38 protein-coding genes, 3 pseudogenes and 1 riboswitch are annotated in these 46,991 nt (G+C 54.3%); of the genes and pseudogenes, 24 read left to right on the top strand and 17 right to left on the bottom strand.

The genetic code is table 11. The features are described from left to right. Positions 1-226 (top strand): transposase domain-containing protein (locus tag L1D47_RS07390; protein WP_239883628.1); only part of this gene is annotated, 226 nt, incomplete at its 5' end. A gap of 22 nt (positions 227-248) precedes the next feature. Here the strand turns inward: L1D47_RS07390 and L1D47_RS07385 are convergent. Further along, a pseudogene (locus L1D47_RS07385) lies at positions 249-649 on the bottom strand (transposase); the annotation flags it as partial. Next, a pseudogene (locus L1D47_RS07380) lies at positions 636-884 on the bottom strand (transposase); the annotation flags it as partial. The pseudogenes L1D47_RS07380 and L1D47_RS07385, both read right to left, overlap by 14 nt. A gap of 251 nt (positions 885-1,135) precedes the next feature. On the opposite strand from L1D47_RS07380, the gene L1D47_RS07375 reads away from it, so the two are divergent. Beyond that, positions 1,136-3,130, top strand: a complete 1,995-nt coding sequence (locus tag L1D47_RS07375; protein ID WP_239883627.1) for a sodium:proton antiporter — start codon at positions 1,136-1,138, stop codon at positions 3,128-3,130. Positions 3,131-3,370: 240 nt separating this feature from the next. Here the strand turns inward: L1D47_RS07375 and fadE are convergent, their stop codons facing one another. Further along, positions 3,371-5,818, bottom strand: coding sequence for an acyl-CoA dehydrogenase FadE (gene fadE, locus L1D47_RS07370; protein WP_239883626.1), 2,448 nt, complete (start codon positions 5,816-5,818; stop codon positions 3,371-3,373). 241 nt (positions 5,819-6,059) lie between these two features. Here fadE and L1D47_RS07365 point away from each other — a divergent pair, with 241 nt between their 5' ends. Next, positions 6,060-6,851 (top strand): class II glutamine amidotransferase, encoded by a 792-nt coding sequence (locus L1D47_RS07365; protein WP_239883622.1) that lies wholly within the window; start codon positions 6,060-6,062, stop codon positions 6,849-6,851. Between the two features lie 94 nt (positions 6,852-6,945). On the opposite strand, the gene L1D47_RS07360 is transcribed toward L1D47_RS07365, so the two are convergent. The 3 genes from L1D47_RS07360 to L1D47_RS07350 all read right to left on the bottom strand — a co-directional run bounded on the left by L1D47_RS07360 (position 6,946) and on the right by L1D47_RS07350 (position 10,361). After that, the gene (locus tag L1D47_RS07360; RefSeq protein WP_239883630.1) at positions 6,946-7,719 is read right to left on the bottom strand and encodes a DUF3108 domain-containing protein; all 774 of its coding nucleotides are present in this window, start codon (positions 7,717-7,719) and stop codon (positions 6,946-6,948) included. Positions 7,720-7,766: 47 nt separating this feature from the next. Next, on the bottom strand, positions 7,767-8,093 hold the full coding sequence (locus L1D47_RS07355; protein WP_239851099.1) for an MGMT family protein: 327 nt from the start codon (positions 8,091-8,093) through the stop codon (positions 7,767-7,769). Positions 8,094-8,639: 546 nt separating this feature from the next. Next, positions 8,640-10,361 (bottom strand): MFS transporter, encoded by a 1,722-nt coding sequence (locus L1D47_RS07350; protein ID WP_239883615.1) that lies wholly within the window; start codon positions 10,359-10,361, stop codon positions 8,640-8,642. 178 nt (positions 10,362-10,539) lie between these two features. On the opposite strand from L1D47_RS07350, the gene def reads away from it, so the two are divergent. The 5 genes from def to L1D47_RS07325 all read left to right on the top strand — a co-directional run bounded on the left by def (position 10,540) and on the right by L1D47_RS07325 (position 18,348). Further along, positions 10,540-11,031, top strand: coding sequence for a peptide deformylase (gene def, locus L1D47_RS07345; RefSeq protein WP_160793463.1), 492 nt, complete (start codon positions 10,540-10,542; stop codon positions 11,029-11,031). A gap of 533 nt (positions 11,032-11,564) precedes the next feature. Then, on the top strand, positions 11,565-12,365 hold the full coding sequence (gene imuA, locus L1D47_RS07340) for a translesion DNA synthesis-associated protein ImuA (protein WP_239883614.1): 801 nt from the start codon (positions 11,565-11,567) through the stop codon (positions 12,363-12,365). Beyond that, positions 12,366-14,195, top strand: coding sequence for a DNA polymerase Y family protein (locus L1D47_RS07335; protein WP_239883608.1), 1,830 nt, complete (start codon positions 12,366-12,368; stop codon positions 14,193-14,195). Continuing rightward, positions 14,195-17,386 (top strand): error-prone DNA polymerase, encoded by a 3,192-nt coding sequence (locus tag L1D47_RS07330; RefSeq protein WP_239883606.1) that lies wholly within the window; start codon positions 14,195-14,197, stop codon positions 17,384-17,386. The genes L1D47_RS07335 and L1D47_RS07330 overlap by 1 nt, the downstream gene beginning before the upstream one ends. Positions 17,387-17,793: 407 nt before the next feature. After that, complete coding sequence (locus L1D47_RS07325; protein ID WP_239883604.1) at positions 17,794-18,348, top strand: tRNA-uridine aminocarboxypropyltransferase; 555 nt, start codon at positions 17,794-17,796, stop codon at positions 18,346-18,348. Positions 18,349-18,420: 72 nt separating this feature from the next. Here the strand turns inward: L1D47_RS07325 and L1D47_RS07320 are convergent, their stop codons facing one another. After that, the gene (locus L1D47_RS07320; RefSeq protein ID WP_239883602.1) at positions 18,421-19,101 is read right to left on the bottom strand and encodes a hemolysin III family protein; all 681 of its coding nucleotides are present in this window, start codon (positions 19,099-19,101) and stop codon (positions 18,421-18,423) included. A gap of 345 nt (positions 19,102-19,446) precedes the next feature. Further along, on the bottom strand, positions 19,447-19,584 hold the full coding sequence (locus L1D47_RS07315) for a hypothetical protein (RefSeq protein ID WP_239883598.1): 138 nt from the start codon (positions 19,582-19,584) through the stop codon (positions 19,447-19,449). 87 nt (positions 19,585-19,671) lie between these two features. On the opposite strand from L1D47_RS07315, the gene L1D47_RS07310 reads away from it, so the two are divergent. From L1D47_RS07310 to L1D47_RS07275, 8 genes are all read left to right on the top strand, one after another. Beyond that, positions 19,672-20,511, top strand: a complete 840-nt coding sequence (locus tag L1D47_RS07310) for a hypothetical protein (protein WP_239883596.1) — start codon at positions 19,672-19,674, stop codon at positions 20,509-20,511. 146 nt (positions 20,512-20,657) lie between these two features. Beyond that, positions 20,658-20,756, top strand: a riboswitch (TPP riboswitch). 186 nt (positions 20,757-20,942) lie between these two features. After that, a complete protein-coding gene (gene thiC / locus L1D47_RS07305) occupies positions 20,943-22,898 on the top strand; it encodes a phosphomethylpyrimidine synthase ThiC (protein ID WP_275661406.1) in 1,956 nt (651 codons plus the stop codon). Positions 22,899-22,900: 2 nt separating this feature from the next. Continuing rightward, entirely contained in the window at positions 22,901-24,568 is a 1,668-nt protein-coding gene (gene thiE, locus L1D47_RS07300) for a thiamine phosphate synthase (RefSeq protein WP_239883595.1), read from the top strand. Then, the gene (locus L1D47_RS07295; protein WP_239883594.1) at positions 24,555-25,295 is read left to right on the top strand and encodes a HesA/MoeB/ThiF family protein; all 741 of its coding nucleotides are present in this window, start codon (positions 24,555-24,557) and stop codon (positions 25,293-25,295) included. Before thiE ends, L1D47_RS07295 begins: the two co-directional genes overlap by 14 nt. 22 nt (positions 25,296-25,317) lie before the next feature. Beyond that, positions 25,318-25,527: a sulfur carrier protein ThiS gene (gene thiS / locus L1D47_RS07290; RefSeq protein WP_239883593.1), complete on the top strand. Its 210-nt coding sequence runs from the start codon at positions 25,318-25,320 to the stop codon at positions 25,525-25,527. Between the two features lies 1 nt (position 25,528). Then, complete coding sequence (locus L1D47_RS07285; RefSeq protein WP_239883592.1) at positions 25,529-26,302, top strand: thiazole synthase; 774 nt, start codon at positions 25,529-25,531, stop codon at positions 26,300-26,302. 4 nt (positions 26,303-26,306) lie between these two features. Continuing rightward, complete coding sequence (thiH, locus tag L1D47_RS07280) at positions 26,307-27,425, top strand: 2-iminoacetate synthase ThiH (protein WP_239883591.1); 1,119 nt, start codon at positions 26,307-26,309, stop codon at positions 27,423-27,425. A 102-nt stretch (positions 27,426-27,527) separates the two neighbouring features. Continuing rightward, complete coding sequence (locus tag L1D47_RS07275; RefSeq protein WP_041511152.1) at positions 27,528-27,797, top strand: hypothetical protein; 270 nt, start codon at positions 27,528-27,530, stop codon at positions 27,795-27,797. Here L1D47_RS07275 and L1D47_RS07270 read toward each other — a convergent pair. Further along, complete coding sequence (locus tag L1D47_RS07270) at positions 27,768-28,088, bottom strand: hypothetical protein (protein ID WP_239883590.1); 321 nt, start codon at positions 28,086-28,088, stop codon at positions 27,768-27,770. The two genes, L1D47_RS07275 and L1D47_RS07270, sit on opposite strands and share 30 nt — an antisense overlap. Here L1D47_RS07270 and L1D47_RS07265 point away from each other — a divergent pair. Then, positions 28,045-29,139, top strand: coding sequence for a putative metalloprotease CJM1_0395 family protein (locus tag L1D47_RS07265; RefSeq protein WP_239883589.1), 1,095 nt, complete (start codon positions 28,045-28,047; stop codon positions 29,137-29,139). The two genes, L1D47_RS07270 and L1D47_RS07265, sit on opposite strands and share 44 nt — an antisense overlap. Here the strand turns inward: L1D47_RS07265 and L1D47_RS07260 are convergent. Genes L1D47_RS07260 through cmoA form a run of 8 tightly spaced genes read right to left on the bottom strand, consistent with a single transcriptional unit; the run spans position 29,119 to position 37,828 of the window. Continuing rightward, the gene (locus tag L1D47_RS07260) at positions 29,119-30,027 is read right to left on the bottom strand and encodes a LysR family transcriptional regulator (protein ID WP_239883588.1); all 909 of its coding nucleotides are present in this window, start codon (positions 30,025-30,027) and stop codon (positions 29,119-29,121) included. The genes L1D47_RS07265 and L1D47_RS07260 overlap by 21 nt on opposite strands. 15 nt (positions 30,028-30,042) lie before the next feature. Beyond that, a complete protein-coding gene (locus L1D47_RS07255; RefSeq protein WP_239883586.1) occupies positions 30,043-31,194 on the bottom strand; it encodes a DUF3541 domain-containing protein in 1,152 nt (383 codons plus the stop codon). Further along, positions 31,169-32,902, bottom strand: a complete 1,734-nt coding sequence (locus L1D47_RS07250) for a hypothetical protein (protein WP_239883584.1) — start codon at positions 32,900-32,902, stop codon at positions 31,169-31,171. The genes L1D47_RS07255 and L1D47_RS07250 overlap by 26 nt, the downstream gene beginning before the upstream one ends. After that, entirely contained in the window at positions 32,865-33,821 is a 957-nt protein-coding gene (locus tag L1D47_RS07245) for an alpha-L-glutamate ligase-like protein (RefSeq protein WP_239883582.1), read from the bottom strand. The genes L1D47_RS07250 and L1D47_RS07245 overlap by 38 nt, the downstream gene beginning before the upstream one ends. Positions 33,822-33,823: 2 nt before the next feature. Beyond that, positions 33,824-35,329 carry a UUP1 family membrane protein gene (locus L1D47_RS07240; RefSeq protein ID WP_239883580.1) on the bottom strand — a complete coding sequence of 502 codons (1,506 nt, stop codon included), beginning with the start codon at positions 35,327-35,329 and terminating at the stop codon, positions 33,824-33,826. 15 nt (positions 35,330-35,344) lie between these two features. After that, positions 35,345-36,082: a RimK/LysX family protein gene (locus tag L1D47_RS07235; protein WP_239883578.1), complete on the bottom strand. Its 738-nt coding sequence runs from the start codon at positions 36,080-36,082 to the stop codon at positions 35,345-35,347. A gap of 25 nt (positions 36,083-36,107) precedes the next feature. Continuing rightward, positions 36,108-37,100, bottom strand: coding sequence for a tRNA 5-methoxyuridine(34)/uridine 5-oxyacetic acid(34) synthase CmoB (cmoB, locus tag L1D47_RS07230; protein ID WP_041511160.1), 993 nt, complete (start codon positions 37,098-37,100; stop codon positions 36,108-36,110). Beyond that, positions 37,097-37,828, bottom strand: a complete 732-nt coding sequence (cmoA, locus tag L1D47_RS07225) for a carboxy-S-adenosyl-L-methionine synthase CmoA (RefSeq protein ID WP_239883576.1) — start codon at positions 37,826-37,828, stop codon at positions 37,097-37,099. The genes cmoB and cmoA overlap by 4 nt, the downstream gene beginning before the upstream one ends. Positions 37,829-38,181: 353 nt before the next feature. Here cmoA and L1D47_RS07220 point away from each other — a divergent pair, with 353 nt between their 5' ends. From L1D47_RS07220 to L1D47_RS07190, 7 genes and pseudogenes are all read left to right on the top strand, one after another. Beyond that, complete coding sequence (locus tag L1D47_RS07220) at positions 38,182-41,037, top strand: transporter substrate-binding domain-containing protein (RefSeq protein ID WP_239883568.1); 2,856 nt, start codon at positions 38,182-38,184, stop codon at positions 41,035-41,037. 169 nt (positions 41,038-41,206) lie between these two features. Further along, a complete protein-coding gene (aspS, locus tag L1D47_RS07215; RefSeq protein ID WP_239883567.1) occupies positions 41,207-42,985 on the top strand; it encodes an aspartate--tRNA ligase in 1,779 nt (592 codons plus the stop codon). A 70-nt stretch (positions 42,986-43,055) separates the two neighbouring features. Beyond that, on the top strand, positions 43,056-43,802 hold the full coding sequence (locus L1D47_RS07210; protein ID WP_239883566.1) for a YebC/PmpR family DNA-binding transcriptional regulator: 747 nt from the start codon (positions 43,056-43,058) through the stop codon (positions 43,800-43,802). 7 nt (positions 43,803-43,809) lie between these two features. Further along, a complete protein-coding gene (gene ruvC / locus L1D47_RS07205) occupies positions 43,810-44,331 on the top strand; it encodes a crossover junction endodeoxyribonuclease RuvC (protein WP_239883565.1) in 522 nt (173 codons plus the stop codon). Then, positions 44,328-44,945 (top strand): Holliday junction branch migration protein RuvA, encoded by a 618-nt coding sequence (ruvA, locus tag L1D47_RS07200; protein ID WP_041511165.1) that lies wholly within the window; start codon positions 44,328-44,330, stop codon positions 44,943-44,945. Before ruvC ends, ruvA begins: the two co-directional genes overlap by 4 nt. A gap of 19 nt (positions 44,946-44,964) precedes the next feature. Next, a complete protein-coding gene (gene ruvB / locus L1D47_RS07195; RefSeq protein ID WP_041511166.1) occupies positions 44,965-45,978 on the top strand; it encodes a Holliday junction branch migration DNA helicase RuvB in 1,014 nt (337 codons plus the stop codon). An 809-nt stretch (positions 45,979-46,787) separates the two neighbouring features. Then, positions 46,788-46,991, top strand: a pseudogene (locus tag L1D47_RS07190) (IS5/IS1182 family transposase); the annotation flags it as partial.

Below are 46,991 nucleotides of genomic sequence, written 5' to 3'. Positions count from 1 at the left end.
TCGCGCCGAGAGAGCGATAAAACCGTTCGTCATTGGGCGGAAGAACTGGCTATTTGCCAATACGGCCAATGGTGCGAACGCGAGTGCCATACTGTACAGTGTGATCGAAACCGCCAAGGCGAATGGGTTGACGCCCTTCGATTACTTGATGTACTGCCTTGAGCAGTTGTCACTTAAGCCCGAGTGTCTAGAACACTTGCTACCCTGGAATGCAAAACTCGGCTAGGTGCAGTTCTCCGGACGGATACATACTTGTAACTGCTGCGGTGAATACTAAATACTGAACAAATCCGCTTTACGCTATGGCTCTTCCTGAGTTTCTCGACTAACGAGAACTGTTCAGTGAGTCTGACATCAAGAGAGCCGTAGCCTTTTTTAAAATGGTGTTCTCTTCTTCAATGCGGCGGATTTTCTTCTCCAGCTCACGGATCCGCTGTTGTTCGGGGGTGAGCGGTGCGCCTTTGGGGGATACGCCTTGCTTCTCCTGTCGAAGCTGGTTTACCCATTTACGCATGGCTGAATKACTSACGCCCATCGCGYTTGCAGCCTCAGTTATGCTGTATCCCTGTTTCGTTACCAGCTGCGCAGCTTCTAATTTGAACTCTGCACTGAATGTCGGTCTTGTGTTCNATGGTGTTCTCTTCTTCAATGCGGCGGATTTTCTTCTCCAGCTCACGGATCCGCTGTTGTTCGGGGGTGAGCGGTGCGCCTTTGGGGGATACGCCTTGCTTCTCCTGTCGAAGCTGGTTTACCCATTTACGCATGGCTGAATGACTCACGCCCATCGCGTTTGCAGCCTCAGTTATGCTGTATCCCTGTTTCGTTACCAGCTGCGCAGCTTCTAATTTGAACTCTGCACTGAATGTCGGTCTTGTGTTCTTCATTTCTACCACCTTTTCTCTGGAAGTGAGTCTATCACTTCGTCTATTCAGGTGGCCAAATTCACTATGCCACTACAAATCATGCGCTAACTCATCAGTACTGTCTTCTTGTCGCTATTCTCACCTAACGCTTGCGCTATACATTTGAGCTGACAGTGTTATCTTGCAAATCATGGGGTGTCATAGAGTGAATTGATTATACTCATGCTAATTGCAGGCGCTTCTTTATCATAGACATGTAAGGGATAACGAGAATGGTAGAACAGATCACGGCCATGTTGGGGCTAGTGGGGATCTTGTCAATTGTATGTCAGTGGCTTGGCTGGCGACTGCGATTACCGGCAATACTTCCTCTGTTGCTGTGCGGATTGTTAGTTGGACCGGTTTTTAACGTGCTAGATCCCGATGCCATATTCGGCGATCTGCTGTTTCCTGTTATCTCACTCGGGGTGGCGGTTATCTTGTTTGAGGGGGCGCTGACACTTAACTTCTCCGAGATCCGCGAACATGGTCGCATGGTGACCCACCTGGTGTCGCTCGGCACCTTAGTCACCTGGTTGTGTATCGGTGTTGCGACCCATTTCATCATGGATTTTTCCTGGCAGCTGGCCATGTTGTTTGGTGCCTTGGTGGTGGTGACTGGGCCAACTGTGATCGTGCCTATGCTGCGCAGCATCAAGCCCAAGTCGCAACTGGCGAGCATACTGCGCTGGGAGGGGATAGTGATCGATCCCATTGGTGCCTTGCTCGCGGTCCTGGTGTTTGAGTACCTTACGGTCGCGGCCGAGCCTGCGAGTCATGTGCTGCTATCGCTGTTTTCCATGCTTGGGGTTGGCCTGGGGCTCGGCGCACTGTTTGGCTACGGCATAGGCGTGATGTTGCGTCGTGCCTGGGTGCCTCATTATCTTAAGAATACGGCGGTACTCACCATCATGTTGGGCGCCTTTGTGGTTTCAAACCTGCTACAGGAGGAGTCGGGCCTGCTGACCGTTACCGTGATGGGGATCTGGCTGGCGAACATGCGCGGCGTCGATATTGGTGAGATAGTGGAGTTTAAAGAGACGCTGACGGTACTCTTTATCTCGGGCCTCTTCATCTTGTTGGCGGCCAGGTTAGATTCTGCCGCTCTGATGCAGTTGGGCTGGCAGGGTTTGGCGCTTTTGCTGGTGGTGATGTTTATTGCCAGGCCCCTGAGTGTCTGGTGCTGCGCCTTTGGTACTTCGCTGCCCAGAGCCGATAAATGGTTTTTAAGTTGGGTGGCGCCGAGGGGGATCGTCGCCGCGGCAGTATCGTCTCTGTTTGCCATCAAGCTTGAACGTCTCGGGGTGGCCGGTGCCGATAAAATCGTCCCCCTGGTGTTTCTGATCATCATAGGGACGGTCGTTACCCAGAGTCTCACGGCAGGCGCCTGGGCGAGATTTCTCGGGGTAAAGGCTGGGTCTGCTCAGGGGCTGCTTATATTCGGCGCCTCCCAGTTTGCTAGGGAGCTGGCTAAGGTGCTGCTGCAGAAGAATGTCCAGGTAGTACTGGCGGATAATAACTGGGACAACATACGCTTGTCGCGCATGGACAATATCCCCGTCTATTTTGGTAATCCTGCCTCAGAGCATGCCGATAACGCGCTCGATATGACGGGGGTCGGCCGACTACTTGTGTTGTCTCCCTATCGTCAACTTAACCCCTTAGTGACCTTTCATTTTCAGGATATTCTTGGCAAGAATAAGGTGTTTGGCCTTGGGAGTGGTGAGGGCAACAGCGCCCGTCATCAGCTGTCAGAGGCCTACCTTAAACGTTTGTGCCTGTTTGGCGACAATGTTACCTACGCCAGGCTCGCCAGCACCATGGCAAAGGGCGGTAAGATTAAGAGCACCAGCCTGACGGAGAACTTCACCTTCGCCGATTTTAAGCAGCGTTATGGTGAAGGCGCCTTGCCACTGATTTATCTGCAAGAGGGTAAGGTAAAATTAATTACAGAGGCGGTTGATGATCTGCCTGTGGGCATCGAGCTGATCAGCCTGTTATCGGAAGAGGCCCTGAATGAGGCGCAGCTGGCCGACGAGAAGAAGGCGACAATCGATCAAAGCTGCAGTGAACAAAGCCGCAGTGAACAAAGCGGCGATGAACGAGGCAGTAGAGAGGGCGAATCGAGCAGCGATGCTACTGTCGGTAAGGAACAGACAAAGGAGGCCGGCATGAGTGCGGAAAGCCAAAAGGCATCGCAGACAGCCAATGAGAAAGCGACCGGCTAATACCAAGCGTAACAAATAATTGATCATGCTAGCTTGTTAAAACGCTCGATGACCGTATTAGTATTTTTAATTTTAGAATAACGACTTATCTAAAAATCCTGCTTCGTTCTCAAGCGCTTTCTCTGATCACATACTTACTGTGATTGGTATAATTTTTTAAAGCTCACGAGCGGAAAATAAAAAAGGAGGCATTAGCCTCCTTTTTTGTGGTTTGATGACGCCTATCTAATCGGCTTTAGTTCAGGCCGCTTGATTTTGCGCCTCATCGCTCAGGGTCTGGGCTCTAAGCTCTTCTGGGGCGAAGTCATCGACGTTGATTGACTTCATGCGGCCTATCTCGGCGCGTTCAAGCAGTGCCACTTCCTCATCGCTTAAGATCCCCAGCGCCTTACCTTCGGCGGCGAGTTTATCCAGCCACATGAAGGGGTGACGCTTACCGGTCGCCTTGCAGATCTTATCGTGCAATGGCTCACAGGCCAGAATATCTTTAAAGGTCTGCTCCTGAATCCCCACAGCATTGAAAGGCGATGGAGTCCAGAATTGCCCCTTACCCAGACGATCACGGCTAGCACAAGGGGTTTGCATTATCTTGGCCACCTTATGGTCCAGCACGTCGCTTGGACGCTTAATTGGACGACCAAATGGGAAGAGGATGACTCTCAGTACACGGCCCAGCCCCATTGGGAAGTTGTTCAGCAGATCGTCTAGCGAGTCTTGCAGCTTGTAGAGGGCATCTTCTACGGCCCACTGAACCAGCGCGAGGTCTTCACTCTGGCGGCCTTCGTCCTGATAACGCTTCAGGGTGGCAGAAGCCAGATAGAGCTGACTTAGCAGATCCCCCAGACGCGCCGAGACACGCTCTTTACGCTTGAGTCCACCGCCAAGGGTCGCCATGGCTAGATCCGATAGCAGTGCCAGGTTGGCGCTGAAACGGTTCATGTGCTGATAGTAACGCTTGGTCTTGTCCTTGTATGGGCTATTTGAGAAGTAGCTCGAGGTCAGGCCTAGCCAGAAGCTGCGCACCAGGTTGCTGGTGGTGAAGCCGATATGACCAAAGAGGGCAGAGTCAAAATCGTTCAGTGACTTATTAAGGTCCGGATCAAACGCCGCTTCCATCTCGGCTAAGACATAAGGATGGCAACGAATGGCCCCTTGACCATAGATGATCATCGAGCGGGTCAGGATGTTCGCGCCTTCAACGGTAATGGCGATAGGTGCCGCCTGATAGCCGCGGCCCAGGTAGTTGTTTTCACCTAGACACACACCCTTACCGCCGTGAATGTCCATGGCGTCGATGACACATTTCTGCATTCTGTCGGTCAGGTGATACTTGACGATGGCTGAGATCACTGAAGGCTTCTCGCCAAGATCGATACCTGTGGTCGTCAGCGTGGTGACAGCGTCCATCAGGTAGGCGTTACCGCCGATACGTGCCATTGGCTCTTCGATCCCCTCCAGCTTACCGATAGGCAGCTTGAATTGACGACGAATGCGGGCGTAGGCACCAGTGGCCACGGCTGCGGTCTTGATGCCACCTGCAGAGTTGGAGGGCAGGGTGATGCCGCGTCCAACCGAGAGGCACTCGACCAGCATGCGCCAGCCCTGACCGGCCATCTCTGGACCGCCGATGATGAAATCCAGTGGCACAAACACTTCGTTTCCGCGCGTCGGACCATTTTGGAACATACAGTTCAGCGGGAAGTGACGACGACCGGTTTCGACACCTGGCACATCCGTTGGGATCAGGGCGCAGGTGATGCCGAGCTCTTCCTTGTCGCCCAGTAGCTTGTCGGGATCTTGCAGCTTAAAGGCCAGACCCAGCACGGTAGCGATCGGCGCCAGGGTGATATAACGCTTGTTCCAGGTAAGCTTCATGCCCAGCACTTCTTCGCCTTGCCATTGGCCTTTACAGACGATACCAAAGTCGGGAATCGCGCCTGCATCCGAACCCGCTTCCGGGCTGGTAAGGGCAAAACAGGGGACTTCCAGGCCTTTGGCCAGGCGAGGCAGATAATGATCTTGCTGCGCCGGGGTGCCGTAGTGTTGTAGCAGCTCGCCAGGACCTAGTGAGTTGGGTACGCCCACGGTAGATGCCAGCTCGCTGCTAACGCCCGCCAGCTTTTGTAGTACGCGAGACTGGGCATAGGCAGAGAATTCCAGGCCACCATATTTCTTCTTGATGATCATGGCGAAGAAGCCGTTGTCTTTGAGGTATTGCCAGATAGACTCTGGCAGATCGCCGAGTTGGTGAGAAACCTGATGCTGGTTGAGCATCTTACACACTTCCTCTACCGGGCCTTCGATAAATGCCTGCTCTTCGGCAGTCAGGCGGGCGACAGGGTAGTTGTGAAGCTTCTTCCAGTTGGGCTTACCGGCAAAGAGATCCGCTTCCCACCAGGTGGTACCGGCTTCGATCGCTTCTTTCTCGGTGGAAGACATCTCCGGCATGATTCCTTTATAGAGTTTCAGTAGCGGACGGGTGATCACGCTTTTTCTGAAGGCACCTATATTGATGGGAAGGGCGATGGCCAAAAAGACCAGCCAGGCAAGAGGGGAAATGCTTGCGGTTGCTGTACCCAGCGCCATCACGATAGCCGCGATGATGGTCGAGGTCAGCAGGGATACTCTAAGGTAGGCTAAGGCGCCTAATGCAAAGAGCATCACAAAAATCCAAAGTAAGCTAGTCACGGTAATTCTCCTTAAATAGCGACCGAAAGCTGCTCGATGTCAGCATTTTTTATATGACCATAATCACAATTATAGATGCTGGTCAGACCTGTGTCGCATAAAATCTAACCCTATGGCGGGTTTTATACAAGCATTTTTCAAACAATTGTTTAACTTTTTTGTTGAGGCGAGGATTCCACAAATTGGGTCAAGTCGTTAGAATTAATCAAGATAAGCAATTTTAGAGTGAAGGTGTCTTTTTATGTGTGAGTTGCTGGCCATGAGTGCCAATGTGCCCACGGATATCGTATTTAGTTTTACCGGGCTGGCAGAGCGTGGTGGCGTCACGGGGCCACACGTCGATGGTTGGGGGATCACCTTCTATGAGGGTAAGGGGAGTCGTACCTTTAAGGATGCTACCCCCAGCAGTCAGTCTCATGTGGCGCAGTTGATCAAGTCCTACCCCATTAAGAGTGAAGTGGTGGTGAGCCATATTCGTCAGGCGAACCGCGGCTGTGTGTCGCTGGAAAATACCCATCCCTTTACCCGCGAATTGTGGGGACGTTATTGGACCTATGCCCATAATGGTCAGCTGAGCGATTATCAGCAAAAATTTGCCGTGAAACGCTACCAGCCAGTCGGCGATACCGATAGCGAGCTGGCGTTTTGCTGGATTTTAGAGAAGGTGGTCGAGCGCTTTGGCGATGAGGCGCCAGCGGATCTGCTGCCCGTGTATCGGTTTATCGCCACCTTGGCCGATGAGATCCGTGCCCTCGGGGTGTTTAACATGATCTTAAGCGATGGTGAGCATCTGATGAGTTATTGCAGTAACAACCTGTGCCACATTACCCGCCGAGCCCCCTTTGGCAAGGCCAAGCTTATCGATACCGATGTGGTGATCGATTTCGATAAGGAGACCACGCCTAACGATATCGTGACCGTTATCGCCACTAGGCCGCTGACCGATAATGAAGATTGGCACATTTTAAAGCCGGGAGAGTGGAAGCTGTTTGCCCGGGGCGAAATTGTCTTAAGCCAAGAGACCGACGACTAGTCGGCTAGGTGTTTAATAAAAGAAGGGGCCTAGGCCCCTTCTTTTATGCTGCTCGCGCAAGCTTTGCGATAATTGACTCTTGCTATGACCCTGGCTATGACTTTGGCGGAGTCTGGGGCGGCGTATCGGCCGCGACTTTTGGCTGCTCCGTGGTTTGTTTCTCGGTTTGCGCCATGATCGGCTCGCTGTAGTGATAATTCAGCAGCTGGATATCCAGCTGTTTGCTGCCTTTCTCGAAGTGGGTGAGCCTGACGGGCAGGTAGCCGAGCTTGGGGGACATCCAGAAAAAAGTTTGGCGCTTATCGTTGTCACGCACCACTTCTATCTTGACCGTCTCATAGGTGCCGCTCGGGAGCACCATGCGCTCCTTACTGACCACCTTGAAGTCATATTCATCGATCTCGCCGCTCTTGAGCATCTTGTAATGCAGCTTGTCGCTGCCCTTCATGATATCGAGCCTAAACTGCAGTTGTACCATCAGGGGGTCGAAGAGATCCTGCGTATAGGGAAACTTAGCCCTTTCATCCTTGTAGCGGCTGTGCACCAGTTGCTGATCGAGCACATAGGCCGACTGCTCCTGATAGTCTGAGCCTGTACCGCTGCGGTTATGGATATAACGCATGGGCACCAGCTGTCCACCCTCTTCGCTGAAGGTGCTGATGACGGTGCGCTTATCCCATAGCATCAGCAGGCTGACATCGCTGTCGAAACGGTATTGGTACAGGTTGTCTTGGGGGGCTGGCAGTTGATAGCGTGCCTTGCCCAGTTCTATGCTGCCATAGTTCACCTGATACTCCGCCGTGTGCGGGGTCAAGGGGGATTCATCGGCCTGCGCGCTTAAGGCAATGGCACAGAAAGATGAAACCATGAGTGCGGATTTGAATATCGACAAGGCCTTCTCCCGGTCACGATAAATTAAAAGGGTAATGCAAACACTAGGGTCGCCAGATCCGGCTGCCACTCATACTTGGACAGCTTTACCCGACCTCGGTTCACTTCTATCGCTTCACTTCTTAATCTCTGCATCTGCTCGATAAAATGGGGGCTGGTCTCGGGAAAGGCGATTTTGCCCTGGCTGTTGATCACTCGATGCCAGGGGAGTGCTAGCGTATCGGGCGCCATCTTGAGGGCGCGAGAGACATAGCGTGCCCGCCCTGGCAGGCCGGCGAGATCGGCTATCTTGCCATAGGAGCTGACATGCCCCTCGGGGATCAGGGCAACCACATGCCATATCTTGGCCATGGGCGATAACTGTGTCTGATTCACGCTGTCTCCGTTCTGGCCCTAAGGCATCTCATCGTCATGGTAATGCTAGTTATACCAATCGTAATAAATAATTGATCATTCTAGCTTGTTAAAACGCTCGATAACTGCATTAATATTTTTAATTGTAGAATAACTACTTATCTAAAAATCTTGCTTTGTTCTCAAGCGTTTTTCCTGCGCTATTTCTGATCAAATACTTACTGTGATTGGTATTAGCCTGAGTTGAATGTGTCTTGCCAAGTGTTTGCAGGTGCATTGGCTATGTTCTGATAGTAAACCAGTTTCTAGATAATTTCTAAGGATAACGGGATGAGTGAAGTGAAGGCTGGAAGGTTTAACCGTCGCAGGTATTGGCTTGAGTATGGCTTGAGTATGGACGGAGTGGGATGACAGACAGGTCGATGGGGCTTTGACCTGTCTGTTGCTTGATCATCGGTTTATTGCCTGCTTGCTAATACCAGGATAAATCTCACCTTTTTTACAGGCGTTTTCGACTAGCTTTTTTTAACTGGCATCTGTCGACTAGCTCTGTGCGCTTAAGGCATTAGGCTGCGCCGGCGACAATGCCTGTTTGGCACCGATACGATGAAACAGCACCAGCCCTATGGCGGCCAGCAGACCGAATCCGCCTATGATGTACCACATTAAGGCGGGCTGGTTTGCGCCCTTGGCGACCTCGGCGTAGAGGTAGCCAGATAACGGGCCGGCCAGCAAGAAGCCGATGGCCGATGAGACAAAGTAGTAACCCATAAACATCGCCTTCTTATCCTGCGGGGCAAAGCTGGCTACATATTCCTGGCTCTTAGGTGAGGCCACCATCTCGCCGATGGAGAATACCAAGATGGAGGTGAGTACCATGGCGCCGCCCATGAGTATGCCGTGGGCGAGGCCCCCCAGCGCCGTGCCTAGCCCTAGAATCAGGGTGCCAGCCACCAAAACTGGCAGCGGACTGAATCGTTCGGCGATGCGGCTCACCATCACCTGCATCAGCACGATAGAGAGAAAATTGAGCCCGATAAGGTACTCGGGGTTTATCTGGCGATACTGCAGGGCAAACTGCTGGGCATATTGACTGACGAGCTCTGGCGCTTGGGCGATAGTCCCTAAGGCTGCCCCGAGTTCTTCTCTTGGGATCATCACCTTGGCATGCACCAGATCGAAATAGGCGTCTGATAGGCTCAGGCTACCGGCGCCATAGGCCTTTGCCGCGCCAAGCAGTTCGTCACCGAGCAGCGTGATATCCACGGGGGCGAAGAAGTCGAGCAGTCCGGGCCAGGGGGCGAGCATGGCGACTAGGTCCGAGGTATCGACAAAATCGCGAATATAGATGGGCAGGGTGATGAAGATCTGTTGGTAAACCATCCAGAAGCCGGAGAGGATAAGCAGGTAGATCACGAAGGGCTTGTTGCCAAGGGCGATCTTCTGTCTATACCAGGGCTGTTGCTTGTCAGATTTGGCGAGGGCATTCCAGATCATATGCAGGCTAAACCACACCAGGTGGATGGTCAGGCACTGCTCGCCGCTGATCCACTTGGCGCCGTAGGAGAGCAAGATCACTAAGGTGCCGAAAAACAGCAGGGCGAAACGAGCGTTGCCCAGCACCTCTTGAATGTCCCTGAATACCTGAGACAGTGACTTGCCCCGCTGCTGGTGAGGATCGGTCGGCTCGTGATAGAAGAAGAGAGCCGGAATGAAATTTATGCCGATCCAGATTGCCGACATGATGAAGACCCAGTCCCAGCTGATGGCGCGTACATAGCCGGCGATGAAAGGGCCGAGGAAACCACCCACGTTCACCATCATATAGAAGATGCCAAAACCCAGGCCGCGGTTGGTATGATCTGTGGTACGCGCCACAGTGCCTGTCACCACAGGTTTAAAGCAGGCTGCGCCGATGGCGACCCCCATGAAGGCAATGAAGAAGCTGCTAAAGCTACTTACCTGACCCAGCAGAAAATAACTGGGGCACATGATGGCGTAGGCGACGAGAAACATCTTGCGGTAACCGTAACGGTCGGCGAGAGCGCCGGTCAGCACAGGAAACAGATAGAGAAAGAAGGGGATCATTCCCTGCAACAGGCCACGCTCCTGCTCGCTAAAGCCCAGTCCGCCTTGGTGGGCGGGAGAGGTCATGTAGAGGGAGGAGAGGGTAAAGAAGCCATACCAGGCGAGTCGCTCGAAGATCTCCATGGTATTGGCCACATAGAAGGTGCTGGGCAAGGGGGTACGTGTAGGGTTTGACATTCTTATTCTCGTATATTGTATACATTTATCTTATCATGCTATCGGCTTGGGCAATGAAATACAAGTCGGCGGGCTGTTGAGGTGGCGAGGAAGCATCAATTGCGGTTGCCTTTAATGTGATTTAGGTCATAATGGCGCCACTTTATATGCCAAATTTGATTAACCAGAACCTGAGACTATGCCTGTACTCGATATATTGACCATTCCTGATGAGCGCCTGAAACGTAAGGCCAAGCCCGTAGAAGACATTGCCGCCGTGCAAGGTTTTATCGATGATCTGATCGAAACCATGTACCACACAGACGATGGCATAGGGCTAGCCGCCACCCAGGTGGGCAGTGAACACGCTATCTTAGTGATCGATCTGTCTGAGGAGCGCGATCAGCCCATGGTGGTGATCAATCCCGAGTTCGTCGAGCGTTCGGGTGAGATTGTCGGCGAAGAAGGCTGTCTCTCTATTCCTGGCTATCGCGCCAAGGTGACCCGTTTCGAGAAGGTGAAGGTCAAGGCGCTCAACCGTCAGGGTGAGGCCTTTGAAATAGAGAGCGATGATTTCCTGGCTATCGTGCTGCAACACGAGATGGATCATCTCGACGGCAAGGTCTTTATCGAGCATCTGTCACCGCTGAAGCAGCAGATCGCGCTCAAGAAGGTCAAGAAATACCGTTGATCGACGCCGATAACCGATAAAACCACCTTAGGGTGGTTTTTTTGTGCCTGCACGGTGTGAGTCCCGCTCCTTGACTTCAATGAGCTGCTGCAACGGATTGTCGTTAAGCATCTATTTTCTTCCCTTGATTAAGAAATCAGTGGCTAGCTTGCCCTCTTGCTTAAGGCTGCGGATGAGACAGAGGCTAGGGTGAGAGTGCGGCTGACGCCGTCAAGCAGTGGAAGGATCTCAAACGAGCACCCGTTTTCGGGCTTGCGATCTGCCCATTTATAAGTATACTGTATTTATATACAGTATTGTTTCGATTTCCATGTTTAAGGTAAGCAGGGTTAGGGCTGCCTGGGAAAGATGCCTGATTTATGTCGTGGCTCTGTTACGGTCCAGCTGCGGTATAAGTCGCGGTTCAGTCGTGACTAGATCATGATTGAGTCACGATTAGCTCTTGGCATCTTAGTGTTAACAACTCAAGCCTAACAACTCAGGGCTCACAACTCAGCCATCCCTTAAGCGAATCGAATGAGAGCGGGTGCATCATGGCCTTGGCAGATTTTCAACTTGAACGTTTACTCCAGCGCGCGGATCTTTGGCGCGGCGACGCCTATCATCTCCAGCAAGAGGGGCAGGATAGCGGTTATCCCGAGCTTAATCGCCATCTAGGGCTGGGAGGCTGGCCTAATCAGGGGCTATGCGAGATCTTCTCTGCCAGCGAGGGGATTGGCGAGCTGAGCCTTGTACTGCCGCTGATGCGCCGCCTTATTCCTAACGCATCGACCGAAGGTTGTGGTACCGGGCTGGTGAGTCTGGTGGCGCCGCCTCATGTGCCTTATCCCCAAGCGTTAGCTATGCAGGGGATAGATATCAGCCGCCTCTTGTGGGTCGACACCCAGGCGGTGAAGGAGCAGCTATGGGCGCTGGAGCAGATCTTAACTAGCGGGGTCTCGCCTCTGGTCTTATGTTGGCTTAAGGAGCTCAGTGTCAGTCAGGCCAGGCGCTTGCAGCTTGCCTGCGAGAAGGGCGAGAGTCTGTGTCTCTGTTATCTGCCGGATAAGATGAAGGAGCAGGCCCATCCCGTGCCGCTGCGGATTGCCTTGCAGGCTAACACCGAGGCAGGAACAGATAGGCCGCTCGAGACCCAGGTAGATATTTTAAAGCGCCGTGGTGGTTGGCCGGCGCCGCGCTTTTCCTTATCGCTTTTGCCCGAGCTATTGGCTCAGAGCCTGATGCTCGATGTGGCTACAGAGAGGGGACAGAAGAAATGGGAGGATGAGCTGGATAGGAAGCTGGATAAGCCTCAGGAGAGCGCCCAAGTCTTGCAAGGCCCCTGGAGTGCTTAGATGCTGTGGCTTGCGGTCTATTTCCCTCACTGGTTACTTCAGTATCAAGGCTACCATCAAGGTTTGCCACGCGACAGCGAGCTGGCTCTCTTCGAGCGTCAGTCCAGTCAGATCCTTATCGCCTCAAGTGCCGCGGCTAAGCTGGGGGTCGAGACGGGTCTGAGTCTGGCGACCGCCCAGGCGCTGAGTCCATCGCTGCAGTTATTAGCCTATGAGCCCTCTTTGAGCCAGGAGGCCAGCCATTGGCTGTGCCAGTGGAGCTATGGTTACAGCGCCAGGGTCGTGCCGCCCGTCTGCCCGTTCGAGCAGGCTAGACAGAAGAAACCTAATGAGTCGCCGGGCCTGACAGACACCTTGCTGCTGGAGGTCGGCTCGATGGCGAAGGTTTTCGGCGGCCTGGAGAGACTCATCAGCCAGTATCATAAGACAGCCCAGGGTTATGGGCTAGAGTGCCAGTTTGCCCTGGGGGAGAATGCACTGCTGGCTCAGCTGGGGGCCAGATACCGGCCTATGTTCAGGCAGGCCGATGAGCCATCAGATGACTATTGGCCGTTGTCACAAAAGAATGAGCCGTTATCACAAAAGAATGAGCGGTTGTCACAAGAGAATACGCGATTACTGCAAGACCATGAGCCGCAGGACATGTCAGTCGCGTCTGCCTATCCCCAAGGCGCAGAGATTGAAAAAATAGCCCCAGAGGTATTCGCGCACCAGGCCTATGGTCAGGAGGGGCTATCACAGGAGGAGCTATCACAAGAGGAGCTTATCCAGATCACTCTCGCCCAAATCGCGTCATTGCCGGTTTCAGTCTTGCCATTGCCGCAACATGTGTTGCAGGCCTTTGAGAATATGGGGCTGACCCAGGTTAAGGCGCTGCTTACCTTGCCGCTCAAGGAGCTTGGTGAGCGTTTTGGCGAGACCGTGCTGACCCTACTGGCTTGCCTCAAAGGTCAGCTACCCCAGGTGCATGAGTTTTATCAGGTGCCAGAGTGTTATCGCCACAAGCTGGCCTTGCTCTATGAGGTGAGTCACCTCGAAGGCTTGGCCTTTCCCCTTGGGCGTATGCTAGGGACGCTATCGGCCTATCTTGTACAGCGTCAACAGGCGGTGCTGGCGCTGTCATTAACCTTAGTGTTTCGCGATCTGAATCTAGCCCCGCTGCGCTGTGAGATCCGTTACCCCTTCGCCGAACATAGGGCCGACGCCCTGCTGAAGCTTTGCCGCGTGCAACTGGAGCGTCTTACCCTGGAGGCGCCGGTGACTAGCCTAGCGATTCAGGCCGATACGCTGGTGGCACTGTCGGTGCAGACACCCCATTGGTGGCAGAAGGAGGGGAAGAGCGATGCCAGCATGCGTCTGTTATCCCTGCTTGAGGCGCGTTTAGGGGCAGACAAGGTCAAGGGACTTGAGAATCACAGTCATCATCTGCCGGAGCAGAGCTGGCAGAGCCGTAGCCTTTCTCAAAACCGTTTGGGTGTCCAAGGGCGCAAGGGGGCGAGTCAGGATGCCATGGTCTCAGGGAGTAACCTGTGCGCCGAGCCTAGGGCCAGCTATCAGGGGAAGACCCGTGCGCTGAGCGAGGAGGCGACCTTGTTTACGGATCTGTTTCATGGCCTGTGTGACGGCCGCATTCGGCCCAATTGGTTACTGCGTCAGCCTGAGCCAATTGCGCAGGAGTCGGTGAGCCTGCTCAAGGGGCCGGAGCGGCTGCATAGCCCCTGGTCGGCGAGTCCGCCGCGGGATTATTATCTTGCCCGTCGACATCATGGCGGACTCTGCTGGGTGTTTCGCACGCGTGAGGGCTTATTTCTGCAGGGATGGTTTGGCTAATGCGCACCCAATCACAGCATACCCAATCAAAGTACACCCAGTCACAGCACACGGAGTCACAGTACATTGAGCCACAGTATGCCGAATTACACGCTCTCTCCAACTACAGCTTTTTGCGGGGGGCCTCTCACCCCCATGAGCTGGTGGAGCAGGCCAAGCGCCTGGGCTATCAGGCGCTGGCGTTGACCGACGAATGTTCTTTTGCCGGAGTGGTCAAGGCCCATGAGGCGGCTAAGCGCTGCGATCTAAAGTTGATCTTGGGCGCCGAGTTTCATCTCGATGAGGGGCTGTTTGTGCTGCTGGCGCCCAGTCGTCTGGCCTATGGCGAGATCAGCGCCCTGATCACTCAGGCCAGACGGAGTCAGGGTAAGGGCGAGTATAGGGTGAGCCTAGAGGCTATCCTGGCTCAGCAGCAGAGCCTGCTGTTGTGGCGGCCACCGACCCTGGCGCAGTTTAGGCAAGGCAGTGGGGGAGCGAGCGCAGAGCCGGATATGTTATCTCGCTATCGTGAGCACATCGGAGGCATAGCCTCACGGCTGGTTTCAGCCTTTTCGGGACGTCTGCATCTCTTGATGGAGCGACTCTTGCTGCCGGGAGAGGCACTTAACCTACAGCAATGGCAATGGCTGAGTCAGGCCCAGGCCATCCCCTGTGTGGCGGCCGGTGGCGTGCGCATGCATGAGGCGGAGCGTCAGCCGCTGCTCGATATCTTGACCTGTATCGCCCATGGGCGGGATCTCGACAGCGGTGCGGCCCTATGCTCCATCAACGCCGAAGCCAGCCTTAAGTCAATAGCGGCGCAGCGTAAACGCTACCCTCAGGCGTGGATCGATAACGCCCTGACGCTGGCCCGTCGCTGTCATTTCTCCCTGGATGAACTCAAATATGAGTACCCGGCGGAGGTGGTGCCAGCGGGCATGCAGGCCAGTGAGTATCTGGCGCAGGCGGTGCGGGAAGGGGCCAAACGGCGTTTTCCGGCCGGGGTGCCCGCTAAGGTGAAGATGCAATATGAGAAGGAGCTGCAATTGATTGTGGCGATGGCCTATGAGTATTTCTTTCTCACCATCTATGACATCGTCTGTTTCGCCAAATCCCAGCAGATCCTCTATCAGGGGCGGGGCTCGGCGGCGAACTCTGTGGTCTGTTACTGCCTGGGGATCACCGAGGTGGATCCCACTAAGATCAACATGTTGTTCGAACGCTTTATCTCTAAGGAGCGTAACGAGCCGCCGGATATCGACGTGGACTTCGAGCATGAGCGGCGCGAGGAGGTGATCCAGTATATCTACCGCAAATATGGCCGTGAGCGTACCGCGCTTGCCGCGGCGGTGATCTGCTACCGCTTCAAGAGTGCCATGGGCGATGTGGGCAAGGCGCTGGGGATAGATGCCGAGCAGATCGCCCTGATGATTAAGCGCATAGATCGTCGGGATCCCAAGCATCACTGGACGACTCAGCTGGCCGCCATGCTGCCAGACTCGGGGCGCGGACGCATGTTGCTGCCCCTGGTGCAGACGCTGATCGGCTTTCCCCGTCACCTGTCGCAGCACGTAGGCGGTTTTATCATCTCGGCGGGCCCCTTGTCTGAGTTGGTGCCCATTGAAAATGCGGCCATGGCGGAGCGCACAGTGATCCAGTGGGATAAAGATGATCTAGAGACCCTGGGGCTGCTCAAGGTAGATATCCTGGCGCTGGGTATGTTGACGGCGATCCGCAAGACCTTTGCCTTGTTGAGTCGACCCGAGAAAGGTTTTTCCATGGGCGATGTGGTCTGGGAGGAGGCCGAGGTCTATCGTATGCTGCAGAAGGGCGACAGCATAGGCGTGTTTCAGGTCGAGTCGCGGGCCCAGAGCGTCATGCTGCCAAGGCTTAAGCCTGCCTGCTATTACGACCTCGTGGTGCAGATCGCCATCGTCAGGCCAGGACCAATCCAGGGGGATATGGTGCATCCCTACTTGAGACGAAGGGATGGCCTGGAAGCGGTGGAGTATCCTAGCCCGGCGGTCGAGTCCGTGTTATCTCGCACCATGGGCGTGCCTATCTTTCAGGAGCAGGTGATCCAGCTGGCCATGGTGGCTGCCGGTTTTAGCGGCGGTGAGGCGGATCAGCTGCGCCGGGCGATGGCAAGCTGGAAACGCACCGGTGAGTTGGATAAGTTTGAGGAAAAGTTGCTTAAGGGGATGGCGGCGCGCGGCTACAGTCAAACATTTGCCGAGCAGATTTACCGGCAGATCAAGGGCTTCGGCGAGTACGGCTTTCCCGAGTCCCATTCGGCCAGCTTCGCCCTGCTGGCCTATGTGTCGGCCTATCTTAAGTATCATTATCCGGCGGCCTTCTGCTGCGCCTTACTCAACAGTCAACCCATGGGGTTTTACAGCCCGTCGCAGCTGATCCAGGATGTGTTGCGTCACCATGTCATGGTGTTGCCGGTATGTGTTAATCACAGCGACTGGGAGAATAGTCTGGTGAGCCTGCAAGAAGGCGAAGAACCGGCGATCCGCCTAGGCTTTCGCCAGGTAAAAGGCCTGAGGTATGAGGATATCAAGGTGCTGATTCAGGCGCGCCCAGAGGGGGGCTTTAAGCGAGTCGAGCAGCTCTATGAGATAGGTCTGTCTCAGGGCTGTCTGACCCTGTTGGCCAGCGCCGATGCACTGTTGAGCCTGGCTGGACACAGGTATCAGGCACGCTGGCAACTCAGTGCCTATCAGCCGAACTTGCCGCTGTTTGATGAACTGCCGCCAGCTTCTAGCCAGGTGGTGTTGGCGCCTCCCAGCGAGATGGCGGCCATGCAGAGTGATTATCGCCACCTGGGACTCAGCCTGGGGCGCCATGTGATGGCACAGCTCAGGAAGCAGATGCCATTTAAAGGCTGTCTGCGCGCCGCAGAGCTATCAGGTTGTCGTCACGGGCAGCTGGTTCGCGTGGCTGGAGTGGTAGTGGGACGTCAGCGTCCGGGAACCGCCTCGGGCGTCACCTTCGTGACACTGGAAGATGAGACGGGCAACATCAATGTGATCGTCTGGAGCGCCACGGCCAGGGCGCAGCGTCAGCCATTTCTAACATCAAAAATTTTAAAGGTAACCGGCGTACTTGAGACGCAATCTGGTGTATCACATGTTATTGCCGGCAGGCTGGATGACCTATCTGGAATGGTGAATGATTTTGAGTCAAGCTCGCAAGATTTTCGTTAGTGCCGAGTGCCTTTGGAGCTGTGCTCTGTTTGCCTCTCCACTGTTTGCCTCTCTACTGAGTGTTTTTCCACCGAGAGTCTATCCACTGACAGTCTTTCCACTGAGCGCCTTGGTGTTACTCAGTTATGGTGCTTGTCATGGTGCTTGTTATGGTTCTTGTCATAGCACTTTGAGGTATACTCACCGCTTGCATTTTACTTTCATTATTCTGTTTTAGGTAGGGTGCTTTCACCTAAGGGCAGAGCGCCTTTCATCAAGGTTTTTCATCAAGGCTTTTCACCGAATGATAGCTGAGTATGCCCCATGGATAAAAACGCCAGGGAAGAGCTTGGGTGAAAGGAAGACGGGAAAAGAGAAACAGCGTGAAGGGAAAACTGGGTGAAAAATAACAGAGTGAAGGGGAAAGGGTGAAGTTTGTCTTACTAACACACGAGCGGGAATACGATCGCCCCAGTAACACTGGCCAGTTGGCGTTAGCCGCTTTTCCCGAACTTTGTTGCCGCGTGCGCTGGTCTCGGATTGCGCCCGATGAGGCGCTGAAACAAGCCTGCGAGTCGGGTGATGCCCTGTTGCTGTTTCCCAAGGAACCTAACCTTGATCAGGCAGATAATGGGCAGAGTGTGGACGAGGCTGACTCGTCCGTGCAACTTCTGGCAGAGGCATTTGTGGCTCAGCAGAACCAGGCTAACCAGTGTGGGATGCAGGGCGGAGGACAGGTGATCATTCTCGATGCCACCTGGCAGGAAGCGAGAAAGATGGTGCGCCAGACGCCCTATCTGCAAGCGGCAAGACGCTTGACCCTAGAAGCGTGCGAGCCTTCCCGTTATCGTCTGAGGCGTAATCAGTTGTCCGAGGGGCTGTGCACCATAGAATGCATCATTAGCCTGATGAATCGCTTTGGAATGAGCCAAGCGGCGCAGCAGCTCGATGAGGCCTTTGACGCCTTTATGTCGGAGCATTAGGGTTGGAGCACTAGGATTAGAGCGTCTAGGTTAACGCACCTGAGTTAGTGCAGCTGAGTTAGATTATCTGAATTAAATTACTGTCAGATAGACGCATAAAAAGTGACTGAGGGCGCCGGCAAGGACAAACAGATGCCAGATGGCGTGATTATAGGCTATGCGTTTACCCACGTAGAAGATCACCCCGACACTGTAGAAGATCCCGCCCGCCAAGAGTAGCTGAAAACCCAGCGGGCTCATGGCCGCCAGCAGTTGTTTCATCACTATAACACACAACCAGCCCATCACCAGATAGAGCACCAGGCTAAAGGCCTTAAAGCGATGAATAAACAGCGTCTTGAACAGGATACCGCCAAGAGCCAGCGCCCAGATGGCGACTAGAATGGCATCGGCTTCGACACTATCGAGCAGGATCTGCATCAAAGGAGTGTAGGTGCCGGCGATCAGCAGATAGATGGCGCAGTGATCGGCTATCTTGAGTCGATGTTTTAATTTGGGCGCGGAGACGCTGTGATAGAGGGTAGAGCAGAGAAACAGGAGTATGATGCTCAAACAGTAGAGCGCCAATCCACCAAGCTGTAAATCGGTTAGCCTGTCCCATCCCTTGAGTAGCGAAAACACCAATGCCAGGATCCCTGCAATAACCCCCAGGCCATGACTGAGGGCATTGGCTAGCTCTTCGGCGCGACTATAGGGGGCGACGATTGTGCCTAAGTTGGGCTGGGTATCCAGGGTGATCTCTTGGGGGGGCATTGTTTGTGTCCGCATTCTTTGTGGTGGCATTACACTCTCTAAAACTGGTTAGACCTCATTAGTGCGAGTCTAACAGCAAGCTTTCACAAAATAAATGGTTTAGCGTACATATGTACGCTTAAATTGTGTAGCTATGTTTTAGTGTTTGAATATATTGGCTTTTAAATCTCACTCTGTCCACCATGTATCCTTGGAGGAACTTATCGCATCTCATCACCTCTAAAGCGCTAAGTGACCTAAGGAAAGGATGAGTTGGTATTGCGAGTGCTCCCTAAGGATAGTCAGCCTCCCTGGCCGTGCCTCAATTTTAATCTTGATGTTGATCTTGATATCGATGTTGCGCCGTCAGCCTTCAGTCATTTCGTCAATGAGCCTGCCGACATTCAGCAAGCTAAGCTGACAGAAGCTCCCCTTGCTAAAGGCCTGCTTGCGAGAATCGGCCGGATGGATCTGGCTATCTTCTTGGCTGTCCTTATCACGCATCTTGCACTGCTAACCTTGTTGAGTTGGCAGTTCGAAGGGCCAACTCAGCAAGGTTTGCCGAAGGACAAGAAAGCCATAAGCGCCTATATGCTGACTCAGGCAGAATTGGATGCCATGAGGGCTAGGTCTCATGCTCAGTCTCAGTCTAAGCCTCGTTCTCTGCCTGCCAATGCTTCTACACAAACGCCTCCTAACCCAACACAAAGCGAATTAGATGACAATGCAAATAGCCAGGGCGCATCGACTGAGGAGAAACCGACGCCGCAGGGTGCCGTTAAGGCCAATGCCGCGCTGATTAAGCTGTTATCTGCAGAGGAGGTTGCTGCGAGTCGAGCAACCGATATTGAGCCAATTACTACTCAATCCACGAATCCCAACACCACAGATAATACGGCATCTCAGGCTGTGTCCAAAGCCGAGACTTCTGATGATGATCATAGGGAGGAGAAGGCATTTTCTTTCGAAGATGCGCCGCGCCTTAACCTTAACTCAGATCTTAGCTCTGCTCTTGACCCTGCAGGTGAGCAGACATCAGCCTATTCGGGGGCGGTAAGCACTATGACGGGTGACTACATGGCCAGAGACAGGCAGGCACAGCTGGAAAACTTAGTCCAGAGTGCTGCCACAAATGCCACCCAGAAGAAGTCCATGAGTGAGATGGATGGTGATATGAGGGTGTTGGCTCTGCCTAAGGAAAATGAGTATGAGACGGCAATCACCTTAGACAGTAAGCTGGATCCCAATCGTATCGTCAAGATAGGGGATACCTGTTATCGGGTGGTGAGTGTGGCGACGCCGATTAACCCTCATGCGGAAAATCTGGGCTTTCCCTTCAAGTGTGGCATCGATGAGGTGAAACAGGCGATAAAAGAGGGGCTGGATAAGCATCTGAGCATGATGGGAGTGAGTCAAAAAGGGAAAAATTAGCGTGATATATTTTCACTTAAAACATAACTCTTCTTATTGCGGTGTTTTAAGTGTTTGTTTTATACTCTATTTTGTTATCGATAATTTTGTTTTTAACTGTGTTGTTTTGGGGGTTGTCACCCTCAATCTCTTAGGTCTATACTGAGGCCCTCTTGTCGGAGTGCCATTAGGCTGAGACCGTTAATTCGGGATCCGTTGAACCTGATCAGGTTAGTCCCTGCGAAGGAAACAAGCATGATATGACCTTAGTGTCGCCGCCGTTTTTATCGGCCTGTCGAAAGCCCGTGCTAACTGCACAGCGAGTGAACAGCGAGCGTAATTCGAGCGACACCCAGCATATTTTTGAATTAGGCCATTTGGCCTGACTCAATGCCCTCAACGCCAACTTCTCCAGACAAGCAACTTCATCTAACCCTATAGTGAGATTGCTTATGTCAACACGTCGTGAAATGCGAGCAGAGGCCCAGGCCTTTATCGATAACCTCAAGCCGCTACAACACCCAAATTCTCAGAAGTTTTATCTAAGCGGTAGCAGGCCAGATCTTAAGGTCGCCATGCGGCAGATTTTTCAGTCCGATACCCTGGTCGGCGGCACCGCCGAGGCGCCTGTTTATGAGCAGAATCCGCCCATTAACGTCTATGATTGTGCCGGGCCCTATTCAGACCCTAACGCCGATATCGATGTGCGTCATGGCTTGGTAAAGCTGCGATCTCAGTGGATCGCCGAGCGCGGCGATACCCTGGAACTCGAGCAAGTCAGCTCAGGTTTTACCCAGCAGCGCCTGGCCGATGAAGGCTTAGATCATCTCAGGTTCGAGCATCTGCCTAAGCCCAGACGCGCCCTTGATGGCAAGGTGGTGACTCAGATGCACTATGCGCGGCGCGGCATCATCACCCCCGAGATGGAGTATGTGGCCCTGCGTGAAAACATGGCCCGCGAGAGTGTGACCCAAGAGGTGCTTAACCAGCGCGCGCCGGGTGAGAGTTTCGGTGCCAAGGTGGGTGAGCCCATTACCCCCGATTTCGTGCGTCAGGAGCTGGCGGCTGGCCGGGCTATCTTGCCGCTGAACATCAACCACCCCGAGGCCGAACCTATGATCATCGGCCGTAATTTTCTGGTTAAGGTCAATGCCAACATAGGCAATTCGGCTGTCACTTCGTCTATCGAAGAGGAGGTGGAGAAGCTGGTGTGGGCCACCCGCTGGGGAGCTGATACAGTGATGGATCTCTCCACTGGCCGCTACATTCACGAGACCCGCGAGTGGATCATTCGTAACTCACCTGTGCCCATAGGCACAGTACCCATCTATCAAGCGCTGGAGAAGGTCAATGGCGTCGCTGAAGACCTTACCTGGGAGATCTTCAGAGATACCCTGATAGAGCAGGCCGAACAGGGGGTGGATTACTTTACCATACATGCGGGCGTGCTGCTGCGCTATGTGCCCATGACGGCCAAGCGACTCACGGGTATCGTCTCCCGCGGCGGTTCTATCATGGCCAAGTGGTGCCTCTCTCATCATAAGGAAAACTTCCTTTATGAACATTTCGATGAGATCTGCAGACTCTGCGCCGCCTACGATGTTTCGCTGTCTCTGGGTGATGGCATGCGTCCAGGCTCCATTGCCGATGCCAACGACGAGGCCCAGTTTGCCGAGTTGGAAACTCTCGGCGAGCTGGTGAAGAAGGCCTGGCAATATGATGTGCAGACCATTATCGAGGGGCCGGGCCATATCCCGATGCAGCTGATCAAGGAGAACATGGATAAGCAGCTCGAGCTGTGCGACGAGGCGCCGTTTTACACTCTGGGGCCGCAAACCACAGACATCGCCCCCGGCTATGATCACTTTACCTCTGGCATAGGCGCGGCGATGATCGCCTGGTATGGTTGTGCCATGCTCTGTTACGTGACGCCTAAGGAACATCTCGGCCTGCCGAACAAGGAAGATGTGAAACAGGGGTTGATCGCCTACAAGATCGCCGCCCATGCTGGTGATGTAGCCAAGGGCCATCCTGGCGCGCAGATCCGTGACAATGCCTTGTCTAAGGCCAGATTCGAGTTTCGCTGGGAAGATCAATACAACCTGGGGTTGGATCCCGACACCGCCAGGGCGTTTCATGACGAGTCCCTGCCGCAGGAGTCGGCTAAGGTGGCCCATTTCTGCTCCATGTGTGGTCCCAAGTTTTGCTCGATGAAGATCACTCAAGAGGTACGCGAGTACGCGGCGGCCCAAGCTATCGAGGTTAGAGAGATTGAAGCCTCGAATGTCGATGGTGATAACCCCAAGGCGGATATCCAGCAGGGGATGGCGCAGATGTCGGCCCAGTTTAAGCAAAGTGGTGGCGAACTCTATCACAGTGCGGCATTGGCTGACGTTGAAGAGGTGTAGCCATGTCAGCTGATAAACCTATTGTCTGGACCATTGCCGGTTCAGACAGCGGCGGCGGTGCAGGCATTCAGGCGGATCTGGCGACCATGACGGATCTTGGTTGCCACGCCTGTAGCGTGATAGCCAGCGTGACCGCGCAAAACTCTGTGGCGGTGAATGGTGTGGAGCCGGTGAGTGAGGCCATCTTGCTCGCTCAGCTCGATACCCTGCTAGCCGACTTACCACCCAAGGCGATAAAGATAGGGCTGCTCGCCAATCAGCGGCAGATCCATCTGGTGGCCGACTGGCTGTTGATCCATATTAAGCCGCTCAGGACAAAAGAGGGTCAGCCTATCCCTGTGATCCTCGATCCTGTGATGGTGGCCTCATGCGGTGATGCGCTTGCGGCCCAAGTGAAAATGCAAGGGAAAGCGCAAGAGGAAAGTGGAAAATCCTCAACGCAGCCAAAGCAAGGAAAGCTAAAGCAAGCCGCCCTGGATTTCACGCCCTTCAGGGGAGTGCTCACCCTTATCACTCCGAACCTTAGCGAATTTGGCAAATTGCTGGGAGAAGAGATGACATCGAGGGATAAGATACTCCACCAGGCTAAGAGGCTGTCGAACCAGTTAGCCTGTCATCTGCTGATTACCGGCGGCGATAAGGGCGCACTCTGGCAAAGCGAATGGGCTGAAGATCTCTTCGTCTGCAACGAGGTGGCGCACACCTCGGCGATACATCAGCATAGAGGATTTTGCCTGAGTAGCGAGCGAGTGGACAACCCAAATCATCATGGCAGTGGCTGCACCTTGTCATCGGCGATCGCCAGTTTTCTCGCCCAGGGTCTGGTGCTCCACGATGCCATTTTGATGGCTAAGGCCTATGTGAGCCAAGGCATCAGGTTCGCGAGCGCCGTTGGCGCAGGAGCCGGCCCCTTGGCACGCTGTGGTTGGCCTGCCGGATTAACATCCTTGCCTCTGATTGTCGATGCAGAGATACCGGCTAATTTCCAGCAGCCGCTTAACTTTCCCAAGCTACAACGCCCCATAGGCGTCTACCCAGTGGTCGATAGGCTAGAGACCCTGGAGCAGGTACTGGCAGCAGGTGCCAGTACGGCTCAGCTGAGGATAAAACTTGCCGATGACGGGCTAGTTGATATCAAGCCTGTTGGCGCCCCTGATGAATCGGCGTTAGAGGCTTTAATAAAAGAGGCTATCGCACTGGGCCGAGCGTATGATGCTCAGGTGTTTATCAACGATCACTGGCAGCTTGCGCTTAAGCATGGCGCGTTCGGTATCCATCTGGGTCAGGAAGATCTCTGTAGTGCAGATCTCGAGGCGATCGCCAAGGCGGGCATAGCACTGGGGATCTCCAGCCATGGGGTATTCGAACTGGCATTGGCAAGTCAGCTTAACTCTTCCTATCTGGCGTTAGGTCATATCTTTCCCACGCCGACCAAATCAATGCCTTCCAATCCCCAGGGGCTTAAACATCTCGCGCATATGGTTGCGGTGTGGGCGCCCAATTGCCCACGAGTGGCGATCGGCGGCATAGATGCTTCACGTTTGGGGCAAGTTAAGCAGACTGGCGTAGAGGCGATTGCCGTGGTGCGGGCCGTGACTCAGGCTGAATCACCGGGTGAGGCCTATCGTCAGCTCGCCAGCATGTGGGAGATGGCTCATGGCGCTCGATGATAAAGCCTTTATCCAATATTCGCGGCAGATCATGTTGCCCGAGGTCGGCGAGCAGGGTCAGCAAAAGTTGATGCAGGCGAGCGTGGCCATCGTCGGTATCGGCGGCCTGGGTCAGCTATGCGCCCAATACTTGAGTGCAGCCGGTGTCGGCAGACTCATCCTCATCGATGATGACAGAGTCGAGCTCAGTAACCTGCCTCGCCAGATGCTCTTTGGCCAGGCTGATTGCGGTCAGTACAAGGCGAGTGTGGCGGCAGGCAGGCTTAAAACGGGCGATTGCCAGGTGCGTGATAAACGGGTGCGGCTCGATGATAGCAATGCCCAGGCGCTGCTGTTTAATGCCGATCTGGTGCTCGATTGTAGCGACAACTTCGCCACCCGTCATAGCGTGAATCGCGCCTGCGTGGCGTTAAATAAGCGCCTTGTGGTGGCCTCGGCCGCGCACTTTTCCGGTCAGTTGATGGCATTTGACCTCAATGAGGCGCCGCAACATGGCTGTTATCACTGCCTGTTTCCACAGGAGCTCAAGGTGAGCGAAAGTTGCAGCACCATAGGTGTGCTAGGCCCTATGGTGGGCAGTATGGCATCGATGCAGTCACTCCTGGCAATCAAGCTATTGCTGGGTTTACCTGGCTTAGGCCTGCTGAACAGGTTCGATGGGTTAACCGGTGAGATGAAGCGGCTTAAGCTTCGCCGCGATCCAGGTTGCGCCGTCTGTTCGGCGTAAGAGACGGCGTCAGGAGAAAAAGATGAATGAGATAAGCATAAGTTTAAATGGACAGCTAATTCAGGTGCCCGTCAGCACGAGTCTCGAAGCCATGCTAGAAGCTCAGGCGGTCGCACTGGACAGCATCGCCCTGGTGCGTGGCGGCGAGGTGGTCCCCAAGTCGACCTGGTCTGAGGTTGAGTGTCAGGCCGATGATGTCATTGAAATATTTGGCGTAGTGGCAGGAGGTTAATATGTTAACGATAGGTGATAGTCAGTTCTCTTCCCGCTTGTTTACCGGCACGGGTAAGTTTGCTAGTGCCGATCAGATGCTTGCAGCCTTGGCAGCTAGTGGCTCCCAGTTGGTGACCCTGGCGATGAAGCGAGTCGATCTTAAGGCGGGCTTCGATGACATCTTGGCGCCCATACGCCAGAGTGGCGTCAAGCTGCTGCCCAATACCTCGGGGGCGCGTAATGCCAAGGAGGCTATTTTTGCCGCAGAGCTTGCTCGTGAGGTGCTGGGGACTTCATGGATAAAGCTTGAGATCCATCCAGATCCCAAATATTTGATGCCGGATCCCATAGAGACCTTTAACGCCGCCAAGGTGCTGTGTGAACGCGGCTTTACGGTATTGCCCTATGTGCATGCCGATCCTGTGCTGTGTCGTAACCTGGAGTCTGTGGGCTGCGCGGCGGTGATGCCACTCGGTAGCCCCTTAGGCTCAAACCGTGGCCTGGAGACGGCGACCTTTTTAAAGATCATCATAGAGCAGGCCAGTGTGCCGTTTGTGGTGGATGCTGGCATCGGCTCTCCTTCTCAAGCGATGGCGGTCATGGAGATGGGGGCGAGTGCCGTGCTGGTTAATACGGCCATTGCCGCCAGTCGCGATCCGGTCAAAATGGCGCTCTGTTTTGCCGATGCCGTCGCCACGGGTCGCAAGGCCTATGAGGCTGGCTTGGCCCAGGTACATCAAAGGGCGATGGGCACCAGCCCCCAGCAGGCGCTTACCGGCTTCTTAACGGAGTAGATCTATGAGCTTCTTGGAAACCTTGAGCGGACTTTCCCGCGAAAACCTGCGCATGGCGCTCTATTCGACCACCGCTGCCGAGGTTGAAGCGGCTATCGAGGGCGAGCAGGGCAACTTAGGACATCTTCTGGCGCTGTTGTCGCCAGCCGCCGAGGCCTATCTCGAACCCATGGCACAGCGAGCCGCCGCCTTAACCCGGCGCCGCTTTGGTCATAACATCGGCCTGTATCTGCCGCTCTATCTCTCTAATCTGTGCGCCAACGAGTGTGACTACTGTGGTTTTACCATGAGTAACAAGCTCAAGCGTAAGGTACTCAGTCTCGATGAATTGGCGGCTGAGATGGCGGTGATCAAGCCCCAGGGGTTTGATTCCATCTTGCTGGTATCCGGCGAGCACGAGACTAAGGTCGGCATCGACTATTTCTCCGAGGTCTTACCTCTGGTGAAGGCGGAGTTTAGCCATGTGGTCATGGAGGTACAGCCGCTGAGCGGCGAGCACTACCGTATCTTGGTCGACAAGGGGCTGGACGCCGTGATGCTGTATCAGGAAACCTATGATCCAGAGACCTATCGTAAGCATCACCTGAGGGGCAACAAGCAGGATTATGGCTATCGGCTCGCCTCGCCGGAGCGGATTGCCGAGGCGGGTGTCGATAAGATAGGGCTTGGGGTGCTATTAGGGCTCGACGATTGGCGCATGGACGCACTCTTGATGGGCTATCACCTGGATTATCTCGAAAGGCGCTTCTGGCGATCGCGTTACAGCATCTCGCTACCCAGGCTCAGGCCCTGTGTCGGCGGGATCGCGCCTAAGGTGCAGTTAACCGACAGAGGCCTGGTGCAGCTCATCTGCGCCTTTCGCCTGTTCAATGAGCAGCTTGAGATCAGCCTGTCCACTCGGGAAAGCCCAAGCTTAAGAGATAACCTCCTCGGACTTGGCATCACCCAGATGAGTGCCGGTAGTCGTACCGAACCCGGTGGCTATGTTAATCCGGCGGCTCAGCTGGATCAGTTTGAGATCAGCGATGAGCGCAGTGCATCTGAGGTTGCCAGCGTATTACGCGGGCGAGGATTTACCCCTGTGTGGAAGGACTGGGAGGCTGGTTGGATAGGGGCAAGCTAACCAATTCAAGGAGATAGCCCGGCCCACCGCCGGGCTGTACTTTGACCGGGTTTTGATTAATAATTAGCCGTAAGTATGACTCATGAGAAAGGGCCCTAGATTATGGAAATTCCATCAAGTTTTTCATCCGGTCTTGCTGGTTTGCAAAGTGCCCAGTCTGGCTTGACGCAGGCCACTGTGGATGTTGCTAAACCCAGCCCGCAGCAGGCGAGCGAAGCCGGTGGTACAGAGACGGCTAATCCGGTTAACGCCACAGATAAAACCCAGGCCCTGGTCTCGGCTATCGAATCTAAAAACCAAGGGGAAGCCGCGGTAGAAGTGTTAGAGGCCGCAAACGAGACCCTAGGTACAGTGATAGATATCGAGGTGTAAGTCCGTGGCCGGCGCCATGACTACGCCATCCTTAACGGCAATGCGCCTGAGCGCGTTGCCGTCTTCTTCTGCTCCAGGTTCCGCTTTAGCTTCCTCTTCAGCCTCAAACTCTGGTTCTATTTCAGGTTCAAAGTCTGGCCCAATTTCAGGGGCAATTTCTGGCTCAAGGTCCGGTTCGGTCAATTCGGCGCCAGTTGCGGCTAATCGCGCGGCAAGCGCAAGCCTCAAGGCGAACACGGCAGCTTCTTTGCCGACACCTTCGCCTATCACTTCCAGCGTTACTTCCAGCATTTCCAATTCAGGCAGTTCATCCGGCCAGGGGGGGTACAGTCTCGCCCGTGGCCCACTTGGGATTGATGGGTTGCTTAATCAAGTCTCCAGCCCTGGACTCGGTGATGGCGGTATAGGCTCCCACCAAAGTGTATTTTCGGGAGCAAGTGGCATAGGAGCGCAAGCTACAGATTCACGTATGGGTAATGGCTTGCCAAGCGCTGATCCCGCTAGAGGTCCAGGTAGAGAAGGGCGTGACACTAATGGTGCCAGCGCAGTTGATGGGGAAAAGCCCCGAGTCGATATTTTTGGCCGAGCGGATGAAACATCTGATGAGGCGTACAATCCCTTTGCCGATGAGCAGCAAGATACCGCGGGGCGAGAGAATGGCCTAGGGCAAGAGCCTAGTTCTGGGCAAGATTCCGAGCTTGCCCGTCAGGAGGCTGAGCTGAAAGAACTTTCGCGGCGGGACGCCGAGGTCAGAGCCCACGAGCAGGCCCATGCCAGCGTCGGCGGCACCTTTGCTCGCAGTCCAAGCTTTAAGTATGAACAGGGTAGCGATGGCAGGCGTTATGCGGTAGATGGTGAGGTGTCGATCGATATCTCCTCCATTCCCGGCGATCCGTTAGCGACCCTGAATAAGATGAAACAGGTCTATGCGGCGGCGATGGCGCCAGTGACACCTTCGATGGCCGATATTCGGGTGGCGAGCGAAGCCCTGCGTAAGATGAATTCGGCGAAGGCGGAACTGGCAAAGGCGCGCCAGGAAAGTGCCATTTCCCCACAGCAGACGCAGCCACTTATCGATGCTGGTAAGAGCGAGCAGCAGCGCCAGTTGCCCGAAGCTGTAACCCCAAGGGTGAGTGGTAGTGCGGATAATGAGGGCAAGATCTCAGGCGCGAGAGTCGACTCACCGTCGCCGCTCGATGATGATATCTCACCGTCGCAATCGATAGAAAGGATAAGCCGTCATATCCTTGCATCCGACGGCCTTGTCTTTACCTCTGAAGCCCTGTCGATGCGTTATCAATCGGGCGAATCTCAATCTTCATCATTCACTTTCACCCTCTAACACCGAATGATTTTTAAGGATCAACTGTTCCAGCAGTTGTGAGGCGGGCCCTTGCTTGTCGCGATTGGGAATAACCAAGCTCAGGGGCACCTGGCGATGAGTCGACCCCCTCAGGGTCAAGCGGGCCAGGCGACCTTCCTTGATGGCGTCGCACACCAGATGGCTGGGGATCCAGCAAAATCCCAGGCCCTTGGCCAACACGACTAAGGCCTCATGAAAATTGGCTACCGTCCAGCGCCGGTCGGCCTTGAGCCAACCCAGTTCACCGCGGGCGATCTGACCCGTATCTTTGATCACTATTTGCAACTGCTCCGCCAGAGTTTGATCGTCCAGGGGCATCGCCATGCTTGCCAGAGGATGAGAAGGGTGGCAGACCAGTTGAAAATCCACGTTGCACAATGGCTGAGCCAGGTGGCCTTTCGGCGGCGTGCCGCCTATGATGGCGAGATCCACGGTTTCCGACTCCACCAGTTCGGCGCTGCCGCTGATCACTGAGTCTAAGACTGTGATGCGGGTGCCGCGTCCCAGAGGTTCGAACTCGGCCAGGGCGTCGATGAGGTGTTCCATGGGATAGATTATTTCCCTGGAGATCAACAGACTCGGCTCCCAGCCCTTTTCCAGGTTGCTGGCTAACTGCTCTAGCTCGCTCACCGAGCGGGTGATGTGACGCGAACGTCTAAGCAGTACCTCGCCGCTCTCGGTGAGATAAGCCTTGCGGCCTCTCACTTCCAGCAGGGCAACCCCTAACTGGGTTTGAAGCTTGGCCACCGCATGGTTGAGAGATGACTGGCTCTTATTAAGCTTTTCTGCCGCCTGGGCGTAGCCACCATAGTCGACGACGGCCTGTAGAATACGCCATTGCTCGAAGGTCGATTTAGCCTGACTCATGCTGATCCTAGACTCCTAATGTTTAACGCCCTGAGACTTGGTTTTCTCGGCTTTTGCGCCATCGCCGTCGGTTTTGATGCTCACCAACTTAGGCAGATACTTCTTGGTCGCCTTGAGTCGATGGAAATAGGGGCCCTGATGCAGTGTCTTGGGCCAGTCCAGCAGCATCATGGCTAATACGTTGCGATGTTCGCCCAGGGCAAGATCGGGATTACCTCGGGGTGAAGGGATGGTCTGCACCTTAGGATCGAAGGCCGCCATGATGTGGGCCTGGGTCTTCTTCACTACCGGATTGTCCGACATGCCTGCCAGGTGGAAGCTTATGCCGACTTCGGCGATGATATCGTCGGTGGCATCGCGCAGGATCCTGTCTATGTTGGCCTCGAAATAATCCAAGATCCAGGCAAATTCCTTGCTATCGACCGGATGCTGATAATACTCGCTGGCGGCAAAGATAAAGTGGGTCATGCCGTAGATCTTATTGCGAAACTGCTTCTTGTCGAGCTTAGGGTCGCGGCTCTGGGGATAGACGCGATTGAAACCCGCCTTGTACTCCTGCACATAGTCGCCCACACCGAGCTGTTTGGCCCAGTAGACATAGTTGACGAGCTGCGCGGCCCAGGCTTCGATCATCGCCTTGTCGGTGAGTCCGCGTTTAAGGTCGGTCGCCTTTAGGGCCTTGACCAACTTGTCGTGACAGGGCCCTTGCAGGCCAAACTCGTTGATGCGGCTGGAGAACCTCAGTAGTACGTCGGTGTAGAAGAGAAACTCAGGGAAGGGGGCGAGCGCCTTCTTACGTGCCTTGGCTCTGGGGCCCTTACCCAATACATCGATGGCCGCCTGAGCCTCATTCTCTATAAAGCCAGGCTGGTCCAGCCGACAGGCATAAAACGCCTGAGACTCGGTAACGGCGTATAGGTCGACTAAAGCGGCATTGGCATACTTATCATCTCCCGTCATGCGATAGAGGCGGATACCATAGTGCCCCTGCACTCTAGGAGGGAGTTGATAGAGATGGTCTTCAAGGTTTTGTTGAATCGCCTGCTTGATCCCTTGTGCATCCAGCGAAGTGGCTGTCTCTGCCGACGCTCCTAGGCTGGGTAGCAGCAGGCTTGATGTGAGCGCGAGAGCCCCGATGAGTCTAGTGTACGGGCTTAAGTTGAACATGTTGGCTCCTTTCTTGGATGGTGGCGACTGACTGTGCACAGCCAAAAATCAAATTGAGTTGCTCATCGAGAGACAGTTGTTGCTCGTTGATGAGGAGGAGTTCGAACACGGCCTTGTCTTTCAGGTGAGTGTCGCTCAGGATCTGCTCTGCCAGGCTCTGGTGCCACAGAGAGAGATAGTAGAGGGGGCCCTGAGTGACGGCGCCGGTAAAGCTAAACAGGGCATCATCGGCTTCAGGCCAAGGCTCGCCGAAACTCAGGGCAAATTCCTGATTTAGGTCGCGATAGAGGCGATGTTCGGGTGCCTGATATGCCCACAAGGCTAGCTTGCTGCGAAACACCTTGAGCTGGGATGCAAAGGCCTTGAGCCGGGCCTCGCGGCTATCTCTTGGCAACTGGGGAAGCAGCCGCTTCGACAGGTAATGACTCAGCCAGAGGCTGGCGATTGCCTGGTCATCGCCTAAGGTGTTGTTGAGATAGTAACGCCCGCCAGCGAGCAGGCGAGAGACCATATCGGCGGCGGCGATGATCAGCTGCTCTTGACCACGATAGTCATCGAGCTCATCTGGCAGCGTGAGGGTGAGCTGGCCAAACTGCTGACCCACTACGCTTTGTCTAAGGGGACTCAACTGGGTTTTCCCCCCTCGATGAGTCGCCGCCTGGCTGAGAAAGATATCCCCCAGTAAACGCCCCTGGTGCCACAGACGCAGCATGTCGGCGTTGATGGTCTCAAACTGCAAGCCAAATGGCTCAAGCTCTCCCTGAATATCTCTCAGCAGCTGTCGACCCGATAGGGGCCGAACCTCGACTTTGGCAAGGTCTGCAAGCACAGCGCCCAAGCGCCAGGGGGCAGGTGCTATCTGGGTTTGACTATCTAGATATTGTTTGACCTGCTCCGGGCTCGCAAGTTGCTGATGGCTGAGTGCCCAGCTGGCATAGTCGAGCGCATCATGCTCCTCTGCTATCGCCTGTTTTGTCTCGAGGATGAGGGACATGGCGGCCTGGTTTTTCTGCTTGGCCCGGGTTTGGTAGGCCTGCCATACCTGGCGCTTACAGGTCTCATCTGGCTGATGGATCAGATAGCTGGCGATTGAGTTATCGAAGGCCTGCGCCTGAGGCTCTTTGGATTTAGCCTTTTTGGATTTAGTTTCGTCGGATTTAGCTTCGTTGGATTTAGTTTCGTCGGATTTGGCTTCATCGTCTAGGCGACACCGACTCTCACCTATGATGAGTGACAGATCTTTCTGTCTTAGTCCATGGGCGATGCTTGCCTGAGCGGTATGGATCTTCGCCTTTTGCACCTGGTCAATCTGCTCGGCTATCTGCTGCGTAAGCCGCCGGCCGAGTTGGCGGAGATCTGACACTTGGCTGCGTGCCCATTGTCGGCTCTGCGTTTTGAGCCAAGGGTCTTTGGCTAGGCGCTCAAACTCATCGGCGAGGTGTAGCTGACACTGCAATAAGGCCTCTTTATCCTCGGCATTCAATGGATAGTGACGATAGAAGTGCACGCTGTCTTTGAGATTAAACAGGCCTAGCAACTCGCGCTCGAGCCTCACGCTGGCGTCTTGTGGAGAGTCGCTGGTCTGAGCCTGGGACAGGGATACCTGGTAGTCGATGCACTGCTTGCTCAGCAGTGTGATAGGAGAGGCGGCCTGGGCCGCCACGCTGTAGTTAAGCGCCAGGGAGACTGCTAAAATGCGTTTTAGCATAGGCGACGCGCTCTTCCACTGACATTGATTGGTTTTTCATCTGCTCGACATGCTTAAGTCGCGGCAGCAAGCCCTGGGCATTGGCTATTTGAATTGCAAGACCCGGGCGCGCATTCAGCTCAAGCAGCAAGGGCCCCAGCTTTTGGTCCAGCACCATGTCTGTGCCCAGATATCCCAGTTCACTCATCTCATAGGCCTTGGAGGCCGTATGCAAAAGGGTATCCCAGTGAGGCACCTGGATCTCGGTGAGTTTCTTGTCGGTATCCGGGTGCAGGTCTAGGGGGCGGTCAAACTGTACCGCATGCAGGCCTCTGCCGGTGGCGATATCCAGGCCGACGCCCACTGCACCCTGGTGCAGGTTGGCCTTACCATCGGATGCGGCCGTCGATAGCCTCAGCATCCCCATGACGGGAAAGCCCTTAAAGACGATCAGGCGAATATCGGGCACCCCCTCGAAGGAGTAGCCGTCGAAAACGGGATCGAACTCGATGAGCCCCTCGACGATGGCCACATCTGGCTTACCGCCGAGAGAGAAGAGGCCACTGAGTATGTTAGAGATGTGGCGGTCGATCTCGCTGGGCGTGACCTCGTGGCCATTAGGCTTAAAATAATGGCCATTCTCTACCTTAGTGATCACCAAGATCCCTTTACCGCCAGAGCCCTGTGAGGGTTTGATCACGAAGCCGTCGCGGTTGTTGACCATCTCGGGGATATGCATGATCTCATGTTGCTGGCAGACGGTACCGATGAGCGCAGGCACGGCGATGTCGTTTGCCAGTGCCAACTGCTTGGTGGTTAGCTTATCGTCCACGCGCTTGTAAAACTTGCGTTGGTTATACCGACCTATGTAGTCGATATTACGCTTGTTCATGCCAAGCACGCCGTTATCCCTTAGCCTTAGCGGTTTTGCAAATAGCATGGTTACTCTCCCGCTAAAGGTCTAAAGCGTCTAAGTTCCAATAACTTATAACCTGTGTATTGGCCCATCAGCAGTACGGTTGCCAGTATCACCAGATGGATCCCCAGGAAGTTAAATACCCAGTGTTGTACCCAGGTTGCGCTCATGGCCAGGTAGGCTAAGGTAGCGACGAACAGGCTACCACCGCCCTGTACCATCACCTCTTTGGCGCCTTCCTCCTCCCAGAGGATGGACATACGCTCGATGGTCCATGCCAGGATGATCATTGGGAAGAAGGTGATGGTGAGTCCTTCGCTGAGGCCAAACTTGTAAGAGAGCAGGGTGAACAGGCCTATGATGCCTATCACCACAATGATCACCGCCGAGATCCGCGAAATAAGCAGCAGGTTAAGATCCGACAAATAGGAGCGGATCATCAAACCGAAGGCGACGATCAACAGGAAGCCGATAAGGCCGGTCAGCAGGGTGGTCTGAATAAAGGCCAGGGCGATCAGCACTGGCATGAAGGTTCCCGAGGTCTTGATGCCTATGATGACCCTGAGGAACACCACCATCAGCACGCCGATAGGGATCAGCAAGATGCCTTTAAACAGGCTCTGCTCTTCCAGCGGCAACTGGTAGAGGGAGAAGTCCAGGGCATCCTTGTTCTTCAGCATGTCGATAGAGGTCGCCAGCGCCGAGCGGGTGTCTTGTAACATGGAGAAGTTCACCTGAGAGTTGACACCGCCAACGACATCCAATGTCGATTTTGCGGTTCTGTCCCAGATAAGCAGGTTATCTGGACGTCCCTGAGTACCATCGTTGGGGTTAAAGATGATCCATTGCCCCTGGTGGTAGACCTCCACATAGTTGGACAGTTGCTGACGGCGACGCTGATCTTCTAAAAAGAGCCCGCTGACCTTCTTGGCCGGGATCCCCTTGCTGTTAAGCATGCGGATGAAGAGATCGGGACGCGAATTGCTGGTGAGAAGCAATTCCAGATTCTGGCTGCGCTCGGTGGCGTTGAAGCTCTTGTTGAGCTGCTGGGCAAACGAGAGGTTGGTCGCGCTGCGTGACCAGATCTCGCTCATCACCTGTTCGGCGGCGGCCTTCTCTGTGGCAGACCAGTTGTAGGCCTGGGGTGTCTCGGGCGCTTGTTCGGCTGGGATCTCATTCTTGCCGGTCGGCACTAAGGTGACCTTGTAGTAGAGATCTTGCTGACCTATCGCCTCTCGGGTCGACCAGGTGACCTGGCGGCCGCTGTCGGCCTGAGTAACCGACATGCCGTAGCCTGGCGAGGTGGCGTTTTCCGCTAGGATCTCGAAGGCTGGATCGTTAGGCAGCGAGAAGGTGACCTCGGCGGGTTCGCCGGTGCCCTGAAAACTGACCTTGGCATCTACCGCCCAGCTCTGTACCTGTTCGCCCGGAAGGAAGGGCACATTATGTTCGATACCGCGATAGACACTGGCGGCTATGCCTGCGATAAACAGCAGGGCGACTAAGATATAAAAAGGTTTTTTAGAGTGCATCGAGTCTACATCCTATTATTTTGCTGTTTTTGACGGATTTTTCTTACCGTGCACAAAACTCTGACCCACATCAACAACTGCTATGTCTTGCATAAACTTACGTCCCAGCAGCAGCTGATAATCGAGATGGCTACGATCCACTAGGTTAAGGTCGGTTTCCGCCTTGTAATTGCCAATCTGCAGATGGGCATGGATCACAGGGCGTCTGTCATTCTTCTCATCGGCATCCTGCTTGATGCGAACGAAGCGCTCAACTTTAGATTCGAAGGTCTGCGATGGCTTGTCGGCACCTTGGGTGAAGACGTCGAAGCGTACCCACTGCTTACCATTGCGCTCGAACAATATGATGTTGTGAGCATCAAGCGATGAGGACTCTGCACCGGTATCGATACGTGTCTCGAAGCCTGCCTTGATCTCATCGACATAGACATGTTCTACCGCGCCCAGAATAAACTTGTCGCCGATGGGCGATGGGTCGCACTGCACCGGAACCTGTACCACCTGCTTCTCGGGCTGGGTCTTAACGGCGGCCACCTGCTTTGACAGCTGTTCCAGCTGGGTCGAAAGGGAAGTCAGCGCGTCCTGCTGCTCGCTTTGGTTGGCGCTGATTAAGGTGACTAGTTCGCTCTTTTGCTCACTCAGGCTTGCATTAAAGGTGTCGATGTCGACCGGGGCGGGCTGCTCAGGCGCTTGAGTTGCCGCGCAGCCTGCAAGGCTGGTTACCAGGGCGAGAGTGGTCATCTGTTTTAACATAGTGCTTCCCGTTTACTATTTTCGTTTAAACCAAATCTTTGTTGGGTTGATTCTTCACGGCAATAAAAGTGGCGCGTTTGGGTGCCGGATAGCCCTCAACCGTCAGACTGACATCGTTAGGATCCAGATAATCGACTAACGATTCATTAGGCATCCAATCTGTGCTGCGCTGTTCTGCCAATGAGGTGACATCAATATCGACGCAGCGGACATCGACAAAATCTGCCTTCTTGAGCCAGGCCTCGAGGGCCTTGGCCGACGGCAGGAACCAGACATTGTTCATCTTACCGTAACGCTCTCCTGGCACCAGCACTGTGTTTTCATCGCCATCGACGACCAATGTCTCGAGAACCAGTTCGCCGCCGGTCCTGAGTTGATCCCTCAGTTGCAGCAGGTGATCGATAGGCGAGCGTCTGTGATAGAGCACGCCCATGGAGAATACTGTGTCGAAGGCATCCAGCGGCGGCAGTTGCTCTATGCCAAGGGGTAATAGATGTACCGGGTGTTCGTTACCCGCCAGGCGCTTTACCGCCTCAAATTGACACAGAAATAGCGGTGAAGGGTCGATACCGACGACACGTTTTGCGCCGTCACCCAGCATACGCCACATGTGATAACCGCTACCGCAACCGACGTCGAGCACGGTTCGATTCTTCAGTGGCGAGATGTGGGGCTGAACCCGCTCCCATTTCCAGTCTGAACGCCATTCGGTGTCGATATGAATGCCATGAAGATCGAAGGGACCCTTGCGCCAGGGGCAGAAGAGTTTCAGCAGGTTCTTGAGTTTTTCCTGTTGGCCCTTGGTGAGCTGCTCACCGCTGCCCACCTCTACCTTAGTGGTGAAATCGATTCTGTCTGGTGCAGGGTAATGGAGTTTATTGAGTACCTTTTCCCATTTGGGCAGATTGCCGTGCTTATGTTCACGTTGCCATTGGCCGAGGATCGCCGGGAGTTCTTCTAACCAATGTTGAAGATTGGAGTCGGCGATTTGCTGATAAAAGGAGCTGAAGCTGATCACTTGATGGCCACCATAGATGCGAAATTAAAACATTGGAACCAGACACTAAAATGACTAAAACCTTGAGCCTCAAGGCGTTGCTGATGCTGGGGCAGGGTGTCTGGCTTCATGACATGTTCCAGCGAGCTGCGCTTCTGGCTGATCTCAAGCTCGCTGTAGCCGTTGGCACGTTTAAAGTCGAGATGTAATTCGTCCAGTAGATGCTGCACCGGCTCATCTTCGAAGACGAGCTTCTCTGACAAGACGAGAATGCCGCCGGGTTTGAGTCCCTGATAGATCTTGGCGATCAGGGTTTGTCTGTCTTCGGGCGCCAGGAACTGCATGGTGAAGTTGAGGATGACCATGGAGGCGTCCTGGATCTCTATGTCGCGAATATCGGCACAGATCAGATCGACGGGAGTCTCGCTCACATAGGCACTGAGGTTCTGTTTGCAGCGCTCTATCATCGACTCGCTATTATCGACGGCGATGATCTCGCAGCCTCTGCCTTCGATACGGCGACGCACGCTCAAGGTGGCGGCGCCAAGCGAACAGCCTAAATCGTATATCTTGCTGTTGGGGGTGACACATTTATCGGCGAAATCGCCTAGGGTGTTGATGATCTGTCCATATCCGGGGACAGAGCGACGTATCATATCGCTAAAGACACCTGCGACTCTATCGTCGAATTGAAAGTCACTGATATGTTCACAGGCTTGGGCGTAAATTGTATCTTGATTCGAGTTCATCAGAGTTTTTTGAGTAAATTCAATATTCCATTCTAGCTAATGATAACAGTTCGCAGCAAGTCTAGTACTGGTAATTAGGCATAAAATTCTGTCTAATATCCTAATAACAACATATATTTTACAGCGCGGTGACTTTGTGATTTAAGCGAAGGTGCCAAGGTTATTTTTGTAGCCGGCTTGTAATATGAAGCTGCCTTATAAAACGCCTTTTTAATATGGCCAATATGCAGGCCAGGTTATAGGTGAATGTTTTGAATCGTTTTTAGGTTTAGACAGCCCAATAGTAATGGTTAAAACATCGAGGCGTGTTAGGTTAGCGCTAATACAATGATAATAGAGACCGGGATAGATCTTTGACACCACTACATCTTTTGGCATCGGCTTTTTTTATTAAGGTTCGCGGCGCTCTGGCGCGCATGGCCTTCGTCCCCTTAGTCATAGTGCTCACCCTACTTTCCAGTTGGCATCTGGCCGCCGACGAGCGTCAGGCTCCACTGGTGCTGGTGATGGGGGAGGACAGTTATCCTTATCAGTTTGTCGATGAAAACGGTGACGCTAAAGGCGTATTGGTGGATCTTTGGCGCGAATGGTCGTCGCAGACTCAGGTGCCTGTGGTCTTCGTCGCCCGTCACTGGCAGGACTCGCTTAAACAGCTCGCCCTGGGAGATGCCGACATCCATATCGGCCTTGGGATCACCAAGGAGCGGGATCGGGATTTTGATTTTGCCGCGCCCATCGCCTATGTCAGTACCTATCTCTATGTGCGTAATACACTTAAAGGCAAGAAAAATTTTACCGATCTCCAGCCCTATCGTATCGGCGTCGTGGCGGGCTCCTCACACGAATCGATACTCAATCATCAGGTGAATGGGCTGAGCTACCGTTACTATAATAGCCGCGCCGAACTGCTTCGCGCCGTGGTGGCTGGTGAGGTCGACGTGTTTGCCGGCATGGAAGGCTACCTAAAGGATAACGCCGTTAGCCGCGCCGTCCTGGAAGAGTTCCCATTGGATAATCGTCTGCTGATCAAGAAGACGGCACTGGTGCCTGCGGTCAGCAAGGGGCGGCTGGACCTTATCACAGAGATCAACCGCGGCTTCGATAGCCTGAGTCAAACCAGCCGCGCCGAAATCGACAAGCGCTGGCTCGGCTTTAGCCATGATGCCAACACCCTAGTGATAGCCACCACCACCGGTATTCAGCCCTTTGTCGATACCGGGGGCGATGGAGAGCCACACGGTCTCTATATCGATATCTGGAAGCTGTGGTCTAAGAAGACGGGGATAGAGGTGGAGTTCCGCCCGGCGTCCATGGAAGATGGTTTGGATGACCTCAGGTTTCACCGCGCCGATATCCATGTGGGTTACCCCGAAAGCGACACCATGAAGTCCAACCTGACCCGAGCCTGGCGCACCTATCAGGTGAAGAGCCGTCTCTTCAGTTATGGCAAAGCCATCAACAGCTTAGATGAGCTAAAGGGAAAACGCGTCGGCGCCGTGCCCACTGCGCCTTATCTGGATAAGCTCAAGCAGGCGCTGCCGAACTCGGAGCTTAAGCTCTATACCGATGTGACTCAGATGATTCAGGCCGCACAGCAAGGCCATATCGCCGCCTTCGTGGCATCATCTGCCTGGACCCAACACTATTTGCTGAGAGCCGAGTCCTGGTCCGACTTTCATCAGTTCCGTGCTCTCGCCTTTACGACAGATATCTATGCTTTGACTCGCAACGAGGATAAGGGACTGGCTCAGCGCATCGCAGCAGGCTTTCGTCTGATCAGCAACGCAGAGCTGGCCAGCATAGAGAATAAGTGGATATTGGACAGAGACGACAGGAGCGTACAGTCGCTGCTTAATCCGCTCTCCATTACAGAAACCCAGCGGCGCTATTTAGACGGCCTGGGTACACTTAAGGTGGGCTACCTTGACGCCTGGGCGCCCATGGAGTTTCAGGGGCCATCTGGCGAGTTTATGGGGATCAACAGCGAGATCAGCCACTGGGTTGCCGATCAACTTGGCCTGACACTCGAGGGCGTGCCGTTCGAGCGCTGGAGCAGCCTGCTTGATGCGCTTAAACAGGGCGAGATAGATATCGTTGGCAGTGTCGCCCATACTCCGGAGCGTGAACTGGAAATGGTCTTTACCAGCCCCTATTGGCCATCGCCTTGGGGCTTAGTGACCAACCTAAGCCAGGTGACTGTGTTTAACCTGAGTCAGATGAGCGGCAAGCGCCTGGCTATCGTCGAGGGCTACCATCTGATTGCCAACCTGATGAATAAGGCGCTGGGCATCGAGCTGGTGATCGTACCCAACAGCCGCGCGGGTGTGGATGCAGTGGCCCAGGGCAAGGCCGACGCCTTCATCGAGAAGGTGATCAACATGGCCATGGTGCTCAAGGAGTCAGATTATAAGGCGCTCAAGATGTCTGTGTTGGCGGATTTCTCCCAGCAGCAGAGCCATTTTGCGCTAAATCCCAAGTACAAGGAATTGGTGCCCCTGTGGGATCAGGCCATCGCTCAGCTGACTCCTGAGCGTCAAGAGGCCATCTACCAGCACTGGGTCAAGGAGGAAGTCAGCAGCTGGAAGGCGATGCTCAACTATCGGAGCGCCTTCTATCTCCTGGCGCTGGTGAGTTTTGTGCTGTTCGTTTATCTTATCTGGCGCGCCCAGCGTAGCCACCTTGCGGCCGCCAAAGAGCTGGCCCATGAGCTGACCCGGGCCGGGCAGTTCGATACGCTTACCGGCCTGCCTAATCGTAGCCTACTCGATGACCGGCTTCAGCAGTCGGTGCTGCTGCACAGGCGGGAGATGCAGCCCTTTGCGGTGCTTTTTATCAGCTTCGATAATATGCGCCAAATCAATCAGACCTTTGGTCATCAGGTGGGCGACAAGGTGCTGGCCGAGGGGGCGCAGCGACTCAAGTCGGCGGTGCGTAAGTCAGATACTCTGGCACGCTTTGGTGGCAACGAATTTGTGATGGTGCTCAATCGCAGTAAAGATCTCGATACCGTGTGTCAGGTGGCCGATGGCATAGTGGGCGGCTTTAGTGCGCCCTTTGCCATCAACGGCCTGGATGTGGCACTATCGGTCAGCATAGGGGTGGCCATGTTCCCGAATGATGGCGACACTGTCGTCGAGTTACTCAAGACCGCCGACAAGTTGATGTCGCGGGCAGTGAAACAGGGTGGGCGCTGTTACCAAAGTGCCTGATCTGTGACCCCAGTTCAGGATTTGATGGATATTTATCCAACCCAAAGGTTTACTTCATTTTAAGCGGATGAAGTTGTTTTGAAATCGGCAATATTTCACTATAATGCCGCTTTTGTCATGTATTGAATATCCTCAAGCACGGCCTTGACGGATGAAAGGAAAGTGTTAGATGCGCAGTCATTATTGTGGAGACGTTAATCGGTCTCATGTTGGGGAAGAAGTTACTCTCGTAGGTTGGGTAAACCGCAGTCGCGATCTCGGTGGCGTGGTTTTTCTGGATTTGCGCGACCGTGAAGGCGTGATTCAGGTAGTATATGATCCTGATCTGCCAGAGGTATTCGATGTCGCCAGCACACTGCGCAGCGAGTTCTGTGTACAGGTCAAAGGCCTGGTGCGCGCACGTCCTGATAGCCAGATCAACGATCAGATGCGCACAGGTGAGATTGAGGTGCTGGGTAAGGCGCTGACCATTCTCAACAGTGCACCGGCACTGCCGATCAACATGGACAAAAATCAACACAACACCGAAGAGCAGCGTCTTAAGTATCGCTACCTGGATCTGCGTCGCCCAGAGATGGCCGAGCGCATCATCTTCCGCTCTAAGGTGACCAGCGCCGTGCGTCGTTTCCTCGACGGTAACGGTTTCCTCGATATCGAGACGCCTATCCTGACCAAGGCGACGCCAGAAGGTGCACGTGACTATTTAGTGCCAAGCCGTACTTATAAGGGCCAGTTCTTCGCGCTGCCGCAGTCACCACAGCTGTTTAAGCAGCTGCTGATGATGTCAGGTTTCGACCGTTACTATCAAATCGTCAAGTGTTTCCGCGACGAAGACTTACGCGCCGACCGTCAGCCAGAATTTACCCAGATCGATATCGAAACCTCATTCATGACCTCTGCCGAGGTGATGGATAAGACCGAAGAGATGGTACGTGGCCTGTTTAAAGAGCTGCTGAATGTCGACCTCGGCGAGTTCCCTAAGATGACCTTCGCCGAGGCGATGCGTCGTTACGGCTCAGATAAGCCGGACCTGCGTAACCCGCTGGAACTGGTGGATGTGGCAGACCTGGTTAAAGATGTCGACTTCAAGGTATTCCAGGAGCCTGCCAACGACAGCGAAGGTCGTGTTGCCGTGCTGTGTGTACCGGGCGGCGCCACTCTGTCGCGCAAACAGCTCGACGAGTATGGCAAGTACGTCAACATCTATGGCGCCAAAGGGTTAGCATGGATGAAGGTAAACGAGCTGGAGAAAGGGCTGGAAGGCATTCAGTCGCCAGTACTTAAGTTCCTCAGCGAAGAGGTGGTTAAGGGCATCTTGGATCGTACCAATGCGGCCAACGGCGACCTTATCCTGTTTGGCGCCGACAAGGCGAATATCGTGGCAGAAGCCATGGGCGCGCTGCGTCTGAAGGTGGGCGAAGATTTCGACCTGCTCCAAGGTGACTGGAAGCCACTATGGGTGGTTGACTTCCCAATGTTTGAGCGCACATCCGATGGCGGCCTACATGCCATGCACCATCCGTTTACCGCGCCAAGTGGTATCACACCGGCCGAGCTGGAAGCCGATCCTACGGCGGCCATCTCTGACGCCTATGACATGGTGCTAAACGGCTGTGAACTGGGCGGTGGATCGGTACGTATCTATGACGGTGAGATGCAGTCTGCCGTATTTAGAATCCTGGGAATCGACGACGAGGAAGCGCAAGAGAAGTTTGGCTTCCTGCTTGAAGCCCTCAAGTACGGCACACCTCCACACGCAGGCCTAGCGTTCGGTCTCGACCGTATGGTGATGCTGATGACAGGTGCGAGTTCGATTCGTGACGTGATGGCATTCCCTAAGACCACCACGGCAGCCTGTCCGCTCACCAACGCACCAGGTTTCGCTAACCCAGTACAGCTCGAAGAGCTTGGGGTGAGCGTAGTCGAAGCGAAGAAAGAGCAGGAATAAATCAAGATTGAACCAATAAGCCGAGCATCTTGCTCGGCTTTTTCGAGGCAAACTCGAATAAGGAGTCCCTATGGCCGGTCACAGTAAATGGGCCAACATCAAGCACCGCAAGGCGGCACAAGACGCTAAACGCGGTAAACTCTTCACCAAATTCATTCGCGAGCTTACGGTAGCGGCCAGAGAAGGCGGCTCGGATCCCGATTCGAACCCGAGACTCAGGGCGGCAATCGATAAGGCGCTGTCAAACAACATGACTCGTGATACGGTCGAACGTGCCATCAAGCGCGGTGCCGGCGAACTCGACGGTCAGGTGTTGGAAACCATCATGTATGAAGGCTATGGTCCAGGTGGCACCGCAGTGATGGTCGAAACCATGACTGATAACCGTAACCGCACCGTTTCAGGCGTGCGTAACGCCTTTAGTAAGTCGGGTGGCAACCTGGGTACAGATGGCTCTGTGGCCTATCTGTTTGAGAAGCGTGGCGTGATCTCTTACGCCGAAGGCAGCGATGAAGACACCATCATGGATGCGGCGCTCGACGCCGGCGCCGAAGATGTAGTGACCAATGATGATACCTCTATCGATGTCTACACCACGCCAGAAGCCTTTGGTGCCGTGAAAGATGCGCTGGACGCCACGGGGCTAGAGGCGGTCAACGCCGAGGTGACCATGGTGCCGTCTACAAAGGCCGAGTTGGACGCCGCCACCGCGCCTAAATTCCTGCGCCTTATCGATAACCTTGAAGATCACGACGATGTGCAAGAGGTCTATCATAACGCCGAGATCTCTGACGAGATCTTAGCCAGCCTCGAATAGGCAAGCGATGCCAATAATCTTGGGGGTGGATCCCGGCTCGCGGATCACAGGTTATGGTGTGATCCAGTGCCAGGGGCGGCAGCAGATCTACCTGGGCAGCGGCTGTATTCGCACCCAATCGGAAGATCTGCCCTCCCGTCTTAAGGTGATATTCGATGGAATCAGCGAGATCATCCGCCAATACCAGCCGGATGAATTTGCCATCGAGCGGGTGTTTCTGGCCAAAAACGCCGATTCGGCCTTAAAACTTGGTCAGGCACGCGGCGCCGCCATAGTGGCCGCCACCAATGCCGATCTGCCTGTGGCCGAGTATTCGGCGACCCAGATCAAGAATGCCGTGGTCGGCACGGGACGGGCGCAGAAAAGCCAGGTGCAGCACATGGTGCAACAGATCCTGAAACTGCCCGCTGCTCCACAGGCCGATGCGGCCGATGCCTTGGGGGTTGCCCTGTGCCATTTCCACACATATCAGAGCCTGATCGCCATGGGCGGTAAGGCGAGCGCGAGAACTTACGGAAGATATAGATGATAGGTCGTTTAAGGGGATTACTGGTTGAGAAACAGGCGCCCGAGGTGCTGATCGAAACCGCTGGCGTCGGTTATGAGGTACAGATGCCGCTGACCAGTTTTTACGAGCTGCCCGAGCTAAACCAAGAAGCGGTGATCTACACCCATTTCGTGGTGCGAGAAGATGCTCAGCTGCTTTATGGTTTCATGAGCAAGCAGGAAAGGGCGCTCTTTAGGCTGCTTATCAAGACCAATGGCGTGGGCCCCAAGCTGGCGCTCACCATACTCTCAGGCATGACGGCGGCCGAGTTTGTTAAGTGCGTCGAACACGACGACATCGCCACTCTGGTGAAGCTGCCGGGCGTTGGCAAGAAGACCGCCGAGCGCTTGCTGGTTGAGATGCGTGACAAGCTTAAGAGCCTGATGGAAGCGTCCCACGGTAACGAGCGCGAGTTTGTGCTGCAGTCAAACTATACCCCGGCGCCTGTGGTCAACACCGCCGAAGAAGATGCCATCTCGGCGCTTTTGGCGTTAGGATATAAGCCGGCACAGGCCAGTAAGGCGGTGTCCAGTGTCTTCGAAGAGGGCATGGATTCAGAAACCTTGATCAAGGCATCGCTGAAATCGATGCTCTAGCGCTCAGAGTGAGAAATAGATGATTGAAGCCGATAGGTTAGTTCACGCCCAGCCTCAGGGCACCGAGGAACGGGACGAGCAGATAGATAGGGCCATGCGGCCTAAGCTGCTGGATGAATACACGGGCCAGGACGATACCAGGGCTCAGCTTAAGGTGTTTATCGAGGCGGCACAGAAGCGAGGCGAAGCCTTAGATCACATGTTGATCTACGGGCCGCCGGGTCTGGGTAAGACGACGCTGGCCATGATCGTGGCCAACGAGATGGGTGTTAACATCAAGTCCACCTCAGGGCCTGTGCTGGAAAAGGCCGGGGATCTGGCTGCGCTGCTGACCAACCTCGAGGCTGGAGATGTACTCTTTATCGATGAGATCCACAGATTAAGCCCTGTGGTGGAGGAGATCCTCTATCCGGCGATGGAAGACTATCAGCTGGATATCATGATAGGTGAGGGGCCAGCCGCCCGCTCTATCAAGTTAGAGTTGCCGCCTTTTACCCTGATCGGCGCAACGACCCGTGCAGGGGCGTTAACCTCGCCACTTCGTGCCCGATTTGGTATACCGCTGCGTCTCGAGTTTTATAATGTTAAAGATCTCAGCAGTATCGTTGCTCGTTCGGCTAAGGTGCTGGAGTTGCCCATAGATCAAGAGGGGGCTGTGGAAGTGGCCAGGCGTTCTCGTGGCACCCCGCGTATCGCCAACCGCCTGCTCAGACGGGTGAGGGACTACGCCGAGGTGAAACATGACGGCGAAGTCAATAAGACGGTTGCCGAGAGTGCCTTGGATATGCTGGATGTGGATGTCGAAGGCTTCGACTATATGGACCGCAAGTTGCTACTCGCCATCATAGATAAGTTTATGGGGGGCCCCGTGGGCCTGGATAACCTGGCAGCCGCCATCGGCGAGGAGCGCGAAACCATCGAAGATGTGCTCGAACCCTTCCTGATCCAGCAAGGCTTTATTCAGCGTACCCCAAGAGGGCGTATTGCGACGGCCAGAGCCTATCAGCACTTTAACCTGATCCAGCCCGAGTAGCTGTTAAGAAAAAGGTTATTCATCTTAAGCCTCTCATCTGAGCTGAGGCTTGCCAGTGCTAGCAAATTGTAGACAAGCGTGGTCAATTGACCGCGCTTTTTTATGCCTTATTTGCTACTCGTCGCAGGCATCTATAGGCGCTAGCCCTGAGTCTTTAATGACAATCTTGAGCTTGAGCTTGAGTCTTTGGCTTGTGTTTTTCTTTCCGCTTCATCGCTTGTTTGTTCGTTAGGGAAGGTGCGAACAAGTCGTCGCACAGCTCTGGCTTTGATAGCAGCGACAGTTCAAGGCATTCAACTGAGGGCATGCCGAGGCCTGCTGAAGTTGAATAACGCCGAAATGGTGTTGCTATCAAAGCCCCGCAGGGCGAGGCTTACAGCGGTATTTGCTGCGTTACAGTTCTTGCGAAGGACTAGGGCCATTCGCTGCAAACTGTGCCTAGCATCTATCCACTTTAAGCACACGCAGAGCAAGCANACAGCTCTGGCTTTGATAGCAGCGACAGTTCAAGGCATTCAACTGAGGGCATGCCGAGGCCTGCTGAAGTTGAATAACGCCGAAATGGTGTTGCTATCAAAGCCCCGCAGGGCGAGGCTTACAGCGGTATTTGCTGCGTTACAGTTCTTGCGAAGGACTAGGGCCATTCGCTGCAAACTGTGCCTAGCATCTATCCACTTTAAGCACACGCAGAGCAAGCACGGGACTTATTCGCACCTTCCTTAGCTTGTTCGCACCTTCCCTAGGGAAGATGCGAATAAGTCCCAGATGTGAGATCATAGCTACATAGTAAATCACAGCCATTACCGCCCATGAGCCAACAGTTAACTTTTGCCGATAGTGAGTTTTCCAGCAAGCGCCGCCAGACCCGTAAAGAGATTTTCTTATCTCGGATGGACAACCTGTTACCATGGACTCAACTGCTGGAAGTGATTGAGCCCTTTTATCCAAAATCGGGCAATGGTCGTCGACCCTATCCACTGGAAACGATGTTCCGCATTCACTGTATGCAGCAA

The organism is Shewanella sp. Isolate7, from assembly GCF_022398425.1.
GTDB lineage: Bacteria > Pseudomonadota > Gammaproteobacteria > Enterobacterales > Shewanellaceae > Shewanella.
The sequence above is the reverse complement of the archived record's forward strand: the minus strand, read 5'-3'. Positions and strand labels throughout refer to the sequence as shown.

What these genes read in the sequence shown, in the direction of transcription:
- L1D47_RS07335 (WP_239883608.1), top strand. Translation starts at nt 12,366, where the DNA reads ATGCTGTGGCTTGCGGTCTATTTCCCTCACTGGTTACTTCAGTATCAA.
- L1D47_RS07350 (WP_239883615.1), bottom strand. Translation starts at nt 10,361, where the DNA reads ATGTCAAACCCTACACGTACCCCCTTGCCCAGCACCTTCTATGTGGCC.
- L1D47_RS07365 (WP_239883622.1), top strand. Translation starts at nt 6,060, where the DNA reads ATGTGTGAGTTGCTGGCCATGAGTGCCAATGTGCCCACGGATATCGTA.
- ruvA (WP_041511165.1), top strand. Translation starts at nt 44,328, where the DNA reads ATGATAGGTCGTTTAAGGGGATTACTGGTTGAGAAACAGGCGCCCGAG.
- L1D47_RS07250 (WP_239883584.1), bottom strand. Translation starts at nt 32,902, where the DNA reads ATGCTAAAACGCATTTTAGCAGTCTCCCTGGCGCTTAACTACAGCGTG.
- L1D47_RS07310 (WP_239883596.1), top strand. Translation starts at nt 19,672, where the DNA reads ATGCTGACTCAGGCAGAATTGGATGCCATGAGGGCTAGGTCTCATGCT.
- L1D47_RS07260 (WP_239883588.1), bottom strand. Translation starts at nt 30,027, where the DNA reads ATGAGTCAGGCTAAATCGACCTTCGAGCAATGGCGTATTCTACAGGCC.
- aspS (WP_239883567.1), top strand. Translation starts at nt 41,207, where the DNA reads ATGCGCAGTCATTATTGTGGAGACGTTAATCGGTCTCATGTTGGGGAA.
- thiH (WP_239883591.1), top strand. Translation starts at nt 26,307, where the DNA reads ATGAGCTTCTTGGAAACCTTGAGCGGACTTTCCCGCGAAAACCTGCGC.
- thiS (WP_239883593.1), top strand. Translation starts at nt 25,318, where the DNA reads ATGAATGAGATAAGCATAAGTTTAAATGGACAGCTAATTCAGGTGCCC.
- L1D47_RS07210 (WP_239883566.1), top strand. Translation starts at nt 43,056, where the DNA reads ATGGCCGGTCACAGTAAATGGGCCAACATCAAGCACCGCAAGGCGGCA.
- L1D47_RS07315 (WP_239883598.1), bottom strand. Translation starts at nt 19,584, where the DNA reads ATGCGTGATAAGGACAGCCAAGAAGATAGCCAGATCCATCCGGCCGAT.
- L1D47_RS07375 (WP_239883627.1), top strand. Translation starts at nt 1,136, where the DNA reads ATGGTAGAACAGATCACGGCCATGTTGGGGCTAGTGGGGATCTTGTCA.
- L1D47_RS07330 (WP_239883606.1), top strand. Translation starts at nt 14,195, where the DNA reads ATGCGCACCCAATCACAGCATACCCAATCAAAGTACACCCAGTCACAG.
- L1D47_RS07275 (WP_041511152.1), top strand. Translation starts at nt 27,528, where the DNA reads ATGGAAATTCCATCAAGTTTTTCATCCGGTCTTGCTGGTTTGCAAAGT.
- L1D47_RS07360 (WP_239883630.1), bottom strand. Translation starts at nt 7,719, where the DNA reads ATGGTTTCATCTTTCTGTGCCATTGCCTTAAGCGCGCAGGCCGATGAA.
- L1D47_RS07235 (WP_239883578.1), bottom strand. Translation starts at nt 36,082, where the DNA reads ATGTTAAAACAGATGACCACTCTCGCCCTGGTAACCAGCCTTGCAGGC.
- L1D47_RS07245 (WP_239883582.1), bottom strand. Translation starts at nt 33,821, where the DNA reads ATGCTATTTGCAAAACCGCTAAGGCTAAGGGATAACGGCGTGCTTGGC.
- ruvC (WP_239883565.1), top strand. Translation starts at nt 43,810, where the DNA reads ATGCCAATAATCTTGGGGGTGGATCCCGGCTCGCGGATCACAGGTTAT.
- thiC (WP_275661406.1), top strand. Translation starts at nt 20,943, where the DNA reads ATGTCAACACGTCGTGAAATGCGAGCAGAGGCCCAGGCCTTTATCGAT.
- cmoA (WP_239883576.1), bottom strand. Translation starts at nt 37,828, where the DNA reads ATGAACTCGAATCAAGATACAATTTACGCCCAAGCCTGTGAACATATC.
- L1D47_RS07240 (WP_239883580.1), bottom strand. Translation starts at nt 35,329, where the DNA reads ATGCACTCTAAAAAACCTTTTTATATCTTAGTCGCCCTGCTGTTTATC.
- ruvB (WP_041511166.1), top strand. Translation starts at nt 44,965, where the DNA reads ATGATTGAAGCCGATAGGTTAGTTCACGCCCAGCCTCAGGGCACCGAG.
- L1D47_RS07355 (WP_239851099.1), bottom strand. Translation starts at nt 8,093, where the DNA reads ATGGCCAAGATATGGCATGTGGTTGCCCTGATCCCCGAGGGGCATGTC.
- L1D47_RS07270 (WP_239883590.1), bottom strand. Translation starts at nt 28,088, where the DNA reads ATGCTGGAAGTAACGCTGGAAGTGATAGGCGAAGGTGTCGGCAAAGAA.
- L1D47_RS07255 (WP_239883586.1), bottom strand. Translation starts at nt 31,194, where the DNA reads ATGTTCAACTTAAGCCCGTACACTAGACTCATCGGGGCTCTCGCGCTC.
- L1D47_RS07285 (WP_239883592.1), top strand. Translation starts at nt 25,529, where the DNA reads ATGTTAACGATAGGTGATAGTCAGTTCTCTTCCCGCTTGTTTACCGGC.
- imuA (WP_239883614.1), top strand. Translation starts at nt 11,565, where the DNA reads ATGGCCTTGGCAGATTTTCAACTTGAACGTTTACTCCAGCGCGCGGAT.
- L1D47_RS07320 (WP_239883602.1), bottom strand. Translation starts at nt 19,101, where the DNA reads ATGCCCCCCCAAGAGATCACCCTGGATACCCAGCCCAACTTAGGCACA.
- def (WP_160793463.1), top strand. Translation starts at nt 10,540, where the DNA reads ATGCCTGTACTCGATATATTGACCATTCCTGATGAGCGCCTGAAACGT.
- thiE (WP_239883595.1), top strand. Translation starts at nt 22,901, where the DNA reads ATGTCAGCTGATAAACCTATTGTCTGGACCATTGCCGGTTCAGACAGC.
- L1D47_RS07295 (WP_239883594.1), top strand. Translation starts at nt 24,555, where the DNA reads ATGGCGCTCGATGATAAAGCCTTTATCCAATATTCGCGGCAGATCATG.